Annotated in this window: 56 protein-coding genes, 2 pseudogenes and 1 riboswitch (3 of these 59 only partly in view); of the genes and pseudogenes, 19 read left to right on the top strand and 39 right to left on the bottom strand. The window is 45.4% G+C overall.

Annotated features, from left to right (window positions below):
• Positions 1 to 609, bottom strand: the beginning of a protein-coding gene (locus JGK07_RS01735; protein ID WP_293189745.1) for a response regulator. Its footprint begins 636 nt before the window's first position; only the first 609 of its 1245 coding nucleotides appear in the window; it begins with the start codon at positions 607 to 609; its stop codon lies off the left edge, out of view.
• 557 nt (positions 610 to 1166) lie between these two features.
• On the opposite strand from JGK07_RS01735, the pseudogene JGK07_RS01730 reads away from it, so the two are divergent.
• The 3 genes and pseudogenes from JGK07_RS01730 to JGK07_RS01720 all read left to right on the top strand — a co-directional run bounded on the left by JGK07_RS01730 (position 1167) and on the right by JGK07_RS01720 (position 6479).
• Positions 1167 to 3807: pseudogene (locus JGK07_RS01730) on the top strand (endonuclease MutS2).
• A gap of 368 nt (positions 3808 to 4175) precedes the next feature.
• Positions 4176 to 4781 carry a DUF3038 domain-containing protein gene (locus tag JGK07_RS01725; RefSeq protein WP_293156631.1) on the top strand — a complete coding sequence of 202 codons (606 nt, stop codon included), beginning with the start codon at positions 4176 to 4178 and terminating at the stop codon, positions 4779 to 4781.
• A 93-nt stretch (positions 4782 to 4874) separates the two neighbouring features.
• The gene (locus tag JGK07_RS01720) at positions 4875 to 6479 is read left to right on the top strand and encodes a DUF4335 domain-containing protein (protein ID WP_293241282.1); all 1605 of its coding nucleotides are present in this window, start codon (positions 4875 to 4877) and stop codon (positions 6477 to 6479) included.
• Between the two features lie 347 nt (positions 6480 to 6826).
• Here the strand turns inward: JGK07_RS01720 and JGK07_RS01715 are convergent, their stop codons facing one another.
• From JGK07_RS01715 to JGK07_RS01705, 3 genes are all read right to left on the bottom strand, one after another.
• Positions 6827 to 7204, bottom strand: a complete 378-nt coding sequence (locus tag JGK07_RS01715; protein ID WP_293195667.1) for a VanZ family protein — start codon at positions 7202 to 7204, stop codon at positions 6827 to 6829.
• 217 nt (positions 7205 to 7421) lie between these two features.
• Positions 7422 to 8345, bottom strand: a complete 924-nt coding sequence (locus JGK07_RS01710; RefSeq protein ID WP_293223504.1) for a nucleoside hydrolase — start codon at positions 8343 to 8345, stop codon at positions 7422 to 7424.
• Positions 8346 to 8415: 70 nt separating this feature from the next.
• On the bottom strand, positions 8416 to 8568 hold the full coding sequence (locus JGK07_RS01705) for a hypothetical protein (protein ID WP_293174511.1): 153 nt from the start codon (positions 8566 to 8568) through the stop codon (positions 8416 to 8418).
• On the opposite strand from JGK07_RS01705, the gene JGK07_RS01700 reads away from it, so the two are divergent.
• Entirely contained in the window at positions 8558 to 10534 is a 1977-nt protein-coding gene (locus JGK07_RS01700) for a S9 family peptidase (protein ID WP_293241278.1), read from the top strand. The genes JGK07_RS01705 and JGK07_RS01700 overlap by 11 nt on opposite strands.
• 355 nt (positions 10535 to 10889) lie before the next feature.
• The gene (locus JGK07_RS01695; RefSeq protein ID WP_293174517.1) at positions 10890 to 11108 is read left to right on the top strand and encodes a hypothetical protein; all 219 of its coding nucleotides are present in this window, start codon (positions 10890 to 10892) and stop codon (positions 11106 to 11108) included.
• A gap of 129 nt (positions 11109 to 11237) precedes the next feature.
• Here the strand turns inward: JGK07_RS01695 and JGK07_RS01690 are convergent, their stop codons facing one another.
• The 5 genes from JGK07_RS01690 to JGK07_RS01670 all read right to left on the bottom strand — a co-directional run bounded on the left by JGK07_RS01690 (position 11238) and on the right by JGK07_RS01670 (position 17618).
• Positions 11238 to 12029: a universal stress protein gene (locus JGK07_RS01690; RefSeq protein WP_293174520.1), complete on the bottom strand. Its 792-nt coding sequence runs from the start codon at positions 12027 to 12029 to the stop codon at positions 11238 to 11240.
• Between the two features lie 55 nt (positions 12030 to 12084).
• On the bottom strand, positions 12085 to 12927 hold the full coding sequence (locus JGK07_RS01685) for a nitrate ABC transporter ATP-binding protein (protein ID WP_293189735.1): 843 nt from the start codon (positions 12925 to 12927) through the stop codon (positions 12085 to 12087).
• A gap of 235 nt (positions 12928 to 13162) precedes the next feature.
• The gene (locus tag JGK07_RS01680) at positions 13163 to 14590 is read right to left on the bottom strand and encodes an ABC transporter substrate-binding protein (RefSeq protein WP_293174526.1); all 1428 of its coding nucleotides are present in this window, start codon (positions 14588 to 14590) and stop codon (positions 13163 to 13165) included.
• 242 nt (positions 14591 to 14832) lie between these two features.
• On the bottom strand, positions 14833 to 15681 hold the full coding sequence (gene ntrB, locus JGK07_RS01675) for a nitrate ABC transporter permease (RefSeq protein ID WP_293241276.1): 849 nt from the start codon (positions 15679 to 15681) through the stop codon (positions 14833 to 14835).
• Positions 15682 to 15781: 100 nt separating this feature from the next.
• A riboswitch (cyclic di-AMP (ydaO/yuaA leader) is annotated at positions 15782 to 15993 on the bottom strand.
• A gap of 287 nt (positions 15994 to 16280) precedes the next feature.
• Positions 16281 to 17618 carry an SLC13 family permease gene (locus tag JGK07_RS01670; protein ID WP_293174531.1) on the bottom strand — a complete coding sequence of 446 codons (1338 nt, stop codon included), beginning with the start codon at positions 17616 to 17618 and terminating at the stop codon, positions 16281 to 16283.
• 137 nt (positions 17619 to 17755) lie between these two features.
• Here JGK07_RS01670 and JGK07_RS01665 point away from each other — a divergent pair, with 137 nt between their 5' ends.
• The 3 genes from JGK07_RS01665 to JGK07_RS01655 all read left to right on the top strand — a co-directional run bounded on the left by JGK07_RS01665 (position 17756) and on the right by JGK07_RS01655 (position 22657).
• The gene (locus tag JGK07_RS01665) at positions 17756 to 19108 is read left to right on the top strand and encodes a HAMP domain-containing sensor histidine kinase (protein ID WP_363319632.1); all 1353 of its coding nucleotides are present in this window, start codon (positions 17756 to 17758) and stop codon (positions 19106 to 19108) included.
• Positions 19109 to 19150: 42 nt separating this feature from the next.
• A complete protein-coding gene (bchD, locus tag JGK07_RS01660; protein ID WP_293195676.1) occupies positions 19151 to 21250 on the top strand; it encodes a magnesium chelatase ATPase subunit D in 2100 nt (699 codons plus the stop codon).
• Between the two features lie 210 nt (positions 21251 to 21460).
• Positions 21461 to 22657: an RNA-guided endonuclease TnpB family protein gene (locus JGK07_RS01655; protein WP_293174981.1), complete on the top strand. Its 1197-nt coding sequence runs from the start codon at positions 21461 to 21463 to the stop codon at positions 22655 to 22657.
• A gap of 119 nt (positions 22658 to 22776) precedes the next feature.
• Here JGK07_RS01655 and JGK07_RS01650 read toward each other — a convergent pair whose 3' ends face one another.
• Positions 22777 to 23130, bottom strand: coding sequence for a PEP-CTERM sorting domain-containing protein (locus JGK07_RS01650; RefSeq protein ID WP_293189731.1), 354 nt, complete (start codon positions 23128 to 23130; stop codon positions 22777 to 22779).
• A 568-nt stretch (positions 23131 to 23698) separates the two neighbouring features.
• Here JGK07_RS01650 and JGK07_RS01645 point away from each other — a divergent pair.
• The 5 genes and pseudogenes from JGK07_RS01645 to rpsU all read left to right on the top strand — a co-directional run bounded on the left by JGK07_RS01645 (position 23699) and on the right by rpsU (position 27415).
• Positions 23699 to 24427 carry a Bax inhibitor-1 family protein gene (locus JGK07_RS01645; RefSeq protein WP_293174544.1) on the top strand — a complete coding sequence of 243 codons (729 nt, stop codon included), beginning with the start codon at positions 23699 to 23701 and terminating at the stop codon, positions 24425 to 24427.
• Between the two features lie 297 nt (positions 24428 to 24724).
• Positions 24725 to 25270 (top strand): annotated as a pseudogene (locus JGK07_RS01640) (PCRF domain-containing protein); the annotation flags it as partial.
• Positions 25256 to 25714, top strand: coding sequence for a peptide chain release factor-like protein (locus JGK07_RS01635; RefSeq protein ID WP_366025133.1), 459 nt, complete (start codon positions 25256 to 25258; stop codon positions 25712 to 25714). The pseudogene JGK07_RS01640 and the gene JGK07_RS01635, both read left to right, overlap by 15 nt.
• Before the next feature lie 66 nt (positions 25715 to 25780).
• Positions 25781 to 26891 (top strand): peptide chain release factor 2 gene (prfB, locus tag JGK07_RS01630; protein WP_293174547.1). Its coding sequence is split into 2 segments (ribosomal slippage): positions 25781 to 25852 and positions 25854 to 26891, totalling 1110 coding nucleotides; the frame shifts between segments, so codons are not numbered across the junction.
• Between the two features lie 329 nt (positions 26892 to 27220).
• Positions 27221 to 27415, top strand: coding sequence for a 30S ribosomal protein S21 (rpsU, locus tag JGK07_RS01625; protein WP_006632476.1), 195 nt, complete (start codon positions 27221 to 27223; stop codon positions 27413 to 27415).
• A gap of 29 nt (positions 27416 to 27444) precedes the next feature.
• Here rpsU and JGK07_RS01620 read toward each other — a convergent pair whose 3' ends face one another.
• The 23 genes from JGK07_RS01620 to JGK07_RS01515 all read right to left on the bottom strand — a co-directional run bounded on the left by JGK07_RS01620 (position 27445) and on the right by JGK07_RS01515 (position 48721).
• Positions 27445 to 28653, bottom strand: coding sequence for an RNA-guided endonuclease TnpB family protein (locus tag JGK07_RS01620; protein ID WP_293223494.1), 1209 nt, complete (start codon positions 28651 to 28653; stop codon positions 27445 to 27447).
• 197 nt (positions 28654 to 28850) lie between these two features.
• Complete coding sequence (locus JGK07_RS01615) at positions 28851 to 30314, bottom strand: AtzE family amidohydrolase (protein ID WP_293223491.1); 1464 nt, start codon at positions 30312 to 30314, stop codon at positions 28851 to 28853.
• 14 nt (positions 30315 to 30328) lie between these two features.
• A complete protein-coding gene (locus tag JGK07_RS01610) occupies positions 30329 to 30505 on the bottom strand; it encodes a DUF4089 domain-containing protein (RefSeq protein ID WP_293211517.1) in 177 nt (58 codons plus the stop codon).
• A 60-nt stretch (positions 30506 to 30565) separates the two neighbouring features.
• A complete protein-coding gene (locus JGK07_RS01605) occupies positions 30566 to 31033 on the bottom strand; it encodes a KGK domain-containing protein (protein ID WP_293211515.1) in 468 nt (155 codons plus the stop codon).
• 99 nt (positions 31034 to 31132) lie between these two features.
• On the bottom strand, positions 31133 to 31585 hold the full coding sequence (locus JGK07_RS01600) for a hypothetical protein (protein WP_293211512.1): 453 nt from the start codon (positions 31583 to 31585) through the stop codon (positions 31133 to 31135).
• A gap of 11 nt (positions 31586 to 31596) precedes the next feature.
• A complete protein-coding gene (locus JGK07_RS01595; protein WP_293223488.1) occupies positions 31597 to 31905 on the bottom strand; it encodes a hypothetical protein in 309 nt (102 codons plus the stop codon).
• 84 nt (positions 31906 to 31989) lie between these two features.
• The gene (locus JGK07_RS01590; RefSeq protein ID WP_293223485.1) at positions 31990 to 32442 is read right to left on the bottom strand and encodes a hypothetical protein; all 453 of its coding nucleotides are present in this window, start codon (positions 32440 to 32442) and stop codon (positions 31990 to 31992) included.
• An 11-nt stretch (positions 32443 to 32453) separates the two neighbouring features.
• Positions 32454 to 32762 (bottom strand): hypothetical protein, encoded by a 309-nt coding sequence (locus JGK07_RS01585; protein WP_293204603.1) that lies wholly within the window; start codon positions 32760 to 32762, stop codon positions 32454 to 32456.
• Between the two features lie 26 nt (positions 32763 to 32788).
• Positions 32789 to 33808, bottom strand: a complete 1020-nt coding sequence (gene codA / locus JGK07_RS01580) for a cytosine deaminase (RefSeq protein ID WP_363319634.1) — start codon at positions 33806 to 33808, stop codon at positions 32789 to 32791.
• Positions 33763 to 34053: a hypothetical protein gene (locus JGK07_RS33100; RefSeq protein ID WP_325314872.1), complete on the bottom strand. Its 291-nt coding sequence runs from the start codon at positions 34051 to 34053 to the stop codon at positions 33763 to 33765. Before JGK07_RS33100 ends, codA begins: the two co-directional genes overlap by 46 nt.
• 135 nt (positions 34054 to 34188) lie before the next feature.
• A complete protein-coding gene (locus JGK07_RS01575; protein WP_293211508.1) occupies positions 34189 to 34680 on the bottom strand; it encodes an ureidoglycolate lyase in 492 nt (163 codons plus the stop codon).
• Positions 34681 to 34779: 99 nt separating this feature from the next.
• Positions 34780 to 36297: a cobyrinate a,c-diamide synthase gene (locus JGK07_RS01570; protein ID WP_293174578.1), complete on the bottom strand. Its 1518-nt coding sequence runs from the start codon at positions 36295 to 36297 to the stop codon at positions 34780 to 34782.
• A gap of 244 nt (positions 36298 to 36541) precedes the next feature.
• The gene (gene opcA, locus JGK07_RS01565) at positions 36542 to 37906 is read right to left on the bottom strand and encodes a glucose-6-phosphate dehydrogenase assembly protein OpcA (RefSeq protein WP_293174581.1); all 1365 of its coding nucleotides are present in this window, start codon (positions 37904 to 37906) and stop codon (positions 36542 to 36544) included.
• Positions 37907 to 38191: 285 nt separating this feature from the next.
• The gene (zwf, locus tag JGK07_RS01560) at positions 38192 to 39721 is read right to left on the bottom strand and encodes a glucose-6-phosphate dehydrogenase (protein WP_293189723.1); all 1530 of its coding nucleotides are present in this window, start codon (positions 39719 to 39721) and stop codon (positions 38192 to 38194) included.
• Positions 39722 to 40552 carry a hypothetical protein gene (locus tag JGK07_RS01555; protein WP_293195681.1) on the bottom strand — a complete coding sequence of 277 codons (831 nt, stop codon included), beginning with the start codon at positions 40550 to 40552 and terminating at the stop codon, positions 39722 to 39724. It lies immediately after the preceding gene.
• Between the two features lie 252 nt (positions 40553 to 40804).
• Positions 40805 to 41896: a transaldolase gene (gene tal / locus JGK07_RS01550; protein WP_293223522.1), complete on the bottom strand. Its 1092-nt coding sequence runs from the start codon at positions 41894 to 41896 to the stop codon at positions 40805 to 40807.
• A complete protein-coding gene (locus JGK07_RS01545) occupies positions 41796 to 42086 on the bottom strand; it encodes a hypothetical protein (protein ID WP_293223528.1) in 291 nt (96 codons plus the stop codon). The genes tal and JGK07_RS01545 overlap by 101 nt, the downstream gene beginning before the upstream one ends.
• Positions 42083 to 43156: a class 1 fructose-bisphosphatase gene (gene fbp, locus JGK07_RS01540; protein ID WP_293223479.1), complete on the bottom strand. Its 1074-nt coding sequence runs from the start codon at positions 43154 to 43156 to the stop codon at positions 42083 to 42085. The genes JGK07_RS01545 and fbp overlap by 4 nt, the downstream gene beginning before the upstream one ends.
• A 325-nt stretch (positions 43157 to 43481) precedes the next feature.
• The gene (locus JGK07_RS01535) at positions 43482 to 44282 is read right to left on the bottom strand and encodes a hypothetical protein (protein WP_293174595.1); all 801 of its coding nucleotides are present in this window, start codon (positions 44280 to 44282) and stop codon (positions 43482 to 43484) included.
• Positions 44283 to 44365: 83 nt separating this feature from the next.
• Entirely contained in the window at positions 44366 to 45337 is a 972-nt protein-coding gene (locus JGK07_RS01530) for a DUF483 domain-containing protein (RefSeq protein ID WP_293174598.1), read from the bottom strand.
• 7 nt (positions 45338 to 45344) lie between these two features.
• Entirely contained in the window at positions 45345 to 47189 is a 1845-nt protein-coding gene (locus JGK07_RS01525; RefSeq protein ID WP_293174601.1) for an HEXXH motif-containing putative peptide modification protein, read from the bottom strand.
• Positions 47190 to 47223: 34 nt separating this feature from the next.
• Positions 47224 to 48384: an FxsB family cyclophane-forming radical SAM/SPASM peptide maturase gene (locus JGK07_RS01520; protein WP_293174604.1), complete on the bottom strand. Its 1161-nt coding sequence runs from the start codon at positions 48382 to 48384 to the stop codon at positions 47224 to 47226.
• A gap of 112 nt (positions 48385 to 48496) precedes the next feature.
• Positions 48497 to 48721, bottom strand: coding sequence for a hypothetical protein (locus JGK07_RS01515; RefSeq protein ID WP_293174607.1), 225 nt, complete (start codon positions 48719 to 48721; stop codon positions 48497 to 48499).
• 228 nt (positions 48722 to 48949) lie between these two features.
• On the opposite strand from JGK07_RS01515, the gene JGK07_RS01510 reads away from it, so the two are divergent.
• Positions 48950 to 50311 carry an NB-ARC domain-containing protein gene (locus JGK07_RS01510; protein WP_293174610.1) on the top strand — a complete coding sequence of 454 codons (1362 nt, stop codon included), beginning with the start codon at positions 48950 to 48952 and terminating at the stop codon, positions 50309 to 50311.
• On the opposite strand, the gene thrB is transcribed toward JGK07_RS01510, so the two are convergent.
• The 5 genes from thrB to JGK07_RS01485 form a co-directional block, all read right to left on the bottom strand.
• Positions 50300 to 51373, bottom strand: coding sequence for a homoserine kinase (thrB, locus tag JGK07_RS01505; protein ID WP_293174613.1), 1074 nt, complete (start codon positions 51371 to 51373; stop codon positions 50300 to 50302). The genes JGK07_RS01510 and thrB overlap by 12 nt on opposite strands.
• Before the next feature lie 88 nt (positions 51374 to 51461).
• Entirely contained in the window at positions 51462 to 52031 is a 570-nt protein-coding gene (locus JGK07_RS01500; RefSeq protein WP_293174616.1) for a Uma2 family endonuclease, read from the bottom strand.
• Positions 52032 to 52083: 52 nt separating this feature from the next.
• The gene (locus JGK07_RS01495; RefSeq protein WP_293174618.1) at positions 52084 to 52560 is read right to left on the bottom strand and encodes a tetratricopeptide repeat protein; all 477 of its coding nucleotides are present in this window, start codon (positions 52558 to 52560) and stop codon (positions 52084 to 52086) included.
• A 4-nt stretch (positions 52561 to 52564) separates the two neighbouring features.
• Positions 52565 to 53131 (bottom strand): Uma2 family endonuclease, encoded by a 567-nt coding sequence (locus JGK07_RS01490; RefSeq protein ID WP_293174623.1) that lies wholly within the window; start codon positions 53129 to 53131, stop codon positions 52565 to 52567.
• Positions 53132 to 53273: 142 nt separating this feature from the next.
• Positions 53274 to 54509 carry a VWA domain-containing protein gene (locus tag JGK07_RS01485; RefSeq protein WP_293174626.1) on the bottom strand — a complete coding sequence of 412 codons (1236 nt, stop codon included), beginning with the start codon at positions 54507 to 54509 and terminating at the stop codon, positions 53274 to 53276.
• Positions 54510 to 54732: 223 nt separating this feature from the next.
• On the opposite strand from JGK07_RS01485, the gene JGK07_RS01480 reads away from it, so the two are divergent.
• From JGK07_RS01480 to JGK07_RS01460, 5 genes are all read left to right on the top strand, one after another.
• Positions 54733 to 55392, top strand: a complete 660-nt coding sequence (locus JGK07_RS01480; protein ID WP_293174629.1) for an ATP-dependent Clp protease proteolytic subunit — start codon at positions 54733 to 54735, stop codon at positions 55390 to 55392.
• A gap of 215 nt (positions 55393 to 55607) precedes the next feature.
• Positions 55608 to 56201, top strand: a complete 594-nt coding sequence (locus JGK07_RS01475) for an ATP-dependent Clp protease proteolytic subunit (protein ID WP_293174632.1) — start codon at positions 55608 to 55610, stop codon at positions 56199 to 56201.
• A 259-nt stretch (positions 56202 to 56460) separates the two neighbouring features.
• Complete coding sequence (locus JGK07_RS01470; RefSeq protein WP_293174635.1) at positions 56461 to 57087, top strand: J domain-containing protein; 627 nt, start codon at positions 56461 to 56463, stop codon at positions 57085 to 57087.
• The gene (locus tag JGK07_RS01465) at positions 57088 to 57357 is read left to right on the top strand and encodes a hypothetical protein (RefSeq protein ID WP_293174638.1); all 270 of its coding nucleotides are present in this window, start codon (positions 57088 to 57090) and stop codon (positions 57355 to 57357) included.
• Positions 57358 to 57435: 78 nt separating this feature from the next.
• Positions 57436 to 57671, top strand: the 5' portion of a protein-coding gene (locus JGK07_RS01460) for a hypothetical protein (RefSeq protein ID WP_293174641.1). The gene runs 4 nt beyond the window's last position; the window shows 236 of its 240 coding nt (coding positions 1–236); it begins with the start codon at positions 57436 to 57438; the stop codon falls past the right edge of the window.
• Positions 57653 to 57671, bottom strand: the 3' portion of a protein-coding gene (locus tag JGK07_RS01455; RefSeq protein WP_293174644.1) for a protein kinase. The gene runs 920 nt beyond the window's last position; only the last 19 of its 939 coding nucleotides appear in the window; its start codon lies beyond the right edge, outside the window; it ends in the stop codon at positions 57653 to 57655. The genes JGK07_RS01460 and JGK07_RS01455 overlap by 23 nt on opposite strands.

The following is a 57671-nucleotide window of genomic DNA, read 5'->3' as shown; positions in this document are numbered from 1 at the left end:
CTGTTTTTGCATAATTTCCGCGTCAGGATTGACGAGCTGTTTTTGATACAATCGCAGTAGTTCAATTAAATCGGTAGCGTAACTTTGGACGTGGGTGAGATTGCTGTAAATAAAAGTAATTGGGTTGTTAATTTCGTGGGCAATACCAGACACTAATTCCCCCAAGTTGGACATTTTTTCACTTTCCAGCGATCGATCGCGCGACAGTTGCAATTCTTGCTGAGTTCGTGCCAACTCCAGCCTCAACTCGCGCTCGCGCAATCCCGCCCGCAGCCTCCCCAACAATTCTTGCTTCACTATCGGTTTCAACAGAAAATCGTCCACCAGCCCGTCCAATTCTTGAACTTCGGCAAATTGCTCGGGTGTTGTCAGCAGCAGAAAATACCCTGTACTCAATTCTCTATCGGCTTTCACCAGCCGGCACACCTCCAACCAGTGAATTTGAGGCAAAGTCCCATCGCAAATTATCACATCCGGAGATAATTCCCTCGCCATGTCAAAACCATCTTTGCCGTCGGAAGCGACTTTTACCTGATGTCCCTCCTTTTCCAGTAACTCTTGGACGACTTCCCAAGTCACACTATCTGCGATCGTCAGAATCTTTGCCATAACACCAGCTCCACAACTTTCTCTTTAGGATACAACCGCCACAATTACCCGGACATATTTAAAACAAAATAGTTTAATCCCAGCAAAAAACAGTAGATGCTAGCTCCCTCAACAGCAAAAATGCTCATACCATTTGAGATTTTAGATTGGAGATTTTAGATTGGGCAGGAGTTACTGGATAATGATTTGGATTGCGGGCCTACAGTTGCATCGTTTTGCCAAACAGGTATCAGTAGAATGTATAATTTGAGACGGCGAACCCAAAAATACAAATTCTCGCCTTGCTAATTTGTCACCCGCCCGCAAACAGATACCAGCCCCCGACAGGAGTCGTGGAGATCCCACAAATTTAGACCCCGTTAAAGTTCGCAGATTCACCTGTGCAATAAATCTCAAATCTCAAATCCAAACATGGAAAATAGACTGACGGTTATCCCAGATACTTTCTCAAGTTGCGCCCGGAAACCATAAAAAACTTTAAAATTAATTAATAGTATCGTCAAATGAACCTTCTCGGTCAGCGCCTGGGAATGCCAATCACCAACACCACCTCAACTTTGATTCAATCCGAAACACTAGAACTATTAGAATGGCCGCGCCTGTGTCAGCACTTGGCTACCTTCGCTGCTACTAAACTCGGCGTCGCGGCCGCCCTCGACCTCCAAATCCCAGCAACTCAAGCTCAAACAGCCGAACTCCTAGCCCAAACTCAGGAAGCTTATCAGTTAGAAAGCCGCGCTGGGGGTGCTTTGAGTTTTGAGGGCATCCAAGACATCGGCTCTACCCTGCAACGAGCCGAACTTCAAGGTTTGCTCGGTGGCGAAGAATTGCTCGCGATTGCTACTACACTCGCAGGAGCAAGGCAATTGCGCCGGATAATTGACTCGGCGCCCGATGTCCCGACGCTCAAAGAACTGGCATCGCAACTGCGGACTTATCCCGAAATCGAGCAAGAAATCCATCGCTGTATAGACGATCGCGCTCAAGTAGCCGATCGCGCCACTCCTAAATTAGCAGGAATTCGAGTGCAAATGCGACAGTTGCGCGATCGCATTTATCAAATATTGCAAGGAATTTTACAGCGCCAATCCAACGCCGTCCAAGAACAGGTAATTACCCAAAGAAGTTCGCGCTTTGTGATTCCGGTAAAAGCTCCCCAAAAAGATGCTATACCGGGCATCGTTCACGACTCCTCCGCCAGCGGCGCGACACTGTACGTAGAACCCCACAACACAGTCAATCTTAACAACCAAATGCGGCAGTTGCTCCGGCAAGAACAAGCCGAAGAAGAAGCAGTCCGCCGCGCCCTCACCGAGCAAGTCGCAGCAGTCAAACCAGATTTAGATAGATTGGTGGTGGTAGTAACAACTATAGATTTAGCTGCGGCTAAAGCGCGCTACGGTTATTGGCTCCAAGCAAACCCGCCGAAATTTATCGACTTGGGAGAGCCAGAATTAGCACCAAAAAATACAGAAAAATTAGATGATGAAAATTCGAGTGATGAAAATTTAGATGAGGAACAACCAGAAAAAAGCCAAGTATTAATTCGCAACTTGCGATCGCCAATTACCCTCCGTCAATTGCGCCATCCTTTATTAGTTTGGCAGCAACAACACGAACAAGGCTTTGCAGTCGTTCCCGTCGATTTAACAATCAGCCCCCAGATCCGCGTAGTCGCCATCACCGGCCCGAACACCGGCGGCAAAACTGTCACCCTCAAAACCTTGGGATTGGCTGCTGTAATGGCAAAAACCGGAATGTTTGTCGCCGCTCGCGAACCCGTAGAATTGCCTTGGTTCGACAATATTCTTGCCGATATTGGTGACGAACAATCTTTGCAGCAAAGTTTGTCTACTTTCAGCGGTCACATCCGTCGCATCAGCCGTATTTTAGAAGTTTTGCATAATAAATCGGAAGGAGAAAGTCCCAATTCCCAATTCCCAATTCCCAATTCCCAATTCCCAATTCCCAATTCCCAATTCCCAATTCCCAATTCCCAATTCCCAATTCCCAATTCCCAAATCTTTAGTTTTGTTAGACGAAGTAGGAGCGGGGACAGACCCATCTGAAGGTAGTGCATTGGCGATCGCCCTATTGCAATATCTCGCCCAACATTCGCTGCTAACAGTCGCAACTACCCACTTTGGCGAACTCAAAGCCCTCAAATATCAAGACGCCCGCTTTGAAAATGCCTCAGTAGAATTTGACGACAGTTCGATGCAGCCAACCTACCGCTTGCTGTGGGGAATTCCCGGACGTTCCAACGCCCTAACTATTGCTAAAAGACTCGGTTTGCTAGCATCGATAGTCGATGAAGCTCAAACCTATGTCGGCGGAGCATCTCAAGATGTCAATCAAGTGATTGCAGGACTCGAAGCCCAGCGCCGGAGACAGGAAACCAAGGCCAGAGAAGCAACTCAACTGCTGCACCAAACCGAAAAACTGCACAAGGAAGTTTCTCAAAAAGCAGCGGCTTTGCAAGAGCGGGAGCGAGAACTAAAAATAGCTCAGGAAGTGGCAGTAAATGAGGCAATAGGATCGGCAAAATCAGAAATTGCTCAAATTATTCGTCGCTTGCAGGCGGGCGACCAAACGGCTCAAAATGCCCAAATAGCGACAGAAACCTTAAATCAAATTTCCCAAAAACACCTGCCCTCTCGGAAACAACCGGCGAAACCGAAACCGGGTTTTATGCCAAAAACGGGCGATCGTATCCGCATTCCCAGCTTAGGCCAAACCGCCGAAGTTCTCAGCGGGCCAGATGCTAACGAAGAGTTGAGCGTGCGGTTTGGGATTATGAAAATGACCGTCAAACTAACAGAAATTGAATCCCTCGACGGTCAAAAACCGGAAACTAAGGCTCAATTAGCCAAGGTTGCAGCTCAAGCAGCCGCTACCGCCAAAGCTAAACAAGCAGCGTCGGAACCAGCAAAACCCAATCCCGAAATTGCCATCCGCACTGCTAATAATTCGATCGACCTTCGGGGCGCCAGAGTCTCCGATGCCGAAATCGAAATCGACAGAGCTCTTTCCAAAGCAGTCGAATACGGTGCGCTGTGGATAATTCACGGCAAAGGTACAGGACAGTTACGGCGCGGGGTTCACGAGTTCCTCGATTCTCACCCGCAGGTTTCCCGCTACGAGCTCGCCAGTCAAAAAGAAGGAGGTGGAGGTGTGACGTTGGTTTATCTCAAATAAGCTCGCGTGCATCTAATTTTCAGCATCATGTTGCTTGAAACTCCTGTGGGCTGGGCATCCTGCCCGCCCGAAAACTTAAATCTTTTGTACCGCAACAGCTTAGTTGGAACGCGCAGAATTGATTTCGGGCAACGGGCGGCGTAGGATGGTTGGGGGTGAAAATTTTTGGGTTTTGCTGCGGTTGGTCGATCGAACTTGCAACCGCAACTTTCAACTCGCAAATCCGTCCAGCAACTAGGATTGCCGGAATCAAAGCCACGAGTTATGGAGAAAAATTAACAGATCAGCTTTTGTCCGGCCACAAAGCTTGCATTACTGCATACTGTCGATATCCTGCATCAACCTGTCTTATTTCCCGTGCCCAAGCCATGCGCTCGACTGTAAAGCCCTCCGCTCCCACAAACGAAACGGGCCCATCTCCCAACTGGGAAGAATTGACCCAAAAAGCACCAGAACCTACCCAGTTGGACAACATTAAAGCCCAACTGGATTTAGTGCTGTTAGCCCTAGAAGCCCTGGCAGAAATTGGCTCAGAGGCGATGCTCAAGGTAGCAGCCGAACTGAATTTAGAGCCAATGGTAGCCGATCGCGTGGCTTTGTGGCGGCTGCGCCAATCGAACCCGCTGCGAAAAGGCCAGGGAGGACGGAAAAAACTGGATGTGGAGGAAGCTCGATCGCTCGTTTTGATAAGCTGTAATTTGGCAAAACAGCATCAAGCTTTAATCCGCCGCGCCGTGGCCTTGCTCGAACAAATGGCTGAGCAAAACCGCGAACCTCACACAGTCGCTTTGTTGGGAGACTATATTGATAGGTTCAGCAACACTTATGCCGATCGCATGGAAGATGCAGAAAGCTTATCGGCAAAAGAACTAACTAATTTGGCCCTGAAACTCCTGATCGATTTGCTGTTTTACAGCAGTCCCGGCGGCCACCGGCGCCTCTGGCTCGCCCTCCTAGATCGTGCTAAGAATTAGTCACCAGTCATTAGTTATTGGTTATTGGTTATTAGAACAAACAAATAACAAATAACAAATAACAAATAACAAATAACATACAGTCTTCTTGCTATGGCTCTCAAACGCTACACGCCCCCCACTTGCACGCTGGAAATTACAGCCAAAAGTTCGCCTCTATCTCGTTGGGCGGGCAAACCCGTGTTTAAATCTTTAAATTTTGAGTTGCGACTAGATGACCCCAGGCTACCAGATACCGAACACGTTACTCTCAGGGGCGATCGCAATCAACTCGAAACCCTCCACGAAGCAGTCACCAACTACGTCCAAAACTTCCTCGGCGAAGCCCGCGATTGGGACAACAACCTCAACTCCCAAACAGGTTTTACCACAGCCCCAGACTCGCCAGAAGTCGCGCGCAATGTCGTTACATTCGATCGACCCCCCAGCACATCCGAACTAGCAACCGCAGCCCCAAACACTACCTACCTGCCAGTTCCCCCCCGCCTAGAACCCCGCGGCTTGCTCGCCCACAACTTGTTCTTAGGCTCATTGAGCGCCGCCGAATCCGGGCCGGAAGTACACTTGAGTACCCTCCAACTCTTTGACTTAGCCACCGCACTAGATGACTGCGCCGCCGAAGTCATGGCAGTCCCTAACCTCAAGCGCGATCGCCCAGAAGCGAAAGCATTACCATGGTTGAATATCGCAGCAATCCTAGTCGCCAGCGTCGGAATGACCACGGGAATTGTTAAAATGCTCGATCGATCGTCCTCCAACACCTCCCCAACAACCGCCACAGCCCCCGTCACAGCCCCCGCCAACCCACAATTTCCCCCCGCACTCCCGCAGCCCCAAATACTTGCCGGCGCCACCCCCAGCCCAGTTCCCGCCCCCACCACATCCCCCACCACATCCCCAACAGCAACACCAACAGCCGCAGCCACACCAGGCTTACCCCCCCTACCGCCGCCGCCCATCAACACCGCCGCCGCCACCCCCAGCCCCAGCTTGCCCCCAATCGCCCTAGCCCCAAGCCCAAGCACCAACAAACCCAGCCCCATCCAGCAGCCACCCCTGCTATTCCCCCCCAACAGCAGCGCACCCGCAGCATCACAGAGCGCCCCAGCCCTCCCCCAAGGGCAAATCATCACAATTCCCGATCCCGCAGGGCCCCCAATTGCCGCCCCCCAAGCACCCTACCTGCTACCCCCCATACCGCCGAGACTAGCTCCCGCCGTACCGCCCCCCCTGCCACCATCCCTATCTGCATCGCGATTCCCAGTTCCCCCACCGCAATCATTCCCCCCCCTCCCCCAGCCGATTTCCCCCCCCAGCACCGAACTCCCACCCCTTGAGGACACTAAACCGCAAGCCGAGTCAGAGGACAACAACCGGGCTACCGCCAGCAAAAAAAACCGCACTTTATTTGATACAATTCCTCAAGTTTCAGAAGCTAGAACCTACTTTGAGGAACGCTGGAAGCCACCAGAAGGAATGGAACAAACCTTGGAATACAGCCTCCAGATCGATGAAAACGGCTCAATTCAAACTATTGTCCCGATGGGCAAAGCAGCCGCCGATTATATCGATCGGGCTAGTATGCCCTTAGTCGGCGAGCCGTTTGTTTCTGCGGTTACTCATGGAAAAAACCCGAAAATTCGAGTTGTATTGAGACCAAACGGTCGAGTACAAACCTTTTTGGAAGAGACTAATTGAACTTTCGCAAACACATTTTATTGACATTTGCTCCATTTTATGCTGCCAAAATATCCTTATACCAAAAAAGTCCTAGGGTGTGGCTCCACCAACAATCCCTAGCTAATTTAATAGCTACGCACCCGATCGCAATGGTTGGATAATACATAAACACAACATTAGTCGATCGCCCCCATCAACCGATGCGCCGAATATCACCCTACAAACTCAACTTCTTCCTTCTTCCTTCTTCCTTCTTCCTTCTTCTTTCTTTCTTCCTTCTTTCCTTCCTTCTTCCTTATTCTTATTTCTTCCTTGCATCCGTTACATCCGTTACATCCGTTACACAATCCGTTGCCGAACTTCCCTTATTTTCTATCCCAAGCTTCACCAATCCAATAAAAAACTACAATCCCCGCAAAACTCGCTAAAAAATCTTCAATACTAGCAGTACGATTCGGTAAAATCGCTTGCAGCATTTCTTCCCCAGCAGTGAAAATAGTAAACAGTGCTGGCCCGAAAGGAATTGGATAATTCAACACCATCATCATTTTTTTGCCCGTTGCTCTATGGCACAAAAAAGATGCTATTCCGTACAAAATAAAATGTCCGAGTTTATCATAAGGCGGATGAGCCAGAGGAAAGTTAGTTAACTTTCCCATATCTGCTACCAGCATGATACTGAGAATAATTAACAAGTACAAAACACACGCAACAATCCAGAATTTTTTTGAGGATAATTTCATCGGATTTTTTCCACTATCGACAATTGACGAACCGAGTCCACGCCGCTTACCGCAATTTTGTTGGATTTGTGAATGAGATTTTTTTTGATTAACCGCAGAGGGCGCAGAGGGCGCAGAGAAAGAGAGGAAAGAGAAGATAGCGTAAATATTTGAGTTAGGGCGGGTTTTGTAGGGATATTTTTGGCTAAGAACCCGCCTCTACCAGATATTGTTATGCTTAACGCGCCCACTGTTGCAATATGTAATTGTAAAACTTTTCCGTATCTACTCGATCCATTGCTTGAATTTTTCGCCCTCCTGTTTCAACTTTTGTACGCCCTTGACTGACACCTTCAGTAACTATTTCGGTTTCCCATTCTCGCAGTTCGTAAAATTCTGGATGTGCCAAATAAGCCGTTGCCAAAATATCCCAAAAATAGTAATCTTGAGATATTGCTAAAGCATAACACTGTCCTGCTAAATCGGAGATTGAATATTTGCGCTGTCTGGCTAAGCGATTAGAAAAATCCACAGTCAGCGGTACATTATTGGTGATATCTAAAGGACACATCACAACGGGAATTTGTGTTTGCCAAATTCTCTCAATGGCTATCGGATCCCAGTAAGCATTCCATTCCGCCGACATATCTTGTCCCGGTTTCATATCTTTGCTAACATTGCCTATAGCGTTGAGCGCCCCTCCCATCCACACAATTTCTTTGATTTTGCTTTCAATTTCTGGTGCAATATCTAAGGCTTGTGCCACTGTTGTTAGCGGCCCCGTTACCATTAATGTGACCGGTTCCTTTGCATCCCGCAAAACTCCCACCATAAAGTTTTGTCCGGGTTCTGATATTAACGGTGTGTCAATGGTTGCTTTTTCATTTAGAATGGGAAGTCGATCGCACGCAAAGGAATCTCGCCTAAACAACACCGGAAATGGATTCAATCCCCGCACCGTACTCGCCGCCACTGGCACCTCTGAACACCCCATCAAATCGAGGATTTTGCGGGTTGCACTCACGGCTGGCTGAATGTAGCAATCCGCCGGAGTGACAATTACTCCCAGAGTTTGCACTTCCTCCATTGTCATCAGCAACACGACTGAGAGATAGTCGTCAACTGCACCGTCGTGATCGATTAGTACCAGCTTTTTCGACATTCTGCTTCCCCATCATTGAATTAGTGTAAAGTACAAATATAAATTTATTTGTTCTAAAAACACAACTGATTCAACTATAGCCGTTCTCAAGTGAGGTACTCGCCAATTCCCAATTCCCAATTCCCAATTCCCAATTCCCAATTCCCAATTCCCAATTCCCAATTCCCAATTCCCAATTCCCAATCTGTCCCTCACTCACTAAATAATTTATTATGAATACCATATCACCTTACGGCTCTTGGAAATCTCCCATTACCTCAGATTTAATTGTTTCAGGAACTGTCGGACTCGGACAAATTGCCATTGACGGCGATGATATTTACTGGGTAGAAGGAAGACCATCGGAAGCAGGAAGAAGCGTCCTCGTGCGGCGGACTCCCGACGGTAAAATAACTGACGTAACACCGCCTCCGTTCAACGTTCGCACTCGCGTCCACGAATACGGCGGCGCTGCTTTTGCAGTTTCTGATAGCGTGGTTTATTTCTCTCATTTTGCCGACCAAAGAATTTATTGTCAAACATTAAATTCTCCACCAGAACCCTTGACACCTGCTGCTAAATGTTGCTACGCAGATGCGATCGTTGACAAACCAAGAAATCGCCTGATTTGTGTGCGCGAAGACAATGCAGGAAGAGGCGAATCTGTGAATACAATTGTTAGTATTAATCTAGATAACGGCGAAGATATTCAAATTTTAACTCAGGGCAACGATTTTTATGCTTCCCCTCGTTTGAGTCCTGACGGTGTTCAACTTTCCTGGATTTGTTGGAACCACCCAAATATGCCCTGGGATGGCACAGAATTGTGGGTGGCAGAAATTAATGCTGATGGTTCTTTAGGCGAAAAATATTTAGTTGCGGGCGGGGTTGATGAGTCAATTTTTCAGCCGGAATGGTCGCCCGATGGAGTTTTGTATTTTGTTTCTGATAAGTCGAACTGGTGGAATTTTTACAGAACCCCCCTCAATCCCCCCTTAGCAAGGGGGGAAGCAAAGATAGAAAAAAGCTTGCGCGAACAACCAGAAATTGAACCAGTCTGCGAAATGTCCGCTGAATTCGGCCTTCCCCAATGGGTTTTTGGAATGTCAACCTATGCCTTTGTCTCGGAAAGCAAAATTATTTGCACCTACACTCAGCAAGGTAAGTGGCATCTAGGAAGTCTCGATTTAGCGACAAAGCAGTTGACAAATATTGAGACAGGTTACACTGATATTTCGTCGGTGAAAGCGCGGGGAGAAACGGTAGTTTTTCTGGCAGGTTCGCCGATCGCATCTACTGCTATTGTACAGCTAAATTTAGCCACAAGTCAACGGAAAATTTTGCGAAAGTCGAGCGATTTAAACATCGATTCTGGTTATCTTTCTGTACCGGAACCGCTGGAATTTCCAACCGAAAATGGTTTGACTGCTTTTGGCTTCTTCTATCCTCCGAAAAACCAAGACTTCGCTGCACCTGAATCTGAAAAACCGCCGTTAGTTGTCAAAAGCCACGGCGGCCCGACTGCTGCTACTTCTAGCAGCATGAATTTGAAAATTCAATATTGGACGAGTCGCGGTTTTGCGGTGCTTGATGTCAACTACGGTGGTAGCACTGGTTACGGCCGGGAATACAGAAGAAGGCTGCAAGATAGTTGGGGTATTGTTGATGTTGATGACTGCGCTAATGGTGCTAAATATTTAGCCGAACAGGGTTTGGTAGACGGCGAAAGAATGGCGATCGCCGGAGGCAGTGCAGGGGGCTACACAACTCTGTGCGCTCTGACTTTCCGCGATGTGTTTAAGGCCGGTGCGAGCTATTATGGAGTTAGCGATTTGGAGGCTTTGACAAATGATACTCACAAGTTTGAAGCGCGGTATCTGGATGGATTGATCGGGCCTTATCCTGCACGAAAAGATTTGTATGTAGCTCGATCGCCCATTCATGCAGCCGAAGGTTTATCTTGTCCCGTTATCTTCTTTCAAGGATTGGAAGATAAAGTCGTGCCGCCCAATCAAGCCGAAATGATGGTAGAGATATTGAAAGCTAAAGGTTTGCCGGTTGCTTACGTTGCTTATGAAGGGGAACAGCACGGTTTTCGTCGCGCTGAAAATATCAAAAGAACTCTTGATGGCGAATTCTATTTCTATTCGCGCGTGTTTAAGTTTGAGTTGGCTGAACCGGTGGAAGCAGTGCCGATTTACAATCTTTAGCAAAAATTAAGTTTGCAGTTGCTCTGTTTGCGATCGAACGCAACGGGAGCATCTCAGTTTTGCATTTACAGTGCTGCCCCGCTCAAAAAATGGTTCGTAGTACATCAGTAGAGTCCGCTCTTTAAAAATGCTTCTTGCAAAACTGAGATGCTCCCAACGCAACTGTAAAATTGAATCATAATTCGCCAAGATTAAATGTGATTTCGTTCACAAATTCTGATGTTTATTATCACAAATTTTGCTGTTTATTATCACATCTTTTCAGGCAATATACCGAGAGAATAAAATAGTCCGATCGATCTCTGTTACCGCAGAAAAGATCGATCGCGCGATGTCGAGTTGAGAGTCAATCTCTATGCAAACCCCTGTCAACCTGATTCCATCTGCTTTGGGCGAGTTGTTTGCCGAAGTGAATCATAGAGGCTACATTACTATAGCCGATCGCTACGGTTTGCTGGCGGCTATTTTTGACGAGACTTTGACTGAGGATGACAAACGCTCTATCGATCGCCTCCTGCGCTCTGTCTGCCGGGGCAGGATAAAATTAGTTGATGAACTTTCTGCGATCCGATAAGCATTCAACAACCCTTAATAACACTCATCAATCTAGCGTTTTTGAAGCAAGAGAAGCACCAACCGCGCAGGGATCTTAACTCGCTCGCGCTATAAAATCTCACCTCAGAGGCTTCCATTTCCCACAAGTTTAACGTGCAGGCATAGCTGTAGCCAACTGCAAGTTGCTCAAACTTTCTTCGGGCCCCAAATCCATCGGATAGCTGAGTGCGGCAGGAATCCCCAACACGCAGCAGGGAAAATTCTTGCCGAGTTGCCTAACCAGCGGGTGGTTGCGAGAATTGCAGCCTAAAAATAGTAAATTTGCCGATTCTAATTCTACCACATTTCTCAATTCTGTCGCAACTTTACCGATGCGTAAATGAGCTTTGAATAAACCGCGCCATTCCTCAGCCAAACAGCGGGCTTGCCACAGCAACTTATCTGCTACCTCGTACTCATTATTTTGACAGAAAATTGCTCGAAAATAAGGCGGATCGATCCAGGTCGCTCGCTGGGATACCGATTGGATTTCGGCTGTAGGTAATGCGATCGCAGGCGCTGCACAGTAAAGAGCCGATTTTTCCTCTAAATCCGACAGTTGGGGCTTCGTAGCCCAGGCATTTTCCACACCCAAACTACAAGTATTTTCATCGTAAATGTTGGGAGTTTCGTCGAGTACGTAGACGACTTGCACCGTGACTTCTTGAGTTGTTACTAAACGAGTTTGATGAGCAATCCAAAGGGTAATATCGAGAGCTGTTTGACTTTGAGGAGAACTGTTGTAACCCACAATAAAATTGATAGATTTTGTCGGTTTTGTCGGTTTTGACTTTTTCTTAGAAACAGGGACTTTTGACTCCGGCAGCAACACCATTTCTTCCGCTAAGTTTTGGCATCCTAATGCACTTTCAAAACGCGCTAAAATTGTTTTGAGATTCACAGGCTAGACCTCTCTTAAGTGAATTTTTTTGTCGGTTCTTCTAGTCGCCCTTGGGTTATTCGTCTTGAGTAAAGTAGCGATCGAGAAAATTCAAAGCGTAGTTTCGCAGTTCGTAATATTCCTGAGATTCCCGCAACTCCTGGCGATCGCGCGGATGCGAAAACGGCACTGCCAAAATCTCGCCGATTGTCGCCGCCGGGCCGTTTGTCATCAACACAATGCGATCGGACATATAGATAGCCTCGTCCACGTCGTGGGTAATCATCATTGCAGCTTGTCTGTGATTTTCCCAGATATCGAGCACCTGTTTTTGCAACTTGCCACGAGTCAGAGCATCCAGCGCTCCAAATGGTTCGTCCATTAATAACATCTTCGGCCGAAGTGCCAAAGCTCGCGCAATCCCAACCCGTTGCTTCATGCCCCCTGAAATTTGATCGGGATATTTATCTGCTGCTGCTGTTAAGTTTACCATTGCTAGGTGTTCATTGACAAGGCTAATCTTCTCAGCGCGGTTGAGATTTTGCAAAACTTCATCAACTGCTAGGCGAATGTTTTCCCGCACCGTCAACCAAGGCAGCAATCCGTAGTGCTGGAATACCATCATGCGATCGGCTCCAGGTTTGCGAATTTCCTTGCCTTCTAGTGTCACGATTCCGCCACTTTGTTGTTCCAAACCTGCTACTATTTTCAGCAGCGTCGATTTGCCACAACCCGAGTGACCGATTACTGAAATAAATTCGTCAGATCCAATACTTAAGTTGATATTTTCCAAAACGCTAAATTCGCTGCCATCAGCATTTTTATACGACTTGAACAAATTGTTTATTTCCAGAAAATTAGCAGATTTGCTGTTAACTTTGTCGTTGGTGGGGGTAGATGTAGAAGTAAATTGAGTCACGGTATTCTCCTAACAAGTAGTAAAGTAATTTAATTTAACTGCGACTGCCTAAACTCTCAAATTTAGCAGTCGATTTCAACTGAGATCTTGCATCAATGTCAATTGGGGCTTTTTCGTGGGGTGGGGCGGGTTTATTTAACTTGTCTGCTACCTTTTAGGCTGTTGGCTTTCCCCGCCCATACAGGTTGTTGAAAATGGTGCAAGATGTCATAGGAACAGCGAAAGCAGTCAAATATTAAGACTGAAAAAAAGATTGAGGGCGATTGGCTCGAATTTCAAAACTATTCAAATAACCCACCGGATCGCTGGGGTCAAATGATTTTTTGTCAATGAAAACTTCCGCAGGTTCGACTTTGTAATCCTCCTGGGGACAATCGATCGCCATTTCGGCAACAATCTTGCGGTAAAGGTCGGTTCTCCAAGCTTGTTTAGCTAATTCATCAGCATTTTTCGGCACCTCCTTAATGTGTCCCCAGCGGGCCGCTTGAGTCATCAACCAAATACTGTGAGACTGCCACAAAAATGTTGAATGATTTCCCGGTATTTGGGGCAAGTTCTTAGGAATGTCATAGAAAATTGTGGTATCTTCAGATATTATAGTGCGGTCTTTTTCATCAAACCCACCATAATTGTATTCCCCAACTATTCCCGGTCGCGTAAATTTGTCGATCGCCCCGTTTTTAGGTTTAGCCCCCGTAAAAGATCGATCGGTCAACAATGCTGCTATTTGACTGCGATTTTCCGGTTTGCTGCAAAACTGACAAGCTTCCACCATTGCCTTCACCAGCGAGTAATAAGTCTTCGGGTTTTCGTCAATGAATGATTGCATTACTCCCAAAACGCGATCGGGATGTCCCTGCCAAACTTCCTTACCTTGCGCGAAGGTAAACCCCACGCCCAAATTACCTTTAATTGCCCGCGTATTCCAAGGTTCTGCCACCATGTAAGCCTGCATCGCCCCGATTCTCATATTCGTTACCATTTGAGGCGGCGGCACAATAATTATCCTAAATTCTTTGAACGGATCGATACCGGCAGCGGCAGATATATAACGCACAAAGTATTCGTAAATAGCAGAACTTAGTACAACTGCCCAGACTTTATTTTCTACTGGTTGACTCTCAAAAAAACCTCGAAATTGCTTGCCAAATTCTTCTAAATTGCCGTTGTATTCGTGCCACGGGCGCAAACCAAAATCCCACATTGCTTTGCTCATCGTCATCGCGTTGCCGTGGCGGTGAATTGTCATTGCCGCGCACATGGGTGCGTGACGCGCTCCTTCGGCACCAATGCGGGCGTTTGTGATGGCGCCGGATACGACTGGGGAGGCGTCGAGGCGCCCGAAAATCAGGCCGTCGCGGGAGGTTGCCCAGCTTGCTTCGCGGTTGAGTTTGACGTTTAAGCCGTATTTGCGGAAAAATCCTTTCTTCCAGGCGATCGCAAATGGTGCACAATCGTTAACGGGTACGTACCCTATGGTTAGATTGGGTTTCTCTAAGGTTTGGGAATTGACGATCGGCTTTACCGCTTCGGCTTCTTCTGTGAGTCCTTTTGCCGATCGATCGGCGTTAATCCCACAACCAGATAAAGCCATTCCCGCCGCCGCACCCATTCCTTGCAAAAACTCCCGCCGATTCCATTCATTGGAAAAGTTATCACTCATACCATTTTAGATTTTAGATTTTAGATTTTAGATTTTAGAATTGAAGAATTGAAGAATTGAAGAATTGAAGAATTGAAGAATTGGCAATTACTGATGAGTTAAGGGTTTGGCTCTAGCAAATCAATTGCATTTTATTTGGAGTTCACTATGATATAATTCTCCATCGTTAATCGCTAACTATCCGCCATCTCAAACCTGAGTTTTTAGCTAATGACTAATGACTACTGACTAATGACTAATAACTAATGACTCTCGATCGATCGATGCGTTACCAATTCCTGAACCTTGCCAACAGCCCAATCGAGCAGCAAACCAGTTAAGCCAATTACAAACACCGCTAAAAATACCGAACTTAGATTCAAACGGCTCCACTCATCCCACACAAAAAAGCCAATTCCTACACCACCAGTCAGCATTTCCACCGCCACAATCACCAGCCAAGCAATCCCCAAACTAATCCGCAAGCCAGTAAAAATGTAAGGCAAACTCGCAGGCAAAATTATCTTAGTAATCCGCCTCCAGCGCGGCATCTCCAACACTCGCGCCACATCCAGATAATCCTTGGAAACGCTAGAGACTCCCAAAGCCGTGTTGATAATTGTCGGCCACAAAGACGTAATAAATATCACAAAAATTGCCGACGGATCTGCTAAATTAAAGATTGATAGAGCGATCGGCAGCCAAGCCAGCGGCGACACCGGTTTGAAGATTTGAATCAGCGGATTGAGCGCCATCATCGCCGGTTTCGACATCCCGATCAGAAATCCCACGGGAATCGCCACAACGGCACCCAGCAAAAATCCTAGCAACACCCGCCGCAAACTCGCCAGCAGCAGCCAGCCAATGCCTAAATCTCCCGGCCCGCGCTGGTAAAATGGATGCAATATGTAATCTAAATTAGCGATTAACGCTTGATACGGAGTGGGAATTAAATCGCTTTTGAAGCTGGCAACAATCCACCACAGGCCAAGAATTCCCAAAAAACCAACCGCCGGCAACAATACATTATCTCGGATGATGACGGGTTTTGTTCGTTTCCAGGCAGCTTGTCCGGCAATTGCGATCGCAGATAAATTAAGTTGAATTGACATTTAAATCTCCTCAGAGTCAGGGGCGGTACAAGAAATCTTGAACAATACCAACCGGAGACACTGACGAAGCCAAACTATCTATTGAAGACAAGTTGACTCTTCAGTCTCTTCTCAATGCCTGCGAAGTTAGCTGACGGGCTAGGACTGAGAGATGCCCTTCTCTAAAGATTTCAAACTCAAAATTACACTCAAATTTGGCAATTTTTAACTTTGGTTTTTAATTCTGTAGGGATTCGCCCCGAAAATTGGTTCCTCCGCTCCAGCCACAGGCTTTGTTTAAGGGCGCAGTGCTGGATTAGGCTTGACTTTTAAGCCAATTTAAATTAACCTAGCACGACCTTCTCATCCTGTCAATACGTCTTTAGGAGTAGGTAGGGGCGATGATCGGCGAAGCCCAAAAGTTGAGAAACAGAACTAATACAATTTGAGATTTTCCATTTTTCGATTTGAGATTAGGCAATGACTGATGACTTAAGGGTTTGGATCGCTGGCCTACAGTTGCTTTTTTTGAAGGGGTATAATAAATGCTGACCAATGACTAATGACTAATGACCAATGACCAATGACTAATGACCAATGACTAATGACTAATGACTTCTTCAAATCAGAAACCGGATAGTTACATAAACAGCCGCAGCCACCAATTGCAAAGCCATCACAGGAAGCCCGTAACGCAGAAAAGTTTGAAAAGAAATCCGGCGCCCGTGCAGCTCAGAAATTCCCGCAGCCACAATATTAGAAGAAGCTCCTACCAAAGTGCCATTTCCTCCTAAAGTTGCCCCGTACATCATCGCATAAAACAGTGGCAGCACAGCAGGTGGAAACTGCCCTGCAAAATCGGGTGCCAGCACCTCCGTCGGTGCGAGTCCGACATTCACAACATACTGTTTTAACAGTGGCACCATCGCCACAACAAGCGGAATATTTGGCACCACGCTCGACATCAAACCCACGAAAAATAACAGCGTTAAAGAACCAAGAAAAATATTTTTACCTAAAATAGCTGCTAAAATTCCCGACATCCCAGCGATGACTCCGGTTTTTTCCAAACCGCCAATTAGCACAAATATCGACATGAAAAATAGCAGCGTACTCCAATCTAAATCCCGTAAAATATTGTTCAAAGAATCTATTTTGGAATGGTGAGCCAAGAGCATTGCCAAAGCCGCCCCCAACAAAGCCACGGCTGCTGGTGAAATTGGCACGGGCAGCGACTCTCCCACTACAAAAAATGTCAGCACGAAAGCTATAATTAAACCGCCCACCGCTAACACTCGCGGATGATTGATTTTTGGGTGTGGCAAATGTTCCAAATCATCCAATTCTTTGTGCCAGATTTCGGGGAACATCCACGGCAGAATAACTAAGATGACTGCTACGGCGATCGCCCCACCTAAACTTAACTTTAACAGGTAATCTGTAAAGCTCATGTTAATCGCATCGCCGACTATGAATGTCGCCGGATCTCCCACGATTGTCAGCAGTCCCGAACTGTTAGCCACAAATACCATTAAAATCAGCAGCGGCACAAAATCTACACCGACTTCTTCTGCCATTGGCGGTATTAACGGTGCTAGCAGCATGACAGTCGTGGCGTTGGGTAAAACTGCACAAATTGGGGTAGTAATTCCGACAATACCAAGCAAGAGATTTTTGCCTTTGCCTTTCGCCAAAAGCACCATTTGAGTTGCCAAGTAGTCGAATATCTTGGTAGGCTCAAAGGCTCTCACCATGACCATGACTCCAAAAAACAAGCCCAGCGTTCCGTGACTGCGACTAATATATTCGATCGCATCCTTTAACGTCATTACGTGGGTGAAAACCAGAATCAGCGCTCCCAGAAATGCCGCAATTGTGAGGTGTATCCATTCTGTAATTATTAAGAAAACTACACCGATAAATGTGGCCGCAGCGATCGCAGCTTGCACGTTTTCCATTTAGTCCCCTGACAAAATTAAAAATTAAAAATTCAAACCTCTCGGATTGAGGGATTATACTACTTTATGGCTATTAGGTCAATAAGTTTAAGTGCTCCTTTTGGCAGCACCAAGCTGGAATGTATTCATAGTGAGAGTTGCAGCACAGGGAAAAATTAGAGCGAAACTACTTCTTTTGGCAGGCTCGCGTGGGGGTGAAGTTTGGTATGGCGATCGGGCGATCGCTCAACTACAATGAAACATGGGGAATATCTGCCAAACTTCGCCCCCACGCAGACATTATGGACTACAGCCAACTGCTCGCCGACAAAACCGATACCATCCTCAAAAACTGGATTGAAGCAGTACGCTTGGATCGGAAAATAGAAAGCGCTGACACCTTGCCACACTCTGCGATCGAAAATCACATACCTCACCTGTTGGGGGCGATGGTCACAGTGCTTTCACAATCTCAAAACAGCGACATAAAAGCAATAATTGAAGCCAGTTTAGACCACGGGTTTCTGCGAGCAGAACAAGGCTACGATGCCGCAGAAGTAGCTCGGGAATACCATTTATTGCGTCAAGTAATATTCTCCCACTTAGAAGCACCATTGCTAGCAGGAACCACCGCCGACGTATTCAGAGCTTTTCGGCTCATAGATGCCGTAGTAGACGAAGCAATTGCCCAGTGTTTCGATAGCTACGTCGCTCAGAGGCTCCAGGAACTTCAACAAATCCAAACTCAGTTAGAACTGAACAATCAAGAACTCTCTCGCCTGGTCAGCGTCAACCAAGAAAACCTCTACCATTTAGCTCACGAACTCAAAACTCCCCTCAACTCAATTATCGGTTATTCCGAACTATTTTTGCGCCAAGAAAAATGGCAAGCCGAAATCAAAGATACTCTCCCCGGCATCGAACACATCGAGCGAGTATTGCGCAACGGCAGACAGTTGCTGCGCCTGATTAACGATACCCTAGAACTTTCTCGCGCCGATGCCGGCAAAATTAAACTTAACCTGCGGCAAACTAATGTACAATCTCTAATTAATACCGTAGTAGAAATGATGCAGCCAATGGCTGATGCTAAGGGATTAAAGCTCGCTGTTACCAGCGACTGCGCCCCCACACAAGTAATCGCCGACGGACAGCGGCTGCAACAAATTCTCACCAACCTGCTGAGCAATGCCATTCGCTATACAGAATCTGGTAGCATTGAATTAAGTTGCTGCCGTGCTGGAAATGCAAATTGGTCGATCGCCATTACAGATACCGGCATCGGCATCGCTCCCGCACATACCAACCGCATCTTTGAGCCATTCTTTCAAGCCTCAGAAGCCGGCCAACAGCACTTTCCCCCCGACAGCACCGGTTTGGGATTAGCTATAGTATCGCGGCTCGTTACCCTGATGCAAGGCAAAATCGAGCTCGCATCAGAAATCGGAGTCGGCTCAACTTTTACCGTGATTCTCCCCTTAGAAGTTAAAATACTTCAAGCAGTAACCTAAACATTAAGTTCAAATTTTTAGATCCGAAAATCAGAAAATCCTATGCCCGCAGCCAGCCTTAGCCCTTCCACAGCATCCTTTCCCCTCACCGCCGTAGTTGGGCAAGAAGCAATCAAATTAGCCCTGCTGTTGGCAGCAGTAGATCCCGGATTGGGAGGAGTTGCGATCGCCGGACGCCGCGGTACAGCAAAATCAGTAATGGCCCGCGCCTTGCATTCCCTACTGCCACCAATTGAAATTGTCAAAGACTCTTTTTGCAACGCTGAACCTGATGAAATTATTGCAGAAAATGCCTCTGACCTGTCAGAAGAAAACGGGCAAGATGCCCGTTCCACAAATACAAATCCAGCCACCGAAATAATTCCCACACCATTCATTCAAATTCCCTTGGGTGTCACCGAAGACAGACTCTTAGGTTCAGTCGATGTCGAACAATCAGTAAAATTCGGTCAAACTGTATTTCAACCCGGACTCTTAGCCCAAGCAAATCGAGGCGTACTTTATGTAGACGAAATTAACCTCCTCGATGACAATATTTCCAACCAATTGCTCACAGTATTAACCGAAGGCCGCAACCAAATAGAGCGCGAAGGAATTAGCTTCCAACATCCCTGCAAACCTCTGTTCATTGCCACCTACAACCCCGAAGAAGGCCCCCTCAGAGAACATTTGCTCGATCGCATCGCGATCGTCCTTTCCGCCGACGCAGCCCTCGAACTACAAGAAAGAGTCTACGCAGTAGAACAAGCTTTATCCTACTCCAGCTCGCCCCAAGAATTTCTCAACCAATACGCCGAAGACACCGACAACCTCAAAACCCAAATCATCCTCGCCAGAGAATGGCTCAAAGATGTCACCATTAAACGCGAACAAGTTGCCTACTTAGTAGAAGAAGCCATCCGCGGCGCAGTTCAAGGACACCGCGCCGAAATATTCGCAGTGCGCGTCGCCCGCGCCTGCGCCGCCATCGAAGGACGTACAGAAGTTAACGCCGAAGACTTGCGCCGCGCCGTAGAATTAGTCATCGTACCCCGCGCCACCGTCATCCAATCTCCCCCAGACGAAAACTCTCCTCCTCCCCCGCCGCCACCACCCCAAAAGCAGTCAGAACAAGAACAAGACGAACCAGAAAACGAGCAAGAAGACGAAGAAAATCAAGAGGATGAAGACAACCCCGAACCTCAAGAAGAACCAGAGCAAGATACCATTCCCGAAGAATTTCTGTTTGACCCCGAAGGCGTAATTCTCGACCCCAGCGTGCTTTTATTCGCCCAACAATCCGCCAACAAACAAGGCAAATCCGGCAGCAGAACCACCATTTTCTCCGAAGATAGAGGCCGTTACGTCAAGCCAATATTGCCCAAAGGCCCAGTCCGTCGCATCGCCGTTGACGCGACTCTTAGGGCCGCCGCACCTTACCAAAAAGCCCGCCGCCAAAGGAATTCAGACCAGGAACCCGCGGCGAGTTCCAGCCCAAATCGAGATAAGCGGGTATTTGTGGAACAGGGAGACATTCGGGCGAAGCGCTTAGCCCGAAAAGCTGGAGCTTTAGTCGTATTTGTCGTGGATGCTTCGGGTTCCATGGCGCTCAACCGGATGCAGTCGGCCAAAGGTGCTGTCATGCAGCTACTCACCGAAGCTTATCAAAGTCGCGACCAAGTTGCGCTGATTCCCTTTCGCGGAGAACAAGCAGAAGTATTGTTACCGCCGACTCGATCGATAGCCTTGGCCCGCAAGCGTTTGGAACGATTGCCCTGCGGCGGCGGTTCCCCCCTGGCCCACGGTTTGACTCAGGCGGTGCGCGTGGGAGTTAATGCGCGGCAGTCTGGAGATATCGGTCAAGTGGCGATTGTTGCTATTACTGACGGACGCGGTAATATTCCTTTGGCTCGTTCTTTGGGCGAACCGATTTTAGATGGCGAAAAGCCGGATATTAAGAAGGAGTTGCTAGAAATTGCTGCCAAAATTCGCGGTTTGGGAATGCAGTTGCTGGTGATTGATACCGAGAGCAAGTTTATTTCGACCGGCTTTGCGAAGGAGTTGGCCAAGACTTCTGGCGGGAAATACTATCATTTGCCGAAAGCTTCGGAACAGTCGATCGCAGCTATGACTAAAAATGCTCTGCGCGACGCGATCGGCTAAAATCCTTAACGGACACGCGGGAAGTCCCGCGCTCTAACGCAGGGCGTGAGCGTCGGGATGAAAGCCGAGCGAGGTGAGGAGTCCCATTTGCCCACAAGCTACTAGGCGTAAGCCATAGAGAGATGGGCTCCTCGGCGACGAGATGAGCAAACTCCTTGCATTTTCTTTGTATATCAGCTATAATATTATCAGCAACCTTGGTTAATGATAATGTATCAGGCTTACAAGTTCCGACTATATCCGACAGCCGAACAGCAGCAGTATTTTGCTGGTGCTTTCGGCTGTTCGCGTTGGTTGTGGAATTACAGCCTAAATATGAGTCAGGAAACATACAAGGCTACGGGTAAGGGGCTAAGTCGAGGTGCGATCCAAGGTTTATTACCTCAGCTAAAAATAGAATATCCTTGGCTGAAGAAAGGGGCTTACTCGCAATCTCTACAGGTTGTTGCGCTAAATCTGTCTGTTGCCTACCAAAACTTCTTTGAGAAAAAAGCTGGATTCCCTAGCTTCAAATCAAAGCACGGTCGGCAATCTGTCAGCTATCCTCAGAATGTCAAGGTTGGCGAAAAGTCGATCAAGCTACCTATCATTGGTGAAGTGAATTGCAAAGTTCATCGCACTTTTGATGGCACAGTTAAGACTGTTACCGTATCTAAAAACCCAGATGGAAAGTATTTTGCTTCTATCTTGGTTGATGATGGCATCAAGAGCGTAGAAACTACTGCGAAAGGCAAGGCAATTGGTTTAGATGTAGGCTTGATTGACTTCTGTGTAACTAGCGATGGCAGTAAGTATAAAAACCCTCGTCACCTCAAGAAACATAGCAAAAACCTCAAGCGCAAACAGCAAAAACTCAGTCGTAAACAGAAAGGAAGTAGCACTAGAAACAAAGCTAGAAGATTAGTGGCTAAAGTCCACTCTAAAATCAAACGTGTTCGCGAGGATTTTCTGCACAAACTGTCCCGCAAGATAGTAGACGAAAACCAAGTCATTGCAGTAGAAGATCTAAATGTCAAAGGCATGGTACGCAACCACTGTCTAGCCAAAGCAATTAGCGATGCTGGCTGGGGGATGTTCGGAACAATGCTCAAGTACAAAGCTGAGAAAGATGGGAAAACCTATATTGAGGTTGAGCGATTTTTCCCTAGCTCCAAAACTTGCAATAATTGTCTGCACAAAGTATTTGAGATGCCATTGGATGTTCGTCATTGGGATTGTCCTAAATGTAAATCTCGAAACGATCGCGACGTGAATGCGGCAAAAAATATCAGAGATGAAGCCTTGCGGTTTTTGGCATTAGGAACGAGTGCTGCTGCCAGTGGAGGGAATGTAAGTCGTGGTGGCAAGATTTCGGTCTTGTCGAACGCGGTTCCCCTTGAAGCTGGAAGCCCGCTCTCTACCCGATAGGGTGAGAGTCGGGTAGTTCACATCGAGATTCACTAGCCTGGATCGTGGCACAGGCATCTTCCCTGTGTCCTGAATTGTGGCACAGGCATCTTCCCTGTGTTGCATCTACTCTTAACAATCTAAAAACTTTGATTTTTGCCAAAACTCTCCTGTTTAACTCTCCCTCTCCGGCGAGTCATCACCAGCGAACCGGCGACTAAAACCAACCCCGCCAGCATTGAAGGCTCAGGAATTTTCACCGGCCCAGCCGCCCGGTTTACCGTTCCCGAGTTCGGGCTCGGTAAAATTGTACCTTGCGCGGATTGACCAGTCAGAGCCAGCAGCAAATGTTCTGAACCCTGCGATGAAGTGGCAGTAGAAACGGCACTGACATTAGCTGCAAGGGCAGCTTGACCGCCGGAAATAAGGGTAGTTGCCGCCAATAGAATTCCGGCGGCAGGTGGGAATAATGTGCGAGCAAAAAAGGTGGGCATTAGATATTACCTGTTTGGCATTTTGTCGATCGAACTAAATACTTTCACGATTAATTTGCTTTACATACCCTGTCTCGACCACTTTCGCAACCCACCCAACCGCTTAAAAATTTAAGATTTATTTTATAGTTGAGATGATTCAGATTTCCGGGCTGTAGTTTCAACTAAGTCACCAATCAAAAACCTAAAATCAATGGGAGTCCCTGACTCAATCATAAACTGCTCAATCCCAAATCGTAAATCCCAAATTCCAAATTGATTAACTTCAGCTATGTATTTGCAATGCGATCGACTTTTAGGTTGCCCATCGCCGCCAATAGCACCGGTACTTTAACCTCAATTATAGCTCTACGACGACTGACAACGGTCTCAGACATCGTTCCCCGACAACGACCGCAGGGTGGAGATTTACTGGTACGGCGTTGATTATAAACAATCACTTCCAGGTAGGAAGTGATCTCACCCCCGTTCTTTATCAAATCTTTAAACTACTTCATGTTTTGTCAACAAACTGTAAAGCTGTCAAAATATAGATAGCAAATCTCAGCCAAAATTAGGTAACATCCTCGTGAGTAACACCAGCAACTTCCGCGAAGCCGTGCGCGAGGCCAAAAACCACGCGCTGGTTGGCCCCAACGTCATCGCTAACGCTCTCCCCTTCGTGGGCGGCGGACTTGTCTTAACTGCTGTCGGCACCTACGGCGGCCTCGGAGTCATCCGCAACTATCCCGGTATCTTCTTTCCCACGTTTATTGCTGCGATCGTCCTAGAATTAATTCTGTTCTTCGTCGCCAGCGCCGCCGCCGAACAAAACAACAAAAACACCGCCTTGCCCCTGCTGGCTACCTACAGCCTGCTTTCCGGCTACACCCTCAGCGGATTGGTATTTACAGCCCTCAGAACCCAAGGCGTCGGTATCGGCGGCATCGGTTTTGCAGCCCTCGGCTGCGGCATTACTTTCATCGCCGCCCGCCAAATAGGCTCCAACTTGTCGGAAGCAGACGGCATGGCCCTCACCAAGACTATCAGTTTAGGTGTCATTGCTTTGTTAGTAGTCGTTGGCGGTCAATTTCTGCTGTCGCTGTTTGGCGTTTACACCCCAACTTGGTTGGAAATTGGCATTTCTGGCATCGGCGTGTTTATATTTGCTGGTGCTGCGATCGTCGATTTTTACATCTTACCCCGCACCTACCACGACGACCAGTATTTGCCCGCCGCCCTGTCGATGTACTTGACTTACATCAACTTGTTCATCTTCATTCTGCGCCTGATGATTGCTCTCAACGGTCGCGATTAATCATTGAAAGTTTAGCTTAAAAACAACCGCAGCGCGATCGACATCCGGCTGCGGTTTTTTATTACCTTGACAATTCCCGCTTGCATCCGCGTTCATCCGCGTTCATCCGCGGTCAAAAAATATTTTTTAGTATTTGTGGCACAACAAGTGAGCCACAAGCTAAGATTAATATAATCACCCACAACGCTGGAGAAATCACAGTGGAAATTCTAGAGACCAAACACAATATCGAAATTTTGTGCGATCGACTAACCAACCTACAAGACTGTCTTTGACTCAGCCTTAACCGCCGAAAGCCAAAAGTTACAACAGCTAGCAGCACAGCCGGAATCTGGCAAAAGCATCAAGACAGTTGAACGACCACTCCAAGAACTAGACGCACTCCAATCCTATCAGGCAAAACTCAACCAGTGCCAAACAATTTTGGCAGATGCTACAGCAGCACTGGAGTTACTCGAATTTCAAGCAGACGACGAACTAGAGCAAGAACTTCAAACTAATTTAGCTCAACTAAACCACTCTCTCCAAGAGTATGAAATAGAGCAATCCTTGAGCGGGCCTTGCGACAAAAATGGAGCCTACCTCATAATTAAGGCCGGAACAAACGGTATCGATGCTCAATACTGGGCAGAAATGTTGCTCAGAATGTATATTATGTGGGGACTAAGCCGAGGCTACCAAGTTGCGGACGTTGAATCTTCCCCAGCGCCTGAAATAGGAATTATTTCTACAACCTTGGAAATAGACGGACGTTACGCTTGCGGCTATCTCAAGTCAGAAACCGGAATACACCGACTTAAACGGAAATCGCCTTTTAATATTACCATAATGCGACTCTCTTCTACAGCGACGGTGGAAATTTTGCCAATGTACGTGCAATTGGAGATTGCACAGCAGGATTTAAGAGCCATATTACCCAATCTCAATCAGAATACTAACGGAACCAAAGCATGGGTGAAAATTGTGCATATTCCTACTGGTATTTCTGCCATTTGTGACGGATGTCGCACTCAAATGCAAAATAAAGACAAGGCTTTGGCGGTTCTCAAGAGCAAACTGTTTGCTATTATGCAAAGGCAAGGAGTTCAGCAGCTTGCAGACATTCAGTGCGATCGGCTAAAAACATTCCTCAACCAACCAATTCGAGAATATCAATTTGCCAGCGACAGCGCAAACCAGGACAAAGTTTTGGATTTCCGTACAGGAATCGAAACAACAGCCGTCGCCGAGGTACTCGACGGCAAGATTGACCCATTCATCAAAGCTGGTCTGCTGCTGAAAAATTGATTTGCACAGATTGAACCCAATTTCAGCTAAAATCGACAAGACACCACAAAACTAGGAGAACTCACAGTGGAAGTTCTAGACATCAAACACGATATTGAAACATTGTCCGATCGACTGGGTACCACCCAGGACTATCTTTGACATCCCCGCACTCACAGCCAAAATCCAAGATTTAGAGCAAATCTGCGCCCAACCGGCATTCTGGGACGACCAAGAACAAGCTCAAGGAACCCTCCAAGAACTGAATGACTTCAAATCTCATTTAGACCAATACCACGGCTGGCAGACTAGCCTAGAAGACGCTAGAGCTATTTTAGAACTGCTGGAGTTAGACGCAGACGAGTCCCTGTTCCAAGAAGCCTCATCGAGTCTTTCCCAATTAACCCGCGAACTTGACCAGTGGGAACTGCAACAATTACTCTCTGGGCCCTACGACGAAGGCGGCGCGGTTTTGACAATTAACGCCGGGGCCGGCGGTACAGATGCTCAAGATTGGGCCGAAATGCTGCTGCGGATGTACACCCGCTGGGGTGAAAGTCAGGGTTACAAGGTACATTTAACCGAGATTTCTGAGGGAGAGGAAGCAGGCGTGAAATCTGCGTCTTTGGAAATTGTCGGCCGCTACGCCTACGGCTACATGAGGTCGGAAAAAGGTACTCACCGTTTGGTGAGAATTTCGCCGTTTAACGCTAATGACAAGCGTCAAACAAGTTTTGCGGGCGTTGAAGTGATGCCGGTGCTCGATCGATCCGTTAAACTGGATATTCCAGAAAAAGATTTGGAAGTCACGACTTCTCGCGCAGGCGGCAAGGGCGGACAAAATGTTAACAAGGTAGAAACGGCTGTCCGCATCGTTCACCTTCCGACTGGTTTAGCCGTCCGCTGTACCGAAGAACGCAGTCAGTTGCAAAATAAAGAAAAAGCTCTCGCCTTACTCAAAGCTAGGCTGTTGGTGGTTGCTAGGGAACAGCGCGCCGCCGAAATTGCCGAGATTCGCGGCGATATGGTAGAGGCGGCTTGGGGCAACCAAATTCGCAACTACGTGTTTCACCCCTATCAAATGGTCAAGGATTTGCGGACTGGAGTGGAAACAACTGCCGTCTTAGATGTGATGAACGGCGAATTAGAGCCGTTTATTCAAGCTTACCTGCGCCAGGAAAATCAGTTGGTCAGTTGACAGTTGACAGTTGACAGTTGACAGTTGGTCAGTATCCGCTCAATAGCTCGGGGTAGACTACTGCGTTTGGAACGATTTTGCGATATTTAACGCTCATCATTGAGCGATTTACCCCGATTTATTGAGCGGATACGTTGGTCAGTTGGTCAGTTGGTCAGTAGTCAACTGTCAATTAACTGTCAACTGTCAATTGTCAACTATCAACTGAATGAAGAACCTATTTTCTGGTATAATTTTGGGGTTTTGGTCGATCGCCCGACATCCAACAGGTCGCGCCGCCAGAAACCTTGATATGATAAAACTTGATCTAACGAACCAAAGGAGAAAGAATGACCCAAGTTGTAATCGGCGAAAATGAAGGGATTGAGTCAGCCCTACGACGGTTTAAGCGACAAGTTTCCAAAGCGGGAATTTTTCCCGACATGAGAAAGCACCGCCACTTTGAAACCCCCCTCGAAAAGCAGAAGCGCAAAGCTATTGCTAGAAGGACTAAGAGACGCTTCCACCGCAACAACAAACCCTAGAACTAGCAGTGAACTACCTACACCAACCGCTATGCGGTATGGAGTAGGCTTCCCAATTCATCGGGAGTCGCCGCTACGGTAGTAGACTTTCGCCCATACCGCTTTGGTCTTACACTCCCTCCAAGGGCAGTAGCGCTGGTTCCCAGCGCCAATATCCGCAAGCCTTCATTTCTGATGTTGACCGCTGCATTGATATCTCGGTCATGCCGTTGTCCACAATGAGGACAAGCAAACATCCTGACCGATAGATCCATATGTGGCACTCGCAGCAAGGTGTTAGAGCAAAGGTGAGACGAAGGGAAAAATCGGTCTACTTCTAGATAGATTTTTCCTTCCTGCTCTGCTTTGTACTTGAGCATGGTGCAGAACGTTCCCCAACCGACATCGCTGATTGCTTTAGATAGGCTGTGATTCTTCACCATGTTCTTAACTGCAAGGTCTTCCACCACAATCACTTGGTTTTCGTTGACTATCTTGCGGGATAGTTTGTGGAGGTAATCTTCTCTGACTCGTGAAATTTTTGAATGAACACGCGCCAAAGCTTTTTTAGCCTTGCGTCGTTTGTTCGTTGTCTTATCCTTTTTGCGGGAAAGTTTGCGCTGTTTCCGTTTCAGGTTGCGCTCATGCTTCTTGAGATGGCGAGGATTCTGAAACTTAGACCCATCTGAAGTGACCGCAAAATTAGTTAAACCCAAATCAATCCCAATCGCTTTACCGCCATCGCTAGATTCCGGTTTTTCCATCCCATCATCAATGAGCAACGAGGCATAGTAGCGCCCATCAGTCATTCCCGATAGCGTGACAGTTTTGAGGGTTCCCAGGATTTCACGATGAACCTTAGCTTTCACCGTTCCAAGATTTCCGGGAAACTTAATCTCAGTATCATTCAAAACTTTGACGTTTTGAGGGTACTGGATCGATTGTCTGCCGTGGCGATTCTTGAAAGTGGGATAACCAGCACGACCATCAAAGAAGTTGATGAACGCTTGAGAGAGATTCAAAACCGATTGTTGAAGGCATTGCGAATAACATTTTTTGAGCCATTCAAATTCAGTCTTCCATACCGGGATCTGTTTCTTCATGTTGTAAGCAGACAAGCCTTTACCCGTCTCTTTGTAGGTCAACGACATGACAGAAAGAGCTTGATTCCAAACCCAACGAACACAACCGAAAGCTTGTGCCAGGTGTGCTTGCTGTTCGCCTGTAGGATAAATTCTGACCTTGATTGCTTTCAACATCGGTGTATTTTAACACACTTACAGGACTACGATAAGAAGTTGCGATCGAGTTTTGGTTGAGAGCAAAGTCTAGTGTGGCAATTCTTCAACTCTCCCCCTTCCTCGTTTTCAGTATCGGTCGGAGGAGGTTTCAGTCTTGCCCTGCTTTCATCCCACGCTAACCGAAGCGGTATGGCGTGGGGATTCCCAGGAGCTAGCTAAATTGATTCGGCACATATAATGCCTTGCGATTCTAGTACCGCAGCGACTCGGAGAATCACCGCTTCGCTGTAGGGAGCACCAACAATTTGTACCCCCAAGGGCAAAGCGCCGGGCCGCTGTACTGGTACGCAAAGCACCGGCAAGCCTATAAATGATAGGGGTTGGGTGAACAGTCCCAGATTGGGACGCACTCTTGTTTCTTGTCCGGCGATGACCATTTTCTCGACGCCAATTTCAGGAGCCGCGATCGGCGTGGCGGGTGCGAGAATGATATCTGTATGTTGGAATATTGCACGAATTTGAGACCGATACCACTGTCTGAATCTCTGTGCTTGCACGTACCATGTCGCAGGAATCAGGGTTCCAGCCAAAAAACGATCGCGCGTGGCGGGATCGAAGTCTTGAGGGCGCGTCCGCAAATTCTCCAAATGCAAGTTTCCACCCTCGCAAGCAGTTATTATAAACGCTGCCGCCCTCGCGCGATCGGATTCCGGTATGCTGACAGTTGCAAGCCCCCCGATTTTTCGGGGGTTTGTTGTTGTTGTTTCCGTCTCAATACCACAATTCAAGACATTTGTCAAGGTTCGGGCAACTATTTCTACAGCATCCATAGCTTCCGGTTCGGCCCCAGTAGCGAAATAGCCGTCAGCAACAGCAATTCGCAATCCTTCAATTCCTGTATTTAACTGTGGCGAGGTAAGTTCTGGCGGGCGTTGAGTGCAAACTGGATCGCGAGAATCTGGGCCTTGCAGGATATCATACAGTAGCGCGATGTCTCGGAGCGATCGCCCGAACGGCCCCACGCAATCCAAACTACTCGAAAACAAAAAAGCACCGGCCCTTGACAAACGGCCGTAAGTAGGCTTAAAGCCAAACACACCGCACAAAGCAGCGGGTACGCGGATGGAACCGTTAGTATCGGAACCGAGGGTGAAGGGAACTAAACCGGCGGCGACTGCTGCTGCGGAACCGCCGCTAGAACCGCCGGCGATGCGCGCAGTATCGCGGGGATTGCGAGTTGGCCCGTAGTGGCTGTTTTCCGTGACGAAACCGTAGGCGTACTCATCCATGTTGAGCGTGCCTACAAGCACAGCCCCGGCTTGTCTGAGTCGGGCGACCCCCGCCGCGTCTTGGCTCGCCGGAGGGTTGTCAGCGTTGATTTTTGACCCTGCTAGAGTGGTAATTCCGCTGACATCGAACAAGTTTTTGACCGCGAAGGGAACGCCTGCTAAAGGGCCTGGGTTTTCGTTGCGCGCGATCGCATTATCTATCTTTTCGGCTGCTGCGATCGCACTTTCTGCGGTGATGGCAGTAAAGCAATTGAGTGTTTTATCTCGATCGGCAATTCGTTCTAAAGCAGCATTTACAACCGCTGTCGCTGCAATTTTACCACTTTTAACAGCGGATGCTGTAGCGACTGCATCCGCTCCTGCTAAAAATTTGGCTTCATCTGCGTTCATCGGCGGTAAAAAATCTAAGGTTCAAACACTGGTGCAGCTTCGATTTCTGGGGGTAAGGGGAATTCTGTAACGAGTCGGGCGATCGCTGCTATCCTCTCGAAGTTTACCACAACGCCGGGACGATGTTCTGGGTCTAAGGGTAAGTTTATCAGTTCGGCGGTGCGATCGACGTATTCTTCTATATTAGTCATTTTTTTTCTGGCTAGCGTTGGAGTGCGATCGATTATTGTATTGTAAGGGCGATCGGGCTGTCAGTTATTTTCGAGCAGTTTTTTGTATTCCTCAGATTGTCTGATATCATCTAAAGGCGATATAGGTTCAGTTGGGCGATCGGGAAAAAAAATTATACATACCTGTTTTTTACAAGACTGCGAACTTTTATTAATTTCTATTTGAATTTTTCCTTTTTGCCAACTCTTGGAACCATTTTTTAGAACTTGACAATCGATTCCTTCTTGAGGCGATTTCCAGTTTATAATCCCCATAATTTTTGTTTCTTCATCAATCAATAGATATTGCATCAACTGAATTATCCCCTTCTCACGTTGGTTAGTTTCTGCTACATAATCCTGATTCATTATCTTGTTAAACTTACTGGAGGCTAGCTCTTTAAATCGGCGAACCGTAAAAGTAGCTTTACCCAATAACAAAACATCATCGCCGTCTAGTGCCTCATACCTTCTATAGATGCTTCTATAGAATTTAAGTATTTCGTCCATTTTATTTCACAATTTTCTGCTGCTTTACATTTGATACCATTTCAAGCTATCTAAGTCAAGCTGGTCAACAAAATCAATTGACTATCGCACTTTTCCAACTCAAACAGTGACAGTTTCCCGCAACTTCTCAACAGCCACATCCAGCGGAGGCAAATCAAAATCCTCAGCATCCATCAATTCCTTAACCTTATCAAAAATCTCAACCTCCGCCTCTTCCTGATCCGTTAGCTTATCATAAAAATAAGGGTCAGTAAACCACTGTTCAAAAGCTATCATTAACAACCCATTAGGCGAAAGTTCAAACTGCCAATACTTAGAAACCCTTTTGTCAACCACTTCAAACATCGGTGCCGGATTATGGATGGGATAATAGCTGTAATTATCGTCGCAGATATAGTACCAAATAGTTCCTTTCCATTCTCGGATAGCGTAAACAACATATTCCTTGCCTATAGTTAGTGATAACTCAACTGTTCTGATGTAACCGCGTGGGGGATCTATATAATTTTCAGGGAGAGATACACCAGTCTTAGCAATACAACGAATTTTCATAACTTGATTACCTACATATTTTTAGGTGCTGTTTTAGGATACTGTCGCTTGAACTTGAACTCCACCTCTTGAAAAGTCTGACTGTTCCGAAACCAATGAACTTGTACAGAATATCCATTAACTTCAAAAGCCTCAATACTTGTCATCTTATCCCAATATTCAGAATTACCGCCATAAAGAGCAACAAGTCTCGGTGCATCCCCCAGCAGTTTATCTGTACCGCAATGAATTACTATGCAATTACCAACCTTAGCATCTTGCAGCAGCAATTGCTCCGGTAAATTTCTCGGTTCCTCATCGGGAATAGCACCTTGATTCATAGTGTAACAGTTTCAGATGTCATCGCTCAAAAAAGTATGTGAGTCAAAGGGAAAAGACTAAATTGACTTTCACTCTTTCTCAACTCAAACAGTGACAGTTTCCCGCAACTTCTCAACAGCCAAATCCAGCGGAGGTAAATCAAAATCCTCAGCATCCATCAATTCCTTAACCTTATCAAAAATCTCAACCTCCGCCTCTTCCTGATCCGTTAGCTTATCATAAAAACAAGAATCGTTTAACCACTGTTCAAACACGAACCTCAACACCCCATTCGGGTTAAGCATAAACCTCCAATACTTAGAAACTCGGTTATCAACTACTTCAAACAGCGGTGCAGGAGTCTGTATGGGATAATAGCTGTAATTATCATCACAAATATAATACCAAACTATTCCCTGCCATAATCTGATGGCATAAACCACATATTCCTTGCCAACAGTCAACGGCAATTCAATTTTTTGAGTATAGCCTCTTGCCGGATCGAGATAATTTTCCGGTAAGTGTTCTCCAGTATTAGAAATACAGCGAACTCTCATAATTTGTCTACCTATAAATTCTTAGATGCTGTTTTAGGATATTGTCGTTTGAATTTTAATTCAACTTGTTGTAAAATTTGCTTATTTTCAAACCAGTGTACTTGTACGGAAGCTCCATTAATTGCAAAAGCCTGAATGCTAGTTATTTTGTACCAGTCTTCGGGATTGCCTCCGTATATGGCAACAAGTCTAGAGACATCTCCTAGTATATCGTCAGGCCCGCCCTGAATAGATCTACAATTACCAGCCTTAGCATCTTCGAGGATCAGTTGCTCTTGCAAGTTTCTCGGACTCTCGTCGGGAATAGCACCTTGACTCATAATTTAACATTTTTAGATATTATTTGTCAAATACCATGAAAACAAATTTTAGGTGGTAGAGTTTCAGCCAGCAACTTTCCCCGCGAAATCACATACAGAACCGTCGCACGTCTCCTAATAGCATCGTAACAGCTATCAGAATCTAACACAATTAAGTTGGCAGGTTTCCCCACATCTATGCCATAACTTTCATCTCCCACATTTAAAGTTTTAGCACCGCTTCCAGTCACCATATCAAAACAAGCTTTTATCTCAGACATTCCCGTCATCTGACAAACATGAACCGCCATGTGAGCCACATCCAACATATTCCCAGTACCCAAACTGTACCACGGATCTTGCACGCAGTCGTGTCCAAAACTGACATTCAAACCATGCTGCCATAACTCCTTAACCCGCGTCACTCCGCGACGTTTCGGATAAGTATCCGCGCGGCCTTGCAATGTGATATTAATCAAAGGATTGGCAATAAAATTGATGTGCGATTTTTGCAAAATTCCCATCAGCTTAAACGCATAGGCATTATTGTAAGAACCGAAAGCCGTCGTGTGGCTAGCAGTCACCCGCGAACCCGCACCTGTTCTAATCGCACAAGCTGCTACAACTTCCAAAAATCTCGACTGTTCGTCATCGATTTCATCGCAGTGGATATCAATTAATTTATTGTATTTTTCTGCAAGTTCAAATATGCGGTGAACCGATTTTACTCCATCTTCCCGTGTCAACTCGTAATGCGGAATCCCGCCCACAGCATCCGCACCCATATCCAGAGATTTATCTAAAAGTTTGTCGTTTCCAGGACTCCCATAAATCCCGTCTTGGGGAAAAGCCACAACTTGCAAAGTCATCCAATCTTTGACTTCTTCTCGAACTTCCAAAAGTCCTTGCAAAGCAGTCAGCGTCGGTTCGCTAACATCAGCGTGACTCCTGACAAACAAAATCCCTTGAGACGCTTGCAGCCTTAAAGTTTCAATCGCCCGTTTTTTGACATCATCCAGAGTTAAACCTTGCTTGCGTTCACCCCAAATTTGAATTCCCTCAAACAAAGTGCCGCTTTGATTCCATCGCGGTTCCCCGCAGTCAAAGCAGAATCGAGATGAATGTGCGACTCCACAAACGGAGGACTAACTAAATTGCCTTGAATGTCGATTTCCTGTTCGCCCATTCCTGATATGCGCGGCGATACCGCAACTATTGTATCATCATCGATCGCAATATCCACCGTTTCGCGATCGCCCGCACCCAACAAACGACATCGGCGCAGAACCATGCTATACTTTTGTTCACACATCCTATTTATTTCTTTCTCTTCCATCTCTTCCTCTGTGCCCTCTGCGCCCTCTGCGGTCAAAAAATCTTACTCAAAAAAACAACCCATAACGAAAAATAATCACCAGGAAGAAAGCGCAACGACAAATCACCAAAATCAGACAATCTCAAACTCCAGATTGTGATGCTTCACCAAATCAAAGCTAAAATGGTCAACCACATTAGTATCCCTCAACTCCAGATTATAAAAATCCACAAAATCCGCATCAAAATAAGGCCCCGCGTGCCAAGTCCCGACTTCTAACTTAATAAAACAATCACCCGGAATCCGAAAAGCAGCAATATCGTGTAAACTAGGTCGATTGCTATCCCCAGGAGGTGCAACCGCCATCAACCAATCCTTCCCATCCAGAGAACCCAAACACTGAGTACATTCAACGTGCCGCGTAATTTTACCAAACTTGCGACCCTTCTCGTGCAACCGCATAATGTAAAATCTAGGAATGCCATTTTGCAAATTTAACTTAGCATCCTCATCATCAAAAGACTTGCCATCAAAACTCGCAGAAATAACTTGACCGTAACTCCGAAAATTCTCCGGCGTCACCCATTTCGCCAACAACTGCTTAGTTGAAACTGATGTACTCATAAATCCCAACACCTCCTCCTCATTTCATCAAAAACATAATACAAATACTCCTCTATCTCTCTTCTCTGCGCCCTCTGCGCCCTCTGCGGTTAAAAAAATCTAATTCACTCGATCGCCCAAAACACCCTTACAATCAAAATTAGAACACTGCTGCAAAAAACGAACCGCAATATCAGGGTTCGCACCCCAGTGCAAATGCAAATAAGCAGCGTGCACCCCATAAACCCCCCAACCTTCAGCAACCGCCTCAACTTCTCCCCGTTTGCCGTACCTCCAACTGTGATAAATTGGATTAGTTGGTTCCACTGTTAAATGCGATCGATGAAACTCATGTCCCCAAACCACATCCCCCGCAGTTAACACCAAACTATCTCCCACCGCCACAGCTTCTCGATATCCCAGAGTCAAACGCTTTCCCATCGCAGCCACAGCCGGCAAAACTCCCACTCCTTGCCAAGAATTCCCGTCGAAGTCTACAATCGAATCGCACAAGTACATCAAACCGCCGCACTCCGCATAAGTCGGCATTCCCGAAAAAATCGCACTTCTGACAGCATCCCGAATTAAAACATTACCGCTTAATTCCCCAGCAAACACTTCGGGAAAACCACCGCCAAAATACAACCCCTGCACATTCTCAGGAAAAACCGAGTCATCCAACGGACTCCAAAATACCAACTCGGCGCCTAACTCTTCCAGCAAATCAAGATTGTCCTGATAGTAAAAATTAAAAGCCCGATCGCGCGCAACTGCAATCCTCACCGAAAACTTTTTTTCCAAACAGTTGACAACATCATCTTTTTTAGTTACAATTGAGTAAGGGAGACTGTATCTACCCAAAAGTTGCTCAGACCCCTCACCCCCCCCATGAGGAGTTGCAGCCAATAAAGGTAAAAGTTGCTCCCAGTCAAAACTAACAGCAGCCAAATCAGCCAATTTATCGATCGCACCGTGAAGATGCGGCAACTCCTCGGCCGGAATCAAACCCAAATGCCGATCGGGAATCGTCACAGCCTCATCCCTACGCAAAACTCCTAAAATCGGTAAATTGAGCGGTTCCAGAGCATCTGTCAGCAGATCCAAATGTCGATCGCTCGCCACCCGATTGAGCACCAAACCCGCGAACTTAAGATTTGGGTTAAAAGAACGAAAACCGTGGGCGATCGCAGCCACAGAACCAGAAAGCCGGCTGCAATCTATCACAAACAATATCGGCAAATTCAACAAATAAGCAACATGAGCCGTAGAAGCAAAGGAAATAGGATAATTTTGTTCTTCTTCCCTCTTCTCTCTTCCCTCTTCCCTCTTCCTTCTTCCTTCTTCCTTCTTTGGAGAAACCCCATCAAATAAACCCATTACCCCTTCAACCAAAGCACAATCGACATCTTGAATGTGGCGGGAAAAACACTTTTTTACATAAGATTCAGACGTTAAAACCGGGTCTAAATTCCGACAGGGGCGGCCAGTCACAAAAGCATGAAACATCGGGTCAATGTAGTCAGGGCCGACCTTAAAAGATTGCACGTTCAAGCCCTGGCGGATTAAATAAGCTAAAAGGGCGATCGTTACAGTAGTCTTTCCTGCCCCGCTTCGTTCGCCAGCAATTACTAAAGCCATAGTTCTAGTTAGTTACAATAAATACTGAAAACAGATAGTTGATAAAGTTATGAGTGTAGCTCTCTCATCTATTAAATAATGCTTTAACGAACCGCGAAGACACGAAGAACGCGAAGAAAGAAAGAAGAATATAAAGTAGAGCAGACATTGCCTGCTCTACTTTATATTAACTCAATTCCTTCTTCCTTATTCTATCCGTTACATCCGTTACATCCGTTACTTGCATCCGTTGCCGAACTTCTCTTTACCTCTTAGCCAACTTCAGCATTTGAGCCGTCACCGCCAAACTTTCCTCGTACAGCATATCCCGGCCCCAACTCTGCAAGTGCTGGCCCAGCAACTGTTCCGTCACCTGATCGAACAGAGGAGTCACCTGGTTAAATCGATCGGTTTGAGCGCCTCCCTTCATTTCCATCCGCATACAGCCCCCCGTTTCCGAACACAGAACCGTACCGCAGGCCGCTTTCTCGTTCGTAGAATTTAAACGCAGAGCAATTAAATCGCCGGGGACATCGCCCGTATCGGCAATCGGAATCGCAGCTAACTCGGCTTCTACAACCCGTTCGTCCGCACCTGCGAATTTAATGCGCTTAATTTGGTAATCGCCCTCTTCTTGCTTGAAAGCAACCGGACGCCACTGAAGCCGGCTCGCCAGCCAGCCCAAATACATCAGCGCTTGAGTAGAATTGCCTTGTTCGTAATCGATCGTCACTCGATCGATCTCCCGAATTGCCGCCCTACGTTCCGGCGGATCGAAGGCCTCGGCAGCCAACTCCTGCCACGCCGCCAGCCTGCGCCAATTCAAATCCGCGATCGGAATTCCTTCCTCGATCAGACTTTGCATCAACAGCAATTCCGCTTCAGACTCGGCAAAACTGCTAGAGTCGATAATCACAGAACTGCTAGTTGCCGCCAGCCGCTGGAACAAACCTCGATCGGCATCGGGATTCGCTTTCCACCATAACAAAGTCGGCAAATCCGCGATCGTCAGCGCTGTCACGATCGCGCTCACCCGTTCCAGAGCAGCTTCCGTACCCCGCAGCGTAATATACTCGCAGCAGATCAGATTGCCGCTGCCGCGCTTGTGCACCGGACAGTAAGCAGCCACTTGAGCCTGCACGCCCGTATCTTCTCCCGCCGTCGGGCACAGAGCAATAATCCGGCAGGGATTCGCAGCTACGATCGCATCAGCCACCCCCGAACCCCCGGAACCCAAGCCACTCGAACCCAAAAGCTCTCCCTTGGCATTTTTGCGAGCCACTTCTTCGCGCAACATCGCCAGCAATTCAGCGCTAGGTTTGCCACTTCTCGGCATTCCGTAAGCTTTTTGAGCAGCCCTGATGCTAGATGCCGTCATCGGCCCGCTAATACCATCGACAGGCCCGTCATAAAATCCCAGATCCGCCAATAATTGCTGGGTTTCTTCCGGTTCGTACACGACAAAAGTAAAAGTTGCTGCCCTAGTCGCGATCGGAAAATCGCCCTTCGATCCTGATTCTCTGTAACTTTCCCAGATTTTACTCAGTTCTGCCTCTATCTGGTCGATCGACACATCTTTAGGGTTTTGCAGCGAAACCAGAGGCGGAGCTTTCATCGGTGTCATCGTCATCGGTTTTTTCTCCTTTCTTATTGGTTATTGGTTATTGGTCATTGGGCATCGGGCATCGGGCATCGGGCATCGGACATTGGTCATTGGTCATTGGTCATTGGTCATTGGTCATTGGTCATTGGTCACAACTGCTATCACGCAAGAGTTCCCGAACATTAGGATTACTAAATTAGTCCTTGATGATTCTTAAGTTAGCAACTCTTACCTAATGACAACTAACAACTAACAACTAACAACTAACAACTGACAACTGACAACTGACAACTGACAACTGACAATTGACTTTTAAAGTCGTCGCCACTTGCGGCCGTCTCTGTTAATCATTAATTCTGCTTCTGCCGGTTCCCAAGTACCAGCTTCATATTTAGGAACCAAACTTTGGTCGTTGGAAGATTCCCAAGCCATCAGCGCCGGAGTTACCACCCGCCAAGCTTCTTCCACTTCATCAGAACGGGTAAACAAAGTTTGGTCGCCCAGCATACAATCAATCAACAGGCGATCGTAAGCATCCGAAGATGTCACCCCAAACGAAGCACCATAACTAAAATCCATATCCACCGTCCGCGTCCGCAAATCTGGCCCCGGCATTTTCGCCTCAAACCTCAGCGAAATCCCCTCATTGGGATGCACCCGCATTGTCAAAACGTTAGGAGTAGTTTGTTGCGCCGCCGACTGAAAAATTAACAGCGGCACTTCGCGAAACTGAATCGCAATTTCGCTAACTTTTTTCGGCAACCGCTTACCAGTCCGCAGGTAGAAAGGCACTCCCTGCCATCGCCAGTTGTCAATCATAAACTTCATCGCCACAAAAGTCGGCGTTGTCGAGTTGGGAGCAACCCCCGGTTCTTCGTGATAACCCGGCACGGGTTTGCCTTTCATCCACCCTGCGGAATATTGACCGCGAATCGCGGAAAACTCTAAGTTATTCAAATCCGCCAAGCGAGTTGCTTGCAGAACTTTCATCTTTTCGGTGCGGATGCTGTCAGCATCGAGGGAGTTTGGCGGTTCCATCGCCGTCAGACAGAAAATCTGCATCAAGTGGTTTTGCAGCATATCCCGCAACGCCCCAGAGGATTCGTAGTAACCGGCCCGGTCTTCTACGCCCACAGTTTCTGCAACGGTAATTTGTACGTGATCCACAAATTGGCGGTTCCACAGCGGTTCAAAAATCGCATTAGCAAACCGGAACACCATTAAATTCTGAACAGTTTCTTTACCCAAATAGTGGTCGATCCGGTAAACTTGCTGTTCTTGGCAAACCTGCTGCACCACACGGTTGAGAGCTTTTGCCGAACTCAAGTCGCGGCCGAAGGGTTTTTCAATTACCAAGCGATGTTTTATTGGATCTGCCAGCATTTGAGCTGCGCCCAGTTGCCGAATTGCTTCTGGGAAAAAGTTCGGAGAAACGGACAGATAAAAGATGTGATTGCCGCGGGTTCTCCTTTCTTCATCGAGTTCGGCTAAGAAAGCTTTGAGTTTTTGATAGCTTTCGGGGTTATCAATGTCGCCGGGACAGTAGTACAAACCTTTGGCGAAATCTTGCCACAATTCCTCATTGCTAATACCGCCGCCAAATTCTTCGATGCCTTCCCGCATTTGTTCTCGGAAGTAATCGTGACTCCAAGGGCGACGGGCGACTCCCACCACGGTAGTTTCTGGTGGTAAACGCCGATCGAGCTTCATCTGATAAATTGCTGGTACCAGTTTGCGCTGGGTGAGATCGCCGGAAGCTCCAAATATCACCAGAATTTGCGGTTCCGGCATCCGTTCTTTTCGCAAACCAACCCGCAGTGGATTTTCAAGTATCGTTACCATTTATTTTCCTTGTTCTAGTGCTGTTAATCTTGCCAGTACAGCATGATAATTTGCCGTCATTTCTGCTAATTGCTGGGTCAGAGAGTTGATCTGCCCTTCATATTCGGCTTTGACTTCCGCCCGGATTTCCTCTCTGAGTTCCGCTATAACTTCCGCCCGGATTTTAACCCTTTCAGCAGCTAGTCGAACTTCCCAATCTTTATCTCGTTGTCGCAGTTCAGCTTTTAGCTGCCTGTTTTCGGCTCGAAGTTGCTCCATTTCCAACGCCACAGCAGCAGCACGCCGATCCCTCTCTCTGTTTTGCTCTCGGATTTGCTGTCTGAGGCGTTGATTGTCCGATCGCAATTTTTCCAATTCTGAAGCAGTATCCTTGGGAGTTCGCCCGCTTCCTAGCGATGGAAATCGCTGTTCAACCAAACGCTGAACTGCTGCACCAGTAGGAATCCCGTTGGGCGATGACTCTACTGCTTCTTGCCAAATTTCTAGCTGTACCTCGGGGGGCAATCCCTTTAATGGGCGGATTTGATATTCTTTAACAAGGGAATTGTGTACGTTCGTACACAAATTTTCCATAATCTCAGCCGCGTCAATGAACTGATAAGCTCTTCGTTTCGTGATTCCCCACTTTTCGTGGCAATAAGCCTCAAAATTCTTGTGGGTTTCCCGGTACAGTTTTTGTTCCCGAATTTCCTCAAGGGCTTTGCCAACTTCGTAAAAAGTATGAAGTCCTTGTTCTACGATCGATTCGAGTTGTTGAAGCCTCGCCCGTTCAGCGATATCCAGTTGGGCGTTGACTTCCTCGCTTTGTTGAATGGTATGGGGAGTTAACATAACACTTCTTTAGCAGTCAGGTATGAAAAATCAGGAATTTGCGGACTTGATATTCTTTGACAAGGGAATTGTGTACGTTCGTACACAAAATATTCTTTGACAAGGGAATTGTGTACGTTCGTACACAAATTTTCCATAATCTCAGTCGCGTCAATAATTGGGGACGAGCATTTAATCAGGATTCAGGAGCCAAAACGATTATGTGTTCAGACTCCTGAGAGTTTCTGCCCTTACCGATACCAAATCGGCGAACTATACGGGTGCGAGCCTCTTAACTTTCTCTTCCAAGGAATCCATCAGGGATTGGAAGGGGCTGACGAATTTCTCGATCCCGTCCAGGAGCAAGTCTTCCATCACTTTGTCCAAGTTGATGTCGATGTCGGGATCTTTGAGACTTTCGATCAGACTGTAAGCTTCTGCAACGTTATTCTCAATCCGGGGCGCGACATCGCAGTGATCGAAACAAGCTTCAACGGTGTTCGGTGGCAAAGTGTTCACCGTATCGGGGCCGATTAGCTCATCCACATACATCACATCGCTGTAGTTGGGGTTTTTAGTGCTGGTACTCGCCCACAGCAGTCGCTGCACTTCGGCTCCCTTTGCTGCTAATGCTTGCCAACGATCGCTCGCGACGATCTCTTTATACTTCTGGTAAGCTACCTTGGCATTGGCGATCGCAATTTTCCCCTTCACTGCTTCCAGTTTGGCTTTGGTGGAAATATCTGTGACGTTTTTGAGTTTCTCGTCAATCTTGCCGTCAATATTGATGTCGATCCGGCTCAAGAAGAAACTGGCAACAGAAGCGATGTTGCTCACATCCAAACCCTTAGCTGCCCGCGCTTCCAAACCGCGAATGTACGCCCAGAAAGTTTCGACGTAGCTGTCAACCGAGAACAGCAAAGTCACGTTAACGTTAATCCCTTCACTGATGACTCGCTCTACGGCGGGCAAACCTTGAGCAGTTCCGGGAATCTTAATCATCACATTTGGTTTGCCGATCGCCTGATAATAGCGCAAGGCTTCGCTAATTGTACTTTCTGTGTCATTCGCGATCGTCGGTGGCACTTCGATACTGATGTAACCGTCCAAACCCTTCGACTCTGCGTAAACCGGGGCGAAGATGTCGCAAGCGTTGCGGATATCTGCAAATACCAGAGATTCGTAAATCTCTAGCACAGATTTGCCAGCCCGGATGCCCGCTTCAATATCCGCGTCGTAAATGACATTACCCGCGATCGCCTTCTCAAAAATAGCCGGATTCGATGTAATCCCTCGCAGCCCGCGACTTTCTATCATCTTTTTGAGTTCGCCGGACTCGATCAGATTGCGAGTCAAATTGTCCATCCAGATACTCTGGCCAATTTCTTTGATTTCTAACAGGTGATTCTTTGTCGCTTCTGTCACGATCTTTAACTCCTAAAATTTGATAATTGGTCATCGGGAATTGGGCATCGGGCATGGGGAATTGGCAGTTAAAACTTTCTTCCTTCTTCCTTCTTCCTTCTTCCTTCTTCCTTCTTCCTTCTTCCTTCACTCGGAAAGTGTTATGGGATTGCGCGATCGCTCTTTAATAAAAGACTCAACCAGCGCTACATTTTCTTTACTGCCAATAATCAAAGGCGTGCGCTCATGAATTTTAGTCGGCACCACGTCCAAGATGTCTTGAATACCCGTACTAGCCCGCCCGCCGGCTTGCTCCATCAAAAACGCCAAAGGAGCAGACTCGTAGAGTAAGCGCAATTTGCCATCGGGGTTTTTCACCGTTCCTGGGTACAAAAACACACCTCCCTGAGATAAAATCCGGTGGAAATCTCCCACCAAAGCGCCTCCGTACCGGGCGGTATAGCCTTGATTTCGATGTACGTAGCGAATGTAATCCCGATAAGATTCATCCCACTGCCAAAAGCTACCTTCATTGACACTGTAGATCGGGCCGCTGTCTGGAACCTTGATGTTTTCGGTTGATAGAATAAACTCGCCTAAACTGGGGTCGAGGGTAAATGAATGAACGCCCTGCCCGATCGAATAAACCAGCATGGTACTGGGGCCGTAGAGCACATAGCCGGCGGCGATTTGTTTGTGCCCGTGTTGGAGCAAATCGGCAGCAGAACCGTCTTCATCATCCCCCTCTTGCTTGCGGATGCTGAATATGGAGCCGACATTCAGATTGATGTCAAGATTGGAAGAACCGTCTATGGGATCGTAGAGCAGACTGTAACGCCCGATCGGACAGTTTTCCGGAATGTAGTAGGGTTTTTCCATTTCCTCGGAAGCCAAACGGCAGACAAGTCCGCTTTGCTGGAATACGGAGATAAACACTTCATTAGCATAGATATCCATCTTTTTGACGGATTCTCCCTGCACGTTTACAGCCCCTGTAAACCCTAAAGCATCTTCCATTAACCCGGCTCTGCTGAGCCGCCTTGCGATCAGCTTGGCCGCCAGCCCGATGCGACTCATTAGCGCACTCAGATCCTGAGCATCTGCACTAAAGCTGTGCAGTTGCTGGAGTACATGACGGGATAGAGTCGTACAATCGCGGTCTAAGGCTTGTACCTGCTCGGTTTGGCCTAGGCGGGCTTCCCCTGTCGGCGCGTTTACCATGATTTTGATGTCCTCCCTGTCTTGTGGCTGGATCGTTTGGGATTTTTCAGGTATTCCTGAATCGGCGATGAGACCGATCGTCCTGCAACTTCTATCTTAGGGAGGGTTTTGCGATCGGGCATGGAACTTTAGGTGAACTTTAGATCCCCAGACAAAATTGAGGAGTGCGATCGACTGTTGAGTTGAAAATTGTATTCCAAATCACTAAATTTTTTAATTAAGCGCAGAGGACGCTTAATGTTGGGAATATCTCATGGGCAATCGAAACGAATGTTGTAATTAAGCTATAAATCATACTTTGCAGAACGAACCCGATCCCGAAACTTTAAGACAACAAACTTTCAATAATTATTGCCCAAATTGGAAATTTGTTAGATATGTGGTTTTTGATTTGAGTTAAACCTCGATCGAGTTTGACATCAATAGAGTTAATAGTCTTAGCCATCAACATTACATTCTTATCAATTTGAGCATCGTAATTATATACTAAATAGGTGATCGGGGTTTTTTGTTTATTAATATCCTTAATAATATCCGAGCAATCTGCTTTGAGCAACCAACAACTTATATACCGTTTGTAATAAAAATCAAAATCAACTATTTGACCAGATAATTTTAAATAACTTCCAGAAACAATGAATAGAGGAGATGCTCGTCTCCATAAGCTACCAAAATCATGAAACTGATCGGTATTTGCTTCCTTCTCGTAGTCAAAATATTGCGTATAAATAGCCATTTGATCGGAACCCCACAAATAGCCTTTTTGATTTAGTAGCATTTGCGCTCGGAATAAATAGTTATAAGACTTTTGCGTAATTAATAATCTGCTTATGTCTATTTTATCATTATCTATGATGTAATCCACATATCTTAGATGTAAATCTAAACATAATTGCACAGTCCCCCAAAAAATAGCATTTTCCTGCTGCTCTAAAACTCCTAGTCCTTCTAACATAGGTAGTGTATAAAAATAGAAATATCGTTGGGCGGTTTTTTGATCCTCCACATCTATTAACAAATTTCGATCTAAAGTTAATTTAGAATTCAAAATCTCTTTTTCTAAATCAAGAATATATTGTAAGTCTTTTTCTTGAAGATTGTTGATAATTTTTTCTACAAAATTCATTATATTAATCCTCATTTAATTAAAAGTAAATTATACATTTTATACGCTCCCTAAAGTGTTTTTAATAATCCCTATTTTGTCAATCAAGTATCTTTGGAGAAACTAATTAAAAATGGAATCTCTACTTCATGTTTGTCACCTCTAGCAAAATAAGCACTGATCTGAGAATTGTCTCGGTAAACTATAATAATATTCCCCTCAACAATACAAGTATCACCTTTAACAAGTATTTGATATAGTAAATCATTTTGTGATGTAGGATATATTGCCTCTACAGATTGATAGTTGACTACATTTTCAGCAACAATGTTACCTTCAAAACGGTAAATTTTAAGTTCAGAAAGACATAAAATTGGTGTTTGTAAACGATGTTTTATTTCCTTTAAATATTCTTGGCTCTCCTCATTAATTAGAAGACGATTTTTTTGAGCATATTGGATAGAGGCTTCACAATTAAAAGAACAAGGTATATGGGGAATCAATGAGAATGGAGTGTGACGTAACAACCCATTAGATAAATACGTAGGTGTGTCAGTTGTATGGCGATAAGTTTCATAGTAATTATTATAAAAATACCAATTATTTCGATTTTGAAAAAAATCCAGACAACATTGCGGATAACCTAGTGCTTTTCCAAAAGTATGATGATCTGCTAAATGTTTTTCAACGACTCTTCGATCGACAACTAAAGGATACCATCCTGAAGCAATCGCATTTGTTAAAGCATCTTGTGACTTGGCAATAAAAACATGAGCTTCATCAGAAAAATCTTTACTAAAAACAGCTTTAGTTGTAGTAAATAACTCTTGAGGTAAACTGTTTAATGTTTCCCGATCTTTATAAAAATAAGCATCTACATAATAATACAAGCCAAAATATTGAGCTAATTCACAAAAAATTTGCCATTTTGGCTGTTGTACCCATAAATCTGTTGCCGATTTTAACCCCTTAACAGTAGCAATAAAAGAAGGTAATTGTCCCCCATCAGGAAATATCTCAAGGTATTTGCTAAAAGGACTATTTACTAAGTATTTGCTCAAACTTGCTGTATTCATATTTTTTTTAATTAACTAAAGTTTGAACTAATTTAACCATCATTTGAACTTTATTTTCAGAATTTGAGTTTTGCCTGATTAATCTTTTTATTTCTAAACTATTAGCAACAAGTTTATCTAGATTAAGCAAGATTAATTCGTAATTTTCTAACAGGTTTAAATGTCTCAATGCAAACATAAAACATTGCCAAAAATAAGGAGCATTAAGATATTGCTCAATACAACTTTGATAAAATTCTGCTGCTTTCTGATAGTCTTGATTAAGATAAGCAGTATGTCCACATATTAAGTCTAATAAAATTGAATCTCCCAACTGAGTTTCTTTTAATATGTCTTCTAATTTTTTTAAGCCTCGATCGTGGTAAATAGCTACCAAAGTTTCCAGAATTGGATCGAAGGGTTGTCTCAGATAAGTTAAGGGACGTAAATCAATATTTGGGTCAATTCCTAACCATTGACATGATTGATTTAATATTTTATTGCTGTCCTTATTTTCCAAATCTACAGAGAGTTTAATTGGAAATATTTTACTTTCCACTAAATTAGGATTTGCCGCTTCCCATTTCTGCTGATGTTCTTTTGATCTAACGTCGATCAGTTGTTTTTCTGTTTGAGAGATTTCAGGTTCAACTCGATTAATATTTTCTTCTATTGCTTCAATCAATGCTTGACCAATTAAAGAAAATACTGCATTTGTTTTTAAAACTTTAAGTGCAGTTAGCAGTTGTTGTTTAGCAGCATACACTCTTTGTTGTAAACGCTTTTCTTGTAAAAGAGGTATATCTGTTTTCAGAATTTTATGCCCAAATTCTAAAACAGCTTGAAAGACATAAATTCCCTGCAAAATACCACTGAGAGGTCGAGGATCGTCACGCCAAGGAGAATAATAAACTGCTTCAGGACTACCTTCTACAATGATTGGATCTAAATTTAATAAAGCATTAAGTTTATGATGATGATATTCATGGACTAAAGCTTCTACTATTACTGAGGTATCTGACATCCAAGATAAAACGAGAAGTCCGGGTATTTCGCGAAATGTCTGACTTCTATGAACATCAATAGCATGAGAATATACTGGAACTAAAGATTGTACTCCCATGAAAATTTCACTTGCTAATAAACTTGAACAACTATCTATCAAAAACCAAGCTTCCTCTAAAGTAGATAGCCATTTAATAGTGGAAGTTGGTGTTAATTCCTCAAAATTCAAATCATAGCGACCACCTAAACGTAGATCGCTATCAAAAGCATTTAATTCAATGCCATTATTGAGATGAGGTATTTCATTTTGAATCATCTCCAAATTTTGATTACCATCTGTATAAATATTAAAACTCTCATTAGTTGTGGTCACAAAACGCAATCTTTGAAAGGCAATATGTTGAGGATGCTGTAAATAAATTCCGGTTCCGGGTATGGCAATAATTCCAGCATGATCGGTATATAAAAAACACTCTAGATTTTCTATATTGTCATATTTTGCCATTGCTAAAAGAAACTTTGAGAAAGATTCCAGATGAAATTTAATGTGCATTTCTGGAAACAGAATATGAGCTTTTCGGTTAACTAATTGCCAAGCTGTATCTAACCAAACGCTAAAAGATGGATAACGTAAAATCTTTCTTTGGGCATTTTTGGAAAATGATTTTACCAACTCAAAAGATTGACAAAAATTGGTTAAATCATCAATTAACTTAGGTGATTCTGATTGCAATTTTTGACAGAGATTACTTAACCTTAGCAAGGTTCTATGATATTCTGCTAAGTAAATTACTTTAACTAATGGATCGGAAGCCCCCGTAGGAGAAACTAAGTTTTTGATGGTATTAATATCCAGCTCGATCTTCATTGCACTAACCCTAATTTAATCAGACAAATTTTGACTAAACAGCAGGAATTTTTTTCTTCTTTATTGTTTGCATATCTTCAATTACTTGGTGGCGAATTGTAGTAATCATTTTTTTGAGATCGGAACAATACACTGATGGATTATGAAAGTAATTTTCGCTAGAGTATCTATGGGGAAGATAACCACCACCACAAACTTTAACTAAGTTACATTTTTGACAAGTTTCGCTCAAGTATTGCCACTTTTCTTGACGCTCAATAACCTTTTGAGAGTCAAAAATATCATCAAAACTGTGGGTAAATATATCCATTCCTAACTTGGTAGCTTCGGGATAAGTAACTTTCAAAGAATCAACGGCTTCAATATCACCGTTGGTTTCAATAACTGCAAAATCAACAGGGCTTAAACCCCATTCTTCTGAATTTCCTTGCAATCCTAGCATTAGCAAAATAATTTCCTTAAATTTCCTAATTTTGATTGTTTGAGGTTTTTGATGATACCAAATATTAAAAATCTTAAGTAGCCAGTCTGCATAAGGAGTTACATCAAGAGATTGTTTTTTACCAAGAGGTCTTAAATCATGGTGATTTAAAGGTAACAAAAAATCAATCGAAGGAGGATTATATTGTGATAAATAAGAATATACAGCTTCAGGATCGTTATGTAGATCGATCACACATAAAAAACCTGCCCATATTTTCCGTCCTCGATCGCTACTTAATAATTGAAGAGTTTTTTCCAAACTGGAAAATGTAGATTTACCTTGATGATCTAAGCGATGTAGATCGTTAGCTTCTCGATCGCCATCCATACTTAGACCTATTGTTGTATTATTAGAAATACAGAAGTCTAAGATTTCATCGTTTAACAACACACCATTACTTTGTATGCCAAATCTTAGTTTAACATTAGGTACATTTTTTGAAATAATTTCTTGAAATTTTTGGAGATAGTCTAACCCTGCTAAAAGAGGTTCTCCACCGTGCATGATTACAGAAAATTCTGATACTTGATGTTTGGTGGTATGTTCATCAATTCTCTTACCTAATTGTGTAATAGTTGCTTCTGACATTTTCAAAGGTTGCTGTTGCCAACTTTGATCGCTATGCTGATACATATAGCAATAATCACAGTTAAGGTTGCAACGGGATATTACTTTACAAACCAGCGAATGTAAGGGTGTAAACTCAGCCATAAATCATGATATGTTCAAAACTTAAATTATGTCTGCCAGAATTAAATGGCTGCTATTGCTTGAGGTAACTTAGTAGCCATTTAATTAGTATTCTGTAATAGCCAGTGCTTGACTACCCCCAAGCACGTTGATTGAACTCACCATGAGAAGAATGGCTCTCATGTCGATTATTATCAGATGTTGCCATTGGATTTTGAAAATTTATTTCTAAAATATTACCAAGTGCTGTATTTTTGAGTGCATCTAAGTCACTTAAGTCGAATTCTTCAAGGTCAAGAACAATACAATCATTTTGTGAGTAAGTATCAGTGAGTAATCTTTCTTTTGCTTGTGTCATTTTAGTAATGCTCCTAAAAAATTATCAACAACGGAAAAAGCACGACTTTTTAAGCCTGTGTTTCAATTTAAGAGCATACCAAAATTAAAGATGGGAGTGCGATCGGAAAAACTCGGATTTCAACTGGAGTTTTGTTACACAATATTAAGCAAAAAATCGGAAAAGTTCGGAAAAAATAGGATTCAGGTTAAGCTATAATGAGCTAAACCTTTACCCTGTATAGTCTTTATGAATGTAAACCAACTGTTACAATTTGTCGATCGGCTAGTGGTTGAACGAACTGGAAAGCACCTAGATGATGTTCAAAGGGCTGTAGTTGAGGGGACTTGGGAAAGACAAACCTATGATGATATCGCCCAGAAGTGCCATGTCAGTAAAAATCATGTAGGTGATGTGGGGGCTGAATTATGGCAACTTTTATCTGAAATATTGGGTGAGGATATAAAAAAAACTAATTTTCGCTCTACATTTGAAAGATTAAAGTTAACATCCTCACAATTTATTAATATACAAAGCAGTCATAGCAGTCATAATTTTAGCTTTTGTTCATTTCCCGAACGAGACAATAAAAAACATCAAGCAAGCCATAATCCATTAAAGTATCACGATTTAACTGTAGCTCCTCAAATTATTAATTTTTACTCTAGAGAATCTGAACTTAAAACCCTTTATAATTGGATATTCGATCGAAATACTCGTTTAATATCAGTGTTGGGCTTGAGTGGAATTGGGAAAACTACTCTAGTTAAAAGGTTTGTCGAGCTCAATTTGCAACAATTTGAAGTAATTATATGGAGAAGCATAAAAAATCCTAAGTCTTTAGAATTACTTGTAAATGATTTATTGAAGGTTTGTAACAAACAACAGATTCCAGAAAATCTAGATGAGAAATTAAAGCAGCTATTAGATATACTCATGTATAAAAAAAGTTTGATTATTCTTGATGATGTTGAGAATATATTTATTGACGGTCAATTCGCTGGAGAATATAGATCGGAATATCAAGATTATCAAAACTTTTTCAGCGCGATCGCAGAAGTTGAACATCAAAGTAATGTGATTTTAATTAGTCAAGAACAATGTGCAGAAATGGAGTCTTTAGATGGGGAATATCCTATTAAGTCTTTAGAGTTATCAGGTTTAGATGATGTGGAGATTCTGAAAGGTACAGGATTAAAAAATGAGGAGAGTTGGTTAAATTTAGTTAAGTTATATGAAGGCAATCCCGCTTATTTAAAAAGTATTGCTATTTCAATTAAAAAGATTTTTGATGGCGATGTTGCTGAGTTTTTAGGGGATAATAGTTTGATTATTACCCAAAATCTGCAATCTAATTTTAACCATTTGTTTAACAAACTCTCGCCTATTGAACAGCAACTTGTTTTAGAATTAAGTAAGTTCGAGCAGCCTGTATCCAGAGAATATTTAAGACAGAGTTTAGATTTATCATCAATGGATTTAATTAATGGTTTACAGTCCTTACAACAAAGGTATTTAGTAAGGAAAATAAAAGAGGATAAAATCTTGTTTAAATTGTCTTCTGTTTTCCAAGAATATGTAAAGAATTGTTGTTTAAATTTACAACCCTAAATTTGAGATTTGCGCGCCTTGAGTATCGATCGCGATCGCCCTGACATCAGCCTTCACCCCAACCTCCATCCAAGCAGCAGCCATCGCTTTCTCAACTGCATCAGCATTAGTAACATCCGTTAAAGCCAAAAGCGTCGGCCCGGCACCGCTAATTACCATCCCACAAGCCCCTGCATTCATGGCTGCTTCTTGCACAGCTTCATATCCCTGAATCAGCGATCGGCGGTAAGGCTGGTGAATTTTGTCTTGGAGGGCGCAGCGCAGCCAATCTCGATCGCCCGTTGCTAAAGCCCGCACCAACAAACCCAGGTGTGCGGCATTGAAAATTGCATCAGCCCTGCTGTAATCTGCGGGCAAAACTTGGCGCGCCTCGGCTGTAGAAAGTTCAAAATCGGGAATCGCTACCACGGGTACAATATCAGGATGCCAGGGAATATCGCAAATTTGCCAGGAAACCCCCCCCTGCCCCCCCTTGCTAAGGGGGGGTGATTCTCTTAGCCCCGCTTCGCTAAGGGGGAATTCTTCTGTTAGCCCCCCCTCATGGAGAGAAAATCCTTCTCTTAGCCCCCCCTTACTAAGGGGGGGTTGGGGGGGTGTATTGCTAGCAGCGAGGCGACATCCTCCGAGTAAAGCGGGGACAACGTTGTCGGGATGTCCTTCAAGTTCGATCGCCAACTGCATCACATCAACCTGACTCAAAGGGTTGCCGGCTAAACAATTCGCCCCTACCAACCCGCCGACAATAGCAGTAGCGGAGCTCCCCAAACCCCTCGCCAGCGGCACTTGCATATCTATATGTATCGCAACTGGTGGGGGGGATTGACGGAGGTATTCGTATAACTTGACAAAGGCTTGGTAAGCGAGATTGCTGTCGTCTGTCTTAACTTTGGCTGCTTCCGCACCCGTAACGGTAATTTGCAATTTCTCGGTTGCTGGCGGTTCGAGGAGGGAGAATTGGAAGTGGTTGTAGAGGCTTAAAGCGGCGCCGATGCAGTCAAAACCTGGGCCGAGGTTGGCAGTTGTGGCGGGTACGGTGACGGTGACGGTGGAGGTTGCAGACATTTTTTGACGGGGTGAATTTGGAGTGTTCAACCGCAGATGGACGCTGATGAACGCTGATGAATTTTTGGTGTTTGTGCGATCGACTATTTTAACCGATTTCTAAAACATCTTCATAAATTGAGGCGATCGGGCATTGAAAGTCTGCGCTATCCAAGCGAACTTCTGCGCCAACACCGTAAGGATAAAGTTCCCAACGGCCCTCTGAGTTGCGGCGATAACATTCTACGCCGATGCTTTCTTGATTGATAACTACGTATTCTTGTAAAGTTTCGATGGTGCGGTAGTCGGCAAATTTATTGCCGCGATCGAATGCTGCTGTTGTCGGAGATAAAACTTCTACGATTAAGCGCGGGTAGCGTTTGAAGTATTGAAGGCTTCTATCTCTTTCATCGCACGTCACCATGATGTCGGGATAGTAAAATACATCTGCCTCTTCTATTCTGGCTTTCATGTTTCCTGCGTAGATGCGGCAACCTCTACCTCTAACGTGACTTGTGAGCAAGTTGACGAGGTTGATGCAAATTGTTTCATGGGCATCGCTTGCTCCCGCCATTGCGTAGATTTCTCCTTGTCGGTATTCGTGTTTGATAGGGCTAACTTTTTCACCTTCTAAATAGCATTCTGGGGACACGTAGTTGTAGCTTTTACTTAATGTCATAATTTGAAAATTTTAAAGCTGTGGTGATATTATACCCTGTTTCCCAAAACATTTATAATAGCAGCCTGTGCAGGTGTTTTATTGCATCTTGATAATCTTCTGTCTTGCCGTCTTTTTGATAAAAATCGGCGGCTTTTTGATAGTCAGCGATCGCGCCCGGTTTGTCTTTTAATAAATAGCGGACTTTCGCACGGTTGTAGTAAGCATCGGCATACTTCGGGTTAATTTCAATGGCGCGATCGAAGTCGGCTTTGGCTGCTGGATAGTCCTTGAGATAGCGGCCGTGAATGATGCCGCGTTTGTTATAAGCTTTGGCGTAGTTGGGGTTGATGGCAATAGCTGCGGTGTAATCTGCGATCGCCCCTGGGATATCTCCAGCCTCTGACTTGGCTAAAGCGCTGTTGAATAAGTCTTCAGCCGCATTTTGAACGATGAATATTGGTGGGGATTGAATAGAAATGGCAGGGGATATTCCGCCCAAAACGGTAACAAATCCGCAAAGTGCGATCGCTCTGTACAAATATTTCATAAGTCTAAGCAAAAACCTGAGCTACAGAGCAACTAAAACCAGGTAACAAAGGTGAAGTAAGTTGATCGTTTCTCAACAGCGTAGCAACTAATCTTAAACTTGCTTGTTCCCTGCGATAAACCTCTATTTGCTGCAACCGCCAATTAGCAATCCAGTATTCTTGTACTCCCCGCACTGAATAAAGTCGGAGTTTCAAATCTCTATCCCTTCTTTCATTATCTGTACCAGCAGATAATACTTCAACCACTAACTCAGGAGCGGCGGTTAAATGACCGGCTTCGTCTAGCAAGAGGGCCAAGCGTTCATTGCTCGCCCAAACTACATCAGGAATGACGTTATCGGCCTCTGTGAAAATCAGCCCTGGATTGATTGCTGCTCGTCCTAAACCAGCAGACATCGACCAAGTATCAAGCACAGAGAAAAATCTGCCACAAGTCTGTTGATGACCCCAATGCGGTGCTCTAGTCACAAATAACTCTCCATCAATAAGTTCATAACGATCGCCGTTATCGGGTAAGAGTTCTAAATCGGCGGTAGTCCAGCGTACTTTATCAGATATTGTCTGGCTCATACAAGCACTCTCGATAGGTGGTACAAACATTATAAACCGGTTCGTAGTAAGGACTTTAGTCCTCTCTAAGGCTTTTAGTAAATTAGGACTTGCATTCCTTACTACGAACAATGCTGCCGATCGCAATTAAGCGAAAATAATATTACTTCAGAACAGTTTTAGAAGCAATGCGAGTTTTCTTGCGATCGGCTTCCGTCAATTCTGCACCAGACTGCAAACGAGTAGCAGAGGTTTGCAGCACAGTTGCGGCACTTTTATCGCCCATTTGCAGAGCAGTTTTAGCAGCCGTTTGTAGCATCGTGGCCGCACCAGCGCGATCGCCCTGTTGTAACCTAGTTTCTGCGAGTTGAGTTTGGCGGTACTTAGCCAAAGCTAAAATGTGCTGCTGCACCATTGGATTAAGTGCTGGCTGATAAACTTTCAGAACATTAGTAGAAATTGCCACAGGATCGGAAAGCAAACCTTCGCCGACACTCGGATCGTCATAGCGAATTTGTAATTGCCCGATCGCCTGCGTACCTTCCGGCAACTGTCCAATATAAATATTAGCCAAAACTACTCGCTCTACATCCTTCATTAAATCTCCCAAACGCACCATAAAGCGATCGCCATCCTGCTGCACCGGTAATTCGATCGTATCCGGGGCAACTTGCGCGATCGGTTTGAGTTCGGCTAACCGCACTTTTGGCATCAGCGAAAATAGCAAATAAGCATTAGTCAAACCTACACCTTGGATGCGAGTAAACAACTTGCCAAACTCATCAACCGCATCTTCCGGCCGCTGAATATGAGCCAGAGCACCGCCGCCAGCATCAGCAATCTTTTCCAAAATATCCTGGTTCCAGTTATCCCCAAATCCCAGAGAATTTAAAGTCATGTTGTACTCAGCGGCCAGTTTCGCCAACTTCAAACAGCGGTTATTGTCGCCGTGTTCGTTTTCGCCGTCAGTCAGCAGAAACGCCTGAGATATTGCTTCTTTTTTGCCTTTCCCCAACTCTTCAATACCTAACTTAATCCCTTCATCAATTGCTGTGCCGCCAGCGGGGCGCAATTGCTCGATTTGCCGTTTAATGCTGGCGGGATCTCCCACAACTTGATTGGGGACGAGAACTTTGGCTTTGTGATCGAAAGCCACCGCACAAAAGCGATCCCCAGGTTTTAACCTGTCCAGCAACCGTCCGGCGGCTTGTTTGACGGTTTCCAAGGGACGCCCGCCCATCGAGCCGCTGTGGTCGAGAATCAGGCACAGGTTTAAAGGTACGCTGGAGTCGATCGCGCTTGCCGTCGCCGACACTGAAACGGCTAGCTGGCGCTGGGTTGATGGCGCAGCAGCATCAAGGTTGGGGTCGTTCAAGACCGGGAGCAAACTAACTTTCATGCGGGATACCTAAAGATTGCGTTACTATTTCTTTAAGAATAACTCCATGAGTTCAGGCAACATTTCGGTTGTCAACAACCCCATTCTTTTGAGGAAAGGCACATACTCTGCCCTCCTTTCTTCGTCCCACCAAGCTGAGTACAGATACTTGTGCTGAGCCCTTCGACTTAGCTCAAGCGAGCCGTAGCCGAAGTATGGTGGGTGTCCCCAGGCAAAAACAAACATGAACACACCCATTAAAGCCGTGCAATCGCAATACTACGGAGAGGGCAACTCTCGAACTCCCCCTCCCGATTTACCTTCCCTGTTGCTGAAGGAGCGGATCGTTTATCTGGGTATGCCTCTGGTGCCTGCGGTAACAGAACTGATTATCGCTGAACTGCTGTTCTTGCAGTACGAAGACCCGGATAAGCCGATCAAAATCTATATCAACTCGACCGGCACTTCTGGTTACAGTGGCGAACCCGTCGGCTTTGAAACCGAAGCCTTCGCTATCTGCGACACGATCAGGTACATTAAGCCGCCCGTGCAGACTATTTGTCTCGGTTCGGCAATGGGGATGGCTGCGATGCTATTAGCGGCCGGTACAAAGGGCTTTCGGGCGAGTTTGCCCCACGCTTCGATTGTATTGCACCAACCCAAGGCTTACACGCGAGGTCAAGCCAGCGACATTCAAATTCGGGCGAAGGAAGTGCTGGCAAATAAGGCGACGATGCTCGATATTTTTGCAAGCTGTACTGGCCAACCGATCGACAAAATTACTAAAGATATGGATCGGTTGCTGTACCTGACGCCCTATGAAGCGAAAGAATACGGTTTGATCGATCGCGTTCTTGAAAGTTCGGAAGAATTGCCGAAAGCCCTTTCTGCGGCCGTCGTATAACTGGGAATGGGGAATGGGGAATGGGGAATGGGGAATGGGGAATGTGGCATGAGTAAAAATTAAGGGTTAATGGCTAGTAGTTTCTACCCTGAATTAGTTATTCAATAGTTTTTTTATGACTAACAATTCCCAATTACCGATTCCCAATTACCGATTCCCAATTCCCAATTCCCAATTCCCAATTACCAATTACCAACTAAACGGAGTTCCGAATTATGCCTATAGGTGTGCCAAAAGTTCCCTACAAAATGCCGGGTGGTTATGATACTCAGTGGATTAATATCTACGATCGCCTTTACCGGGAACGGATTATTTTCTTGGGCAAGGACATTGACGATGAAATTGCCAATCAAATCATCGCGGTGATGCTGTATCTCGATTCGGAAGATTCGGGCAAAGATATTATTTTGTACATCAATTCCCCCGGGGGGATGGTGTCGGCAGGCATGGCTATTTTTGATACCATGCAGCACATTAAATCTGACGTGGTGACGATTTGTGTGGGCTTGGCTGCTTCGATGGGTTCTTTCCTGCTGGCTGCGGGTACGAAGGGCAAACGGTTGGCTTTGCCTCACTCGCGGATCATGATTCACCAGCCTTCTGGGGGGACGCGGGGACAAGCAACGGATATTCAGATTGAGGCGAAGGAGATTCTGCGCTTGCGCCACCAACTCAACGGTATCTATGCTAAAAATACCGGAAAGCCGATCGAGAAAATCGAGAAAGACATGGATCGCGACTATTTCATGTCCGCCGAGGAAGCCAAGGAATACGGCTTGATCGACAAAGTGGTAGAAGATCGTCCTTGACAGTTGACAGTTGACAGTTGACAGTTGACAGTTGACAGTTGACCTGCAAGTCCGAGGATTTGAGTAATGAATAGTCTTGTTTTAATTTCTCCCGCTTAAGGGAGAGGCTTTAAACCAATTCTTTCTGGTAAGTGGTTTTGATAGTGTAGTAGTGCGGGCAACCCTCGCACTACCATAGTTCGCGGTAAATTTTGGCAGAATCTTTACATTTAAGGATTCTGCCATATTTAATGGTATTAGAAAACTTGATTCATGCTAAATGGATATTGCAGATTATTACCGACAGTTAGGGCTAAGATCTGGTGCGAGTTTATCGCAAGTTAAGGCCTCTTATCGAAAGTTAGCCAGACAGTATCACCCCGATGTGAATCCGGGAAACGAACAGGCTAAGAATAAGTTTATTACTATTACTGAGGCTTATAAGTTCCTGGTGAATATTGCACCCGCCGATGTTGCGGAATCGAAAGTTGCCAATTCAACTGTACCGCCGACTCCGACAGCGCCAGCGGAGGCGGTGAAAGCTCAACCGCAAGCAGTTAAGGTGACTCGGAAACAGCAACCCACTGAAGATAAGCAGGATCTGTCGGCGGCGGAAGACAAGTTAAAAAAAGATGCTTATTTTGAACTGCAACAGTTGCTGAAATATCAGAGGTTCCCGCGGGCGATCGCCCTAATTGAGGGTTTGGCCCAGCGGATGCCCGAAGATCGGGAGGTGCGGCAGTGGCAGGCGATCGCCTATCAGCGCTGGGGACGGCATTTGATCGGGGAAAAGCAGGTGGATAAGGCGAGAATTTATTTGAAAAAGGCTGTGAAAACTGACCCTCACAATCGAGCTTTGTGGGCGGAAGTTGAGCGAGATTTTCGCAGGTTAGAAGAGATTTATTGATTGGGAATTGGGAATTGGGAATTGGGAATTGGGAATTGGGAATTGGGAATTGGGAATTGGGAATTGGGAATTGGGAATTGGGAATTGGGCATTGAGAATTGGGAATTGGGAATTGGGAATTGGGAATTGGGAATTGGGAATTGGGCATTGGGCATTGGGCATTGGGAATTGGGCATTGGTTCTGTGCAGGTAATCGAAAGACTATACTGTGTTGTATCAACTTGTAGGGTGCGTCACTATGAAATGTTCGATGAAATTTGCAGATTGTAGATGGGGCGCACCTTACTATTTTTTACGCTCGGCAATTCCGATCTGGTATCATAGAATTATTGAGTTGAGAAACCAGAGATGATTGACACACCATCCACCGAACCAACACTGACAGATGTAATCGAAAAATTAGACAGCCTATCAACCCGTGTTGACCACCTATCAACTCGTGTTGACAACCTAGCGACTGATGTCGAGAAGTTCAACGATCGATTTTCCAACTACCAGCAAGCGACTCAATGGGTTGTGCAGCTTGCTTTTACTCTGATTGCTAGTGCCACGATCACGGTGATTGTTACTTCGGTTCTGCGTCG

It is taken from the genome of Microcoleus sp. PH2017_24_DOB_U_A (assembly GCF_020738205.1).
Classification (GTDB): domain Bacteria; phylum Cyanobacteriota; class Cyanobacteriia; order Cyanobacteriales; family Microcoleaceae; genus Microcoleus.
Note: the sequence above shows the minus strand (reverse complement) of the source record. Positions and strands in the feature narration are given on the sequence as shown.

What these genes read in the sequence shown, in the direction of transcription:
- JGK07_RS01510 (WP_293174610.1), top strand. Translation starts at nt 48,950, where the DNA reads ATGAATGTAAACCAACTGTTACAATTTGTCGATCGGCTAGTGGTTGAA.
- rpsU (WP_006632476.1), top strand. Translation starts at nt 27,221, where the DNA reads ATGACCCAAGTTGTAATCGGCGAAAATGAAGGGATTGAGTCAGCCCTA.
- JGK07_RS01615 (WP_293223491.1), bottom strand. Translation starts at nt 30,314, where the DNA reads ATGAACGCAGATGAAGCCAAATTTTTAGCAGGAGCGGATGCAGTCGCT.
- JGK07_RS01530 (WP_293174598.1), bottom strand. Translation starts at nt 45,337, where the DNA reads ATGAATACAGCAAGTTTGAGCAAATACTTAGTAAATAGTCCTTTTAGC.
- tal (WP_293223522.1), bottom strand. Translation starts at nt 41,896, where the DNA reads ATGGACAATTTGACTCGCAATCTGATCGAGTCCGGCGAACTCAAAAAG.
- JGK07_RS01610 (WP_293211517.1), bottom strand. Translation starts at nt 30,505, where the DNA reads ATGACTAATATAGAAGAATACGTCGATCGCACCGCCGAACTGATAAAC.
- JGK07_RS01490 (WP_293174623.1), bottom strand. Translation starts at nt 53,131, where the DNA reads ATGAGCCAGACAATATCTGATAAAGTACGCTGGACTACCGCCGATTTA.
- JGK07_RS01650 (WP_293189731.1), bottom strand. Translation starts at nt 23,130, where the DNA reads ATGCCCACCTTTTTTGCTCGCACATTATTCCCACCTGCCGCCGGAATT.
- JGK07_RS01595 (WP_293223488.1), bottom strand. Translation starts at nt 31,905, where the DNA reads ATGAATCAAGGTGCTATTCCCGATGAGGAACCGAGAAATTTACCGGAG.
- JGK07_RS01695 (WP_293174517.1), top strand. Translation starts at nt 10,890, where the DNA reads ATGCAAACCCCTGTCAACCTGATTCCATCTGCTTTGGGCGAGTTGTTT.
- JGK07_RS01720 (WP_293241282.1), top strand. Translation starts at nt 4,875, where the DNA reads ATGGCTCTCAAACGCTACACGCCCCCCACTTGCACGCTGGAAATTACA.
- zwf (WP_293189723.1), bottom strand. Translation starts at nt 39,721, where the DNA reads ATGGTAACGATACTTGAAAATCCACTGCGGGTTGGTTTGCGAAAAGAA.
- JGK07_RS01470 (WP_293174635.1), top strand. Translation starts at nt 56,461, where the DNA reads ATGGATATTGCAGATTATTACCGACAGTTAGGGCTAAGATCTGGTGCG.
- JGK07_RS01525 (WP_293174601.1), bottom strand. Translation starts at nt 47,189, where the DNA reads ATGAAGATCGAGCTGGATATTAATACCATCAAAAACTTAGTTTCTCCT.
- JGK07_RS01705 (WP_293174511.1), bottom strand. Translation starts at nt 8,568, where the DNA reads ATGGTATTCATAATAAATTATTTAGTGAGTGAGGGACAGATTGGGAAT.
- JGK07_RS01600 (WP_293211512.1), bottom strand. Translation starts at nt 31,585, where the DNA reads ATGAAAATTCGTTGTATTGCTAAGACTGGTGTATCTCTCCCTGAAAAT.
- JGK07_RS01575 (WP_293211508.1), bottom strand. Translation starts at nt 34,680, where the DNA reads ATGAGTACATCAGTTTCAACTAAGCAGTTGTTGGCGAAATGGGTGACG.
- JGK07_RS01500 (WP_293174616.1), bottom strand. Translation starts at nt 52,031, where the DNA reads ATGACATTAAGTAAAAGCTACAACTACGTGTCCCCAGAATGCTATTTA.
- JGK07_RS01475 (WP_293174632.1), top strand. Translation starts at nt 55,608, where the DNA reads ATGCCTATAGGTGTGCCAAAAGTTCCCTACAAAATGCCGGGTGGTTAT.
- JGK07_RS01485 (WP_293174626.1), bottom strand. Translation starts at nt 54,509, where the DNA reads ATGAAAGTTAGTTTGCTCCCGGTCTTGAACGACCCCAACCTTGATGCT.
- JGK07_RS01520 (WP_293174604.1), bottom strand. Translation starts at nt 48,384, where the DNA reads ATGGCTGAGTTTACACCCTTACATTCGCTGGTTTGTAAAGTAATATCC.
- JGK07_RS01495 (WP_293174618.1), bottom strand. Translation starts at nt 52,560, where the DNA reads ATGAAATATTTGTACAGAGCGATCGCACTTTGCGGATTTGTTACCGTT.
- JGK07_RS01515 (WP_293174607.1), bottom strand. Translation starts at nt 48,721, where the DNA reads ATGACACAAGCAAAAGAAAGATTACTCACTGATACTTACTCACAAAAT.
- JGK07_RS33100 (WP_325314872.1), bottom strand. Translation starts at nt 34,053, where the DNA reads ATGTGTGAACAAAAGTATAGCATGGTTCTGCGCCGATGTCGTTTGTTG.
- JGK07_RS01585 (WP_293204603.1), bottom strand. Translation starts at nt 32,762, where the DNA reads ATGAGTCAAGGTGCTATTCCCGACGAGAGTCCGAGAAACTTGCAAGAG.
- JGK07_RS01605 (WP_293211515.1), bottom strand. Translation starts at nt 31,033, where the DNA reads ATGGACGAAATACTTAAATTCTATAGAAGCATCTATAGAAGGTATGAG.
- ntrB (WP_293241276.1), bottom strand. Translation starts at nt 15,681, where the DNA reads ATGTCAATTCAACTTAATTTATCTGCGATCGCAATTGCCGGACAAGCT.
- JGK07_RS01670 (WP_293174531.1), bottom strand. Translation starts at nt 17,618, where the DNA reads ATGGAAAACGTGCAAGCTGCGATCGCTGCGGCCACATTTATCGGTGTA.
- JGK07_RS01620 (WP_293223494.1), bottom strand. Translation starts at nt 28,653, where the DNA reads ATGTTGAAAGCAATCAAGGTCAGAATTTATCCTACAGGCGAACAGCAA.
- JGK07_RS01480 (WP_293174629.1), top strand. Translation starts at nt 54,733, where the DNA reads ATGAACACACCCATTAAAGCCGTGCAATCGCAATACTACGGAGAGGGC.
- JGK07_RS01535 (WP_293174595.1), bottom strand. Translation starts at nt 44,282, where the DNA reads ATGAATTTTGTAGAAAAAATTATCAACAATCTTCAAGAAAAAGACTTA.
- JGK07_RS01700 (WP_293241278.1), top strand. Translation starts at nt 8,558, where the DNA reads ATGAATACCATATCACCTTACGGCTCTTGGAAATCTCCCATTACCTCA.
- JGK07_RS01590 (WP_293223485.1), bottom strand. Translation starts at nt 32,442, where the DNA reads ATGAGAGTTCGCTGTATTTCTAATACTGGAGAACACTTACCGGAAAAT.
- JGK07_RS01570 (WP_293174578.1), bottom strand. Translation starts at nt 36,297, where the DNA reads ATGGCTTTAGTAATTGCTGGCGAACGAAGCGGGGCAGGAAAGACTACT.
- JGK07_RS01680 (WP_293174526.1), bottom strand. Translation starts at nt 14,590, where the DNA reads ATGAGTGATAACTTTTCCAATGAATGGAATCGGCGGGAGTTTTTGCAA.
- JGK07_RS01635 (WP_366025133.1), top strand. Translation starts at nt 25,256, where the DNA reads ATGCGACTCTCTTCTACAGCGACGGTGGAAATTTTGCCAATGTACGTG.
- JGK07_RS01555 (WP_293195681.1), bottom strand. Translation starts at nt 40,552, where the DNA reads ATGTTAACTCCCCATACCATTCAACAAAGCGAGGAAGTCAACGCCCAA.
- thrB (WP_293174613.1), bottom strand. Translation starts at nt 51,373, where the DNA reads ATGTCTGCAACCTCCACCGTCACCGTCACCGTACCCGCCACAACTGCC.
- fbp (WP_293223479.1), bottom strand. Translation starts at nt 43,156, where the DNA reads ATGGTAAACGCGCCGACAGGGGAAGCCCGCCTAGGCCAAACCGAGCAG.
- JGK07_RS01655 (WP_293174981.1), top strand. Translation starts at nt 21,461, where the DNA reads ATGTATCAGGCTTACAAGTTCCGACTATATCCGACAGCCGAACAGCAG.
- bchD (WP_293195676.1), top strand. Translation starts at nt 19,151, where the DNA reads ATGCCCGCAGCCAGCCTTAGCCCTTCCACAGCATCCTTTCCCCTCACC.
- opcA (WP_293174581.1), bottom strand. Translation starts at nt 37,906, where the DNA reads ATGACGATGACACCGATGAAAGCTCCGCCTCTGGTTTCGCTGCAAAAC.
- JGK07_RS01725 (WP_293156631.1), top strand. Translation starts at nt 4,176, where the DNA reads ATGCGCTCGACTGTAAAGCCCTCCGCTCCCACAAACGAAACGGGCCCA.
- JGK07_RS01715 (WP_293195667.1), bottom strand. Translation starts at nt 7,204, where the DNA reads ATGAAATTATCCTCAAAAAAATTCTGGATTGTTGCGTGTGTTTTGTAC.
- JGK07_RS01710 (WP_293223504.1), bottom strand. Translation starts at nt 8,345, where the DNA reads ATGTCGAAAAAGCTGGTACTAATCGATCACGACGGTGCAGTTGACGAC.